This is a genomic window from Streptomyces sulphureus DSM 40104 (genome assembly GCF_000381025.1).
In the GTDB taxonomy this organism is placed as follows: Bacteria; Actinomycetota; Actinomycetes; order Streptomycetales; family Streptomycetaceae; genus Streptomyces; species Streptomyces sulphureus.
On the sequence record NZ_KB905814.1, the window covers coordinates 400,867 to 458,537 of the forward strand.

At 72.3% G+C, this 57,671-nt stretch carries 45 protein-coding genes and 2 tRNA genes (2 of these 47 only partly in view); 17 read left to right on the forward strand and 30 right to left on the reverse strand.

The window, feature by feature from the left end; all coding sequences use genetic code 11:
- Both F603_RS0106030 and F603_RS0106035 read left to right on the forward strand, forming a co-directional pair.
- Positions 1-627 carry the final stretch of a ribonucleoside-diphosphate reductase subunit alpha gene (locus F603_RS0106030; RefSeq protein ID WP_019545114.1) on the forward strand. The gene continues 1,779 nt to the left of window position 1, outside the view, so 627 of the gene's 2,406 nt are visible here — the last part of the coding sequence; its start codon lies beyond the left edge, outside the window; the stop codon is at positions 625-627.
- Positions 618-1,700, forward strand: a complete 1,083-nt coding sequence (locus tag F603_RS0106035; RefSeq protein ID WP_106431243.1) for a ribonucleotide-diphosphate reductase subunit beta — start codon at positions 618-620, stop codon at positions 1,698-1,700. The genes F603_RS0106030 and F603_RS0106035 overlap by 10 nt, the downstream gene beginning before the upstream one ends.
- 54 nt (positions 1,701-1,754) lie before the next feature.
- Here the strand turns inward: F603_RS0106035 and def are convergent, their stop codons facing one another.
- From def to F603_RS0106065, 6 genes are all read right to left on the reverse strand, one after another.
- A complete protein-coding gene (gene def, locus F603_RS0106040; RefSeq protein ID WP_019545116.1) occupies positions 1,755-2,402 on the reverse strand; it encodes a peptide deformylase in 648 nt (215 codons plus the stop codon).
- Between the two features lie 62 nt (positions 2,403-2,464).
- On the reverse strand, positions 2,465-3,466 hold the full coding sequence (locus tag F603_RS0106045) for a tetratricopeptide repeat protein (RefSeq protein WP_019545117.1): 1,002 nt from the start codon (positions 3,464-3,466) through the stop codon (positions 2,465-2,467).
- A gap of 675 nt (positions 3,467-4,141) precedes the next feature.
- The gene (rsrA, locus tag F603_RS0106050; protein ID WP_037955346.1) at positions 4,142-4,516 is read right to left on the reverse strand and encodes a mycothiol system anti-sigma-R factor; all 375 of its coding nucleotides are present in this window, start codon (positions 4,514-4,516) and stop codon (positions 4,142-4,144) included.
- Positions 4,513-5,169 (reverse strand): sigma-70 family RNA polymerase sigma factor, encoded by a 657-nt coding sequence (locus F603_RS0106055; protein WP_016907516.1) that lies wholly within the window; start codon positions 5,167-5,169, stop codon positions 4,513-4,515. The genes rsrA and F603_RS0106055 overlap by 4 nt, the downstream gene beginning before the upstream one ends.
- Positions 5,170-5,533: 364 nt before the next feature.
- A complete protein-coding gene (locus F603_RS0106060) occupies positions 5,534-6,172 on the reverse strand; it encodes an alpha/beta hydrolase family protein (protein ID WP_019545119.1) in 639 nt (212 codons plus the stop codon).
- A gap of 60 nt (positions 6,173-6,232) precedes the next feature.
- Positions 6,233-7,081: an SOS response-associated peptidase gene (locus tag F603_RS0106065; RefSeq protein WP_019545120.1), complete on the reverse strand. Its 849-nt coding sequence runs from the start codon at positions 7,079-7,081 to the stop codon at positions 6,233-6,235.
- A gap of 107 nt (positions 7,082-7,188) precedes the next feature.
- On the opposite strand from F603_RS0106065, the gene F603_RS0106070 reads away from it, so the two are divergent.
- The 4 genes from F603_RS0106070 (at position 7,189) to F603_RS0106085 (ending at position 10,848) form a co-directional block, all read left to right on the forward strand.
- Positions 7,189-7,926 carry a M50 family metallopeptidase gene (locus tag F603_RS0106070; protein ID WP_019545121.1) on the forward strand — a complete coding sequence of 246 codons (738 nt, stop codon included), beginning with the start codon at positions 7,189-7,191 and terminating at the stop codon, positions 7,924-7,926.
- Positions 7,927-7,999: 73 nt separating this feature from the next.
- On the forward strand, positions 8,000-9,385 hold the full coding sequence (gene aroA / locus F603_RS0106075; protein WP_037955453.1) for a 3-phosphoshikimate 1-carboxyvinyltransferase: 1,386 nt from the start codon (positions 8,000-8,002) through the stop codon (positions 9,383-9,385).
- A 9-nt stretch (positions 9,386-9,394) separates the two neighbouring features.
- Positions 9,395-10,423, forward strand: a complete 1,029-nt coding sequence (gene rsgA, locus F603_RS0106080; protein ID WP_019545123.1) for a ribosome small subunit-dependent GTPase A — start codon at positions 9,395-9,397, stop codon at positions 10,421-10,423.
- A gap of 101 nt (positions 10,424-10,524) precedes the next feature.
- Positions 10,525-10,848 (forward strand): DMT family transporter, encoded by a 324-nt coding sequence (locus tag F603_RS0106085; RefSeq protein WP_016907522.1) that lies wholly within the window; start codon positions 10,525-10,527, stop codon positions 10,846-10,848.
- A 7-nt stretch (positions 10,849-10,855) separates the two neighbouring features.
- Here the strand turns inward: F603_RS0106085 and F603_RS0106090 are convergent, their stop codons facing one another.
- Entirely contained in the window at positions 10,856-12,373 is a 1,518-nt protein-coding gene (locus tag F603_RS0106090) for an FGGY-family carbohydrate kinase (protein ID WP_019545124.1), read from the reverse strand.
- Between the two features lie 196 nt (positions 12,374-12,569).
- Between F603_RS0106090 and hisN the strand changes: the two genes are divergently transcribed.
- Together hisN and F603_RS0106100 are read left to right on the forward strand one after the other, a co-directional pair.
- Positions 12,570-13,364 (forward strand): histidinol-phosphatase, encoded by a 795-nt coding sequence (gene hisN, locus F603_RS0106095; RefSeq protein WP_026328176.1) that lies wholly within the window; start codon positions 12,570-12,572, stop codon positions 13,362-13,364.
- 212 nt (positions 13,365-13,576) lie between these two features.
- Positions 13,577-13,975 (forward strand): CBS domain-containing protein, encoded by a 399-nt coding sequence (locus tag F603_RS0106100; protein WP_019545126.1) that lies wholly within the window; start codon positions 13,577-13,579, stop codon positions 13,973-13,975.
- 109 nt (positions 13,976-14,084) lie between these two features.
- On the opposite strand, the gene F603_RS0106105 is transcribed toward F603_RS0106100, so the two are convergent.
- Complete coding sequence (locus F603_RS0106105; protein ID WP_019545127.1) at positions 14,085-15,551, reverse strand: catalase; 1,467 nt, start codon at positions 15,549-15,551, stop codon at positions 14,085-14,087.
- 135 nt (positions 15,552-15,686) lie between these two features.
- Here F603_RS0106105 and F603_RS0106110 point away from each other — a divergent pair, with 135 nt between their 5' ends.
- Positions 15,687-16,100: a Fur family transcriptional regulator gene (locus tag F603_RS0106110; RefSeq protein ID WP_019545128.1), complete on the forward strand. Its 414-nt coding sequence runs from the start codon at positions 15,687-15,689 to the stop codon at positions 16,098-16,100.
- Positions 16,101-16,245: 145 nt separating this feature from the next.
- Here the strand turns inward: F603_RS0106110 and F603_RS0106115 are convergent.
- From F603_RS0106115 to F603_RS0106130, 4 genes are all read right to left on the reverse strand, one after another.
- Positions 16,246-16,319 (reverse strand) — tRNA-Met (locus tag F603_RS0106115).
- Positions 16,320-16,420: 101 nt separating this feature from the next.
- On the reverse strand, positions 16,421-18,205 hold the full coding sequence (locus tag F603_RS0106120; protein ID WP_425426948.1) for a tetratricopeptide repeat protein: 1,785 nt from the start codon (positions 18,203-18,205) through the stop codon (positions 16,421-16,423).
- 172 nt (positions 18,206-18,377) lie between these two features.
- Positions 18,378-18,451 (reverse strand) — tRNA-Met (locus F603_RS0106125).
- 99 nt (positions 18,452-18,550) lie between these two features.
- Positions 18,551-21,415: a UPF0182 family membrane protein gene (locus tag F603_RS0106130; protein ID WP_245600723.1), complete on the reverse strand. Its 2,865-nt coding sequence runs from the start codon at positions 21,413-21,415 to the stop codon at positions 18,551-18,553.
- 163 nt (positions 21,416-21,578) lie between these two features.
- Here F603_RS0106130 and F603_RS0106135 point away from each other — a divergent pair, with 163 nt between their 5' ends.
- Positions 21,579-22,145, forward strand: a complete 567-nt coding sequence (locus F603_RS0106135) for a PPA1309 family protein (RefSeq protein ID WP_026328177.1) — start codon at positions 21,579-21,581, stop codon at positions 22,143-22,145.
- A gap of 83 nt (positions 22,146-22,228) precedes the next feature.
- Here the strand turns inward: F603_RS0106135 and F603_RS0106140 are convergent, their stop codons facing one another.
- The 4 genes from F603_RS0106140 to F603_RS0106155 all read right to left on the reverse strand — a co-directional run bounded on the left by F603_RS0106140 (position 22,229) and on the right by F603_RS0106155 (position 25,389).
- Positions 22,229-23,323: a YlbL family protein gene (locus F603_RS0106140; RefSeq protein ID WP_019545131.1), complete on the reverse strand. Its 1,095-nt coding sequence runs from the start codon at positions 23,321-23,323 to the stop codon at positions 22,229-22,231.
- A 25-nt stretch (positions 23,324-23,348) separates the two neighbouring features.
- Positions 23,349-23,603 (reverse strand): hypothetical protein, encoded by a 255-nt coding sequence (locus F603_RS0106145; RefSeq protein ID WP_245600697.1) that lies wholly within the window; start codon positions 23,601-23,603, stop codon positions 23,349-23,351.
- A gap of 183 nt (positions 23,604-23,786) precedes the next feature.
- On the reverse strand, positions 23,787-24,248 hold the full coding sequence (locus tag F603_RS0106150; protein ID WP_037955456.1) for a molybdenum cofactor biosynthesis protein MoaE: 462 nt from the start codon (positions 24,246-24,248) through the stop codon (positions 23,787-23,789).
- 40 nt (positions 24,249-24,288) lie between these two features.
- The gene (locus F603_RS0106155) at positions 24,289-25,389 is read right to left on the reverse strand and encodes an SDR family oxidoreductase (protein WP_019545134.1); all 1,101 of its coding nucleotides are present in this window, start codon (positions 25,387-25,389) and stop codon (positions 24,289-24,291) included.
- A gap of 148 nt (positions 25,390-25,537) precedes the next feature.
- On the opposite strand from F603_RS0106155, the gene F603_RS0106160 reads away from it, so the two are divergent.
- Together F603_RS0106160 and F603_RS0106165 are read left to right on the forward strand one after the other, a co-directional pair.
- Entirely contained in the window at positions 25,538-27,004 is a 1,467-nt protein-coding gene (locus tag F603_RS0106160) for a zinc-dependent metalloprotease (RefSeq protein ID WP_019545135.1), read from the forward strand.
- Complete coding sequence (locus F603_RS0106165; RefSeq protein ID WP_019545136.1) at positions 27,001-27,528, forward strand: NUDIX hydrolase; 528 nt, start codon at positions 27,001-27,003, stop codon at positions 27,526-27,528. The genes F603_RS0106160 and F603_RS0106165 overlap by 4 nt, the downstream gene beginning before the upstream one ends.
- Positions 27,529-27,550: 22 nt before the next feature.
- Here the strand turns inward: F603_RS0106165 and F603_RS0106170 are convergent, their stop codons facing one another.
- Complete coding sequence (locus F603_RS0106170; protein ID WP_019545137.1) at positions 27,551-28,144, reverse strand: M48 metallopeptidase family protein; 594 nt, start codon at positions 28,142-28,144, stop codon at positions 27,551-27,553.
- 193 nt (positions 28,145-28,337) lie between these two features.
- Here F603_RS0106170 and F603_RS31640 point away from each other — a divergent pair, with 193 nt between their 5' ends.
- Positions 28,338-29,438: a ThiF family adenylyltransferase gene (locus F603_RS31640; protein ID WP_019545138.1), complete on the forward strand. Its 1,101-nt coding sequence runs from the start codon at positions 28,338-28,340 to the stop codon at positions 29,436-29,438.
- Positions 29,439-29,727: 289 nt separating this feature from the next.
- Complete coding sequence (locus F603_RS31645) at positions 29,728-31,554, forward strand: AarF/UbiB family protein (protein WP_019545139.1); 1,827 nt, start codon at positions 29,728-29,730, stop codon at positions 31,552-31,554.
- A gap of 471 nt (positions 31,555-32,025) precedes the next feature.
- On the opposite strand, the gene F603_RS31650 is transcribed toward F603_RS31645, so the two are convergent.
- From F603_RS31650 to F603_RS0106195, 4 genes are all read right to left on the reverse strand, one after another.
- The gene (locus F603_RS31650) at positions 32,026-32,379 is read right to left on the reverse strand and encodes a hypothetical protein (protein WP_425426949.1); all 354 of its coding nucleotides are present in this window, start codon (positions 32,377-32,379) and stop codon (positions 32,026-32,028) included.
- A complete protein-coding gene (locus F603_RS0106190; RefSeq protein WP_026328179.1) occupies positions 32,376-32,717 on the reverse strand; it encodes a WhiB family transcriptional regulator in 342 nt (113 codons plus the stop codon). The genes F603_RS31650 and F603_RS0106190 overlap by 4 nt, the downstream gene beginning before the upstream one ends.
- Positions 32,718-32,929: 212 nt before the next feature.
- The gene (locus F603_RS34625; protein ID WP_245600698.1) at positions 32,930-33,208 is read right to left on the reverse strand and encodes a hypothetical protein; all 279 of its coding nucleotides are present in this window, start codon (positions 33,206-33,208) and stop codon (positions 32,930-32,932) included.
- A gap of 307 nt (positions 33,209-33,515) precedes the next feature.
- Positions 33,516-35,813: an ATP-dependent DNA helicase UvrD2 gene (locus F603_RS0106195; protein WP_019545142.1), complete on the reverse strand. Its 2,298-nt coding sequence runs from the start codon at positions 35,811-35,813 to the stop codon at positions 33,516-33,518.
- Positions 35,814-36,028: 215 nt separating this feature from the next.
- Between F603_RS0106195 and F603_RS0106200 the strand changes: the two genes are divergently transcribed.
- The gene (locus F603_RS0106200; RefSeq protein ID WP_019545143.1) at positions 36,029-36,286 is read left to right on the forward strand and encodes a glutaredoxin domain-containing protein; all 258 of its coding nucleotides are present in this window, start codon (positions 36,029-36,031) and stop codon (positions 36,284-36,286) included.
- A gap of 80 nt (positions 36,287-36,366) precedes the next feature.
- Here the strand turns inward: F603_RS0106200 and nudC are convergent, their stop codons facing one another.
- The 5 genes from nudC to F603_RS0106225 form a co-directional block, all read right to left on the reverse strand.
- Positions 36,367-37,344 (reverse strand): NAD(+) diphosphatase, encoded by a 978-nt coding sequence (gene nudC / locus F603_RS0106205; protein WP_019545144.1) that lies wholly within the window; start codon positions 37,342-37,344, stop codon positions 36,367-36,369.
- Positions 37,345-37,429: 85 nt separating this feature from the next.
- On the reverse strand, positions 37,430-38,860 hold the full coding sequence (locus tag F603_RS0106210; RefSeq protein ID WP_037955462.1) for a M20/M25/M40 family metallo-hydrolase: 1,431 nt from the start codon (positions 38,858-38,860) through the stop codon (positions 37,430-37,432).
- A 10-nt stretch (positions 38,861-38,870) separates the two neighbouring features.
- Positions 38,871-43,028: a UvrD-helicase domain-containing protein gene (locus F603_RS35515; RefSeq protein ID WP_051096138.1), complete on the reverse strand. Its 4,158-nt coding sequence runs from the start codon at positions 43,026-43,028 to the stop codon at positions 38,871-38,873.
- 40 nt (positions 43,029-43,068) lie between these two features.
- A complete protein-coding gene (locus F603_RS0106220) occupies positions 43,069-46,431 on the reverse strand; it encodes an ATP-dependent helicase (protein ID WP_425426950.1) in 3,363 nt (1,120 codons plus the stop codon).
- A 132-nt stretch (positions 46,432-46,563) separates the two neighbouring features.
- Entirely contained in the window at positions 46,564-46,932 is a 369-nt protein-coding gene (locus F603_RS0106225) for an MGMT family protein (protein WP_019545148.1), read from the reverse strand.
- A gap of 309 nt (positions 46,933-47,241) precedes the next feature.
- On the opposite strand from F603_RS0106225, the gene F603_RS0106235 reads away from it, so the two are divergent.
- Complete coding sequence (locus F603_RS0106235) at positions 47,242-49,947, forward strand: lysylphosphatidylglycerol synthase transmembrane domain-containing protein (RefSeq protein ID WP_019545150.1); 2,706 nt, start codon at positions 47,242-47,244, stop codon at positions 49,945-49,947.
- Positions 49,948-50,057: 110 nt separating this feature from the next.
- Positions 50,058-51,707, forward strand: a complete 1,650-nt coding sequence (locus F603_RS0106240; protein WP_019545151.1) for an alpha/beta hydrolase — start codon at positions 50,058-50,060, stop codon at positions 51,705-51,707.
- 64 nt (positions 51,708-51,771) lie between these two features.
- Here F603_RS0106240 and moeZ read toward each other — a convergent pair whose 3' ends face one another.
- From moeZ to F603_RS0106260, 4 genes are all read right to left on the reverse strand, one after another.
- Positions 51,772-52,950 carry an adenylyltransferase/sulfurtransferase MoeZ gene (gene moeZ, locus F603_RS0106245; protein ID WP_026328181.1) on the reverse strand — a complete coding sequence of 393 codons (1,179 nt, stop codon included), beginning with the start codon at positions 52,948-52,950 and terminating at the stop codon, positions 51,772-51,774.
- Positions 52,951-53,588: 638 nt separating this feature from the next.
- Positions 53,589-54,578 carry an NAD-dependent epimerase/dehydratase family protein gene (locus F603_RS0106250; protein WP_019545153.1) on the reverse strand — a complete coding sequence of 330 codons (990 nt, stop codon included), beginning with the start codon at positions 54,576-54,578 and terminating at the stop codon, positions 53,589-53,591.
- Between the two features lie 195 nt (positions 54,579-54,773).
- Complete coding sequence (locus F603_RS0106255) at positions 54,774-56,153, reverse strand: hypothetical protein (RefSeq protein WP_106431264.1); 1,380 nt, start codon at positions 56,151-56,153, stop codon at positions 54,774-54,776.
- Positions 56,150-57,671 carry the 3' portion of a DUF3492 domain-containing protein gene (locus tag F603_RS0106260; RefSeq protein ID WP_019545155.1) on the reverse strand. It continues 272 nt past the right edge of the window, so the window shows 1,522 of its 1,794 coding nt (coding positions 273-1,794); the start codon falls outside the window, past its right edge; the stop codon is at positions 56,150-56,152. The genes F603_RS0106255 and F603_RS0106260 overlap by 4 nt, the downstream gene beginning before the upstream one ends.

Genomic DNA, 57,671 nt, shown 5'->3' on the forward strand with positions numbered 1-57,671 from the left:
GACTCCTCGGCATGGCCCGCGCGTTGGGAGGCGCTGCGGGGCCGCGTCGCCCGCACCGGCATGCGGAACTCGCTCCTCCTCGCCGTCGCGCCGACGGCGACGATCGCCGCGATCGCCGGCGCCTACGAGTGCATCGAGCCGCAGGTGAGCAACCTCTTCAAGCGCGAGACGCTCAGCGGCGAGTTCCTCCAGGTCAACACGTACCTCGTCGAAGAGCTGAAGCAGCGCGGGCTCTGGGACGCGCACACGCGCGAGGCGCTGCGCTCCTCCGGCGGCTCCGTCCAGGAGTTGGAGGGCCTCCCCGAGGACCTCCGCACCCTCTTCCGCACGGCCTGGGAACTGCCGCAGCGCGCCCTCATCGACATGGCGGCGGCACGCACCCCATACCTCGACCAGGGCCACTCCCTCAACCTCTTCATGGCCTCGCCGACGATCGGCAAGCTCAGCTCGATGTACGCGTACGCCTGGAAGCGCGGCATCAAGACCACCTACTACCTGCGCTCGCGCCCCGCCACCCGGATCGCACGTGCCGCCGCGGGCGCGACGGCGGAGACCGCCGCCACCGGCCAACAGGCCGCCGACACCTGCTCCCTTGAGAACCCCGAGACCTGCGAGGCATGCCAGTGACCACCGCCGCCGACCACACGACCGCCGACGCACGCGAGGAATCCGGCCGACGGAACCTGCTCGACCCGGGCTTCGAACTCACCCTGCGCCCCATGCGCTACCCGCACTTCTACGAGCGCTACCGCGACGCCATCAAGAACACCTGGACCGTCGAGGAGGTCGACCTCCACTCCGACCTCGACGACCTCGCCCGACTCTCCCCCGGCGAACAGCACTTGATCAGCAGGCTCGTCGCGTTCTTCGCCACCGGCGACTCGATCGTCGCCAACAACCTCGTGCTCTCGCTCTACAAGCACATCAACTCGCCGGAGGCCCGCCTCTACCTCTCGCGGCAGCTCTTCGAGGAGGCCGTCCACGTCCAGTTCTATCTGACGCTGCTCGACACCTACCTCCCCGACCACGACGAGCGCGTCCGCGCCTTCGCCGCCGTGGAGAACATCCCGTCGATCCGCGAGAAGGCGCAGTTCTGCTTCCGGTGGATGGCCGCGCTCGAAGGCGAGGACGGCAGCGGGTCCCAACCGGTCGAGCGGCTGGAGAGCCGCGAGGACCGCCGCCGCTTCCTCCTCAACCTCATCTGCTTCGCCGCCTGCATCGAGGGGCTCTTCTTCTACGGCGCCTTCGCCTACGTCTACTGGTTCCGCTCCCGCGGGCTGCTCCACGGCCTCGCCACCGGCACCAACTGGGTCTTCAGGGACGAGTCGATGCACATGTCCTTCGCCTTCGACGTCGTCGACACCGTCCGCGAGGAGGAGCCCGAACTCTTCGACGAGGAGCTGGAGAAGGAGGTGGTGCAGATGCTTGACGACGCGGTCGCCGCCGAGCTCCAGTTCGCCGAGGACCTCTGCGGGGACGGGCTGCCCGGCATGAACACCGAATCGATGCGCGCGTACCTCCAGGCCGTCGCCGACCAGCGGCTCGCACGGCTCGGCTTCGCCACGCGGTACGGGGCGCAGAACCCGTTCTCCTTCATGGAGTTGCAGAACGTCGACGAGCTCACCAACTTCTTCGAGCGCCGGGTCTCCGCCTACCAGGTCGCCGTCGAGGGCTCCGTCAGCCTGGACGACGACTTCTGAGCGCACGCGGTGCCGGCGCCCGGGCGGGGGCGCCGGCACCGTCGTCGGGGTGTGTCAGGCGTTGGGAACCGTCTCGTAGCGCGGCGTCGACTCGCTCATCTGCCGCAGGACGTCCTTGCGTTCACGCTTGGAGAGGCGGTCGATGTAGAGGTAGCCGTAGAGGTGGTCGGTCTCGTGCTGGAGGCAGCGGGCGAAGTAGCCGGTGCCGCGGACGGCGATCGGCTTCCCCTCCGCGTCCTGGCCGCGGACGACCGCGTAGTCGGGGCGGGCCAGCTCCATCGAGGCGCCGGGGACGGAGAGGCAGCCCTCGCCCGAGTCGTCGAGGTTCCGCTGGGCGGCGGGGAGTTCGTCGAGCACGGGGTTGCAGACGACGCCGACATGGCGCACGCCCTCGTCGTCCTGGCAGTCGTAGACGAAGACCTTCAGATCGACGCCGACCTGGTTCGCCGCGAGCCCGACGCCCTCCGCGGCACGCTGGCTGGCGAACATGTCGTCGACGAGCGACGCGAGTTCACCGCCGAACTCCGTGACGTCCTTGCACTCGTGGTGGAGGACCGGGTTACCGACGACGGTGATCGGCCGAGCGGTCCCCCGCTCCCGATGAGCGGACTCGCGCTTCCCCGCGTCCTTGGTGTCGTCGACGAACTCCGTTCCGCCTTCCGCGGAGACGGAACCGGACTTCGTACCCTGCTGCTGCGCCATGCCGCCGTAAGCCTTCCTCACACAGATCTGTCGCCGTACAGGGTACGGGGCGGCGCGAGGGCTCAGCAGACCTCTTCCAGATCGCGCCACTCGCGGGTGTCCGGGCTGTCCGCGACCCAGCCGTCGAGGAGTCCGCGCACGAGCCCGGGCGGCGCCGCGAGGCCGCACTCGCGCTCGGGCACCCACATCTCTCCGGGGCCGCCCTGCGTCATGTGACCGAGGGGGCCCGGGTGGCCGGGCGAGCTGTGGTCGTGCGGGTCGGCTTGGGGGGCGCCGTCGCCCTCGTCGGCTGGCATGGCGCTCTCCGAGCACGAGCGGCAGAGGAGGCGGACCGACGAGGACCAGTCCTCGGCCGCGAACCCGGCCTCGGCGGCGAGCCGTTCCAGCGCGTCCCTGTCGGCCTCGGAGGCGGCCTCCAGCATCACGACCCAGGTGGGCACGGGCGAGGGCGCCCACAATTCGATCTCGTCGAAGACCGGATAGCGCGGGCCTGCCGACGTGGTGCGCTCGCCGTGCGGCACCCCGTCGTGGAGGACGACCTCGCCCCAGCGCCGGCCCGACGAGGGCAGCGGGATGCTCTGCACCTCGACGCGCGCCGGGTCGATCCGCCGACCCCAGACGACCTCCGCCTCGCCCTCGGGCGAGAGACGCACGGCGGCGCTGCCCAACTGCATGTCCCGCGGCTCGATTGCCGCACCGCTGCCGTGCGTCTCGCCGGGGACGCGCAGCCCGTACGCCTGCCAGGCGCGCCTGGCGAGGGGCCAGTCCTGGAGCGCGGTCGCCGCGATGCCGACGTTCCACCAGTCGGGGGCGCCCTCCTCGCGCTCCAGGAGCGCGACGGCGCGGAGCCCGGCGGAGCGCGCCTGCTCCCAGTCGTGCCGGAACTTGTGCAGCAGGGCGAGGTTGAACCAGGACTCGGAGAGCCACGGTTCGAGATCGGCCGCACGGGAGAGCAGGGCGCCGGCGTCCTCGTAGCGCCCGTCCCCGATGAGCGTGAACGCGCGGTCGGTGGCCTGCCGCCACGAGGCGGAGGGCCGATGCCGCACCTTGCCGAAGATCCTCACAGTGTCCCGCCTGATTCCCGCCTGTCGCTTGGCTGCTGGGCTTTCTGCGCCGCACTCGCGGTCTGCGTCCCCGCCGTCACCGCCCGCGTGGGCGGCCGTGCGCGGTACGCGGGTTTCCCGTTTCGCATCCAACCATGCCCGCCCGGGTGCGCGCGCACTACCCGAGCGTCGGGCGGCCTGCTCGGCAGTGCGTCCGGCGCCTCGCCCGAAGCGCCGCCAGTGAGTGCCTACCCGCCATCCGGCAGGGAATCTCAAGGGAGTTGGGGTTCTTCTCGTGAACCTTCGGTGAGTGCCGTCACCCCCGGTAGCCGCGGACGGGCGGTACGCGTCCACTCCGTCGTACGTATCCGTACGGCGGCGCAGGCAGCGGGAGTGCGCGCCGCGCAGGGGCAGGCACGCAGCGTGTGCGTGCGGTTGTGCGAAGACGGGTCGCGGTCGCGAGTTCCGGGCCCCAAGCGCGGCGCGGGAACGGCCTGTTCGGGCCGTGGGGAACGGGTGGACGGGCAACGCGCGCGGCGCACGGCAGCGTCAACGCGCTGCCCCGTAAGGGGGCTTGACGGTTCACAGCGGCGGGCCGCATCGAAGCACGCCCCAACGGGACCGCAGCGCAGGGGAGTTCGACGAGGCGACCGGCCGAGCCGTCGCCGCGTGCAGGGGCGTTCACCGCCCCGGGGCTCACTCGGCGAGCCGGCCGGCCTTCGGGCTCTCGGACGTGCCCTCCTCGGCGGCGCCCTCCCCGGACGCCGGAGCGGCCCCCTCCTCGTCCGGGCAACGCTCCGCCGAGCCGGACTGCTGCCCGGCGCGGATCACCTCGATCCGGCCCATCACCTTGGCCCGGAGGTCGGCGGGAACCTCGTCGTGGCCGCAGCAGCGGCGGACGAGCTTCTTGACCTCCTGCTCCAAGCCGTACTTCTCGAAGCAGGGCGAGCACTCGTCGAAGTGCTCCCGGAACTTGGCACGGTCCCGGTCGGGCATCTCCTGATCCAGGTACTCGTAGAGGTGGTCGAGCACCTCCGAGCACTCCGTCTCATGCGGCTCTCCGCAACTCATGAGCCTGAGCCTTTCCCCTCGCGCGACCCGTCGGACACGGCACCCGCCGGTACGAGCCCGCGCTCGCGCGCGTAGTCCTCCAGCATGCCGCGTAGCTGACGACGGCCGCGGTGGAGCCGGGACATCACCGTCCCGATGGGTGTCCCCATGATGTCCGCGATCTCCTTGTACGCAAAGCCCTCGACGTCGGCGAGGTAGACCGCGATCCGGAACTCCTCGGGGATCTCCTGGAGCGCGCGCTTCACGTCCGAGTCGGGGAGGTGGTCGAGCGCCTGCGCCTCGGCGGAGCGCAGCCCCGTCGACATGTGCGACTCGGCGCGCGCGAGCTGCCAGTCCTCGATCTCCTCGGCGGCACTCCGCTGGGGTTCCCGCTGCTTCTTGCGGTAGTTGTTGATGAAGGTGTTGGTGAGGATCCGGTACAGCCAGGCCTTGAGGTTGGTGCCCCGCCGGAACTGGTGGAACGACGCGTACGCCTTCGCGTACGTCTCCTGCACCAGGTCCTCCGCGTCGGCCGGGTTCCGCGTCATCCGCAGGGCCGCCGAATACATCTGGTCCAGGAAGGCGAGCGCATCACGCTCGAAGCGAGCGCTCCGCTCCTCCTCCGTCTCCTGCTCTGCGTCTGAGCCGTCCTCGGTGCGCGCGACCGGACCCACCTCCTTCTCCGGAACTGCGGCGAACCCGATCGCAGGTTCGCCCGAATCGGAGAATAGACGACGATCCGCGGTGCCCGCCGCTCGAACCTTCGAGTCACCGGACAGCGCCAGCGTTGCCCAGTCCAGGTCAGCGGCCTGAGGACGCTCCGGGCAAGCGACAGAACCCATACGGGCGGCTCCTTCTCGTGATACTGCTGCTCGACAGGGTGTACGCGGACGGTCACGCATAGGCCCTCTCACGGCACCTACACCTCGCACAACAGCAGGACCGCACGGTGCATTCCCGCGGCCGCAGGGCGCGTTGGGGCCTCGGCACCTCCGCACCCCGCGCCTCCCCGAGCTGTGCGGGCGCACACGTGAAAGGTCAACTCCCCAGGCGCTCGGTCCATCCCGCCACCGCGTCGGTGAGCACCGTCAGCGCCTCCTCCTGCGTCGTCCCCCCGCGCTTCGGCACGGCGAACCCGTGGTCGCCACCGGGCACCCCGGCCAGTTCCCACCCGGCGGGGAGCGCCGGAAACTCCTCGGGCCTCCCGAAGGGATCGCGCTCCCCCTGCACCACGAGCACCGGCACCCCCGCGCCCAGCAACTCGTCCGCACGGGACTTCTCCGGCTTCCCCGGCGGGTGGAGCGGGAACGAGAGCGCCACCACCGCCTCGGCGCCGAGCTCCCCCGCCGTGCGGCAGGCGACCCGCGCCCCCGCGCTGCGCCCGCCGGCGACCACCGGGACCCCGGCCGCGAGGAGCGCCGGCCACACCTCGCGCCAGCCGGCGTCGAGCGTCTTCGGAGCGGGAGCGACTTTCTTGCCCGCCACCCGCCACGGCTGCTCGACGAGCGCCACCGTCACACCAGCGCGCGGAAGCGCACCGGCGAGCGCCGCGAGGTCGCGCGCCTCGACACCGCCGCCGGCTCCGTGACCGAGGGCGAGGACGGTCCGCGGGTCCTCGGCGGGGTGCCAGGTGACGCGGGCCGTACCCGCCGAGGTCTCGATCGTCTCTTTGTCCATGCTCTGCATCCTGCCGTGCCGGGGACGGGCAAGTGGCGGCGGCCGGCCGGGGGTTCGGACTCAGAACAGGGTGCCCTCGGGCTGCGGCTCCTCGACGCCGCCCGCCTCCCCGGCCTCCGTCACGAGATCGGGCCCGTTGTTGCGCGCGTTGCTGACCCGCATCGAGACGGGGTAGGCGCGCATCCCACCTTCCGGCGGCGGCGCGAGCAGGCCGCGGAGCGACTCCTCCTCGGTGTGCGCGGGGTCGAGCCAGGCGTCCCAGCGGTCGGCGGGGAGCGCGAGCGGCATCCGTGGATGGATGTCGGCGAGCGACTGCGGCCCCGCACCGCCGTCGGCGCCAGCGAACGGCGCGGTCTCGGCCGCCGTGGTGAGCACGGCGCACGTCACGCGCCAGGACTGCGCATGGTCGGGAGGGAGCGTCGGGTCGCGCCAGAACTCGTAGAGGCCGGCCATGGCCATCACGGAACCGTCGGCCGGCGTGACGAAGTACGGCTGCTTCTTCGCCCGCTTTCCGCCCTTCGGCGCCTCCTCGCCCTCGGACGCCGGGCGCTGCTCCCACTCGTAGTAGCCGTCGGCCGGCAGGAGGCACCGCCGCGCGGTGAAGGGGCGGCGGTAGGCGGGCTTCTCGTGGACCGTCTCGGCGCGGGCGTTGATCATTTTCACACCGAGGTCGGGGGACTTCGCCCAGCTCGGCACGAGCCCCCACGTCAAGGTCCGCAACTGCCGTACGGGCCGCCCGGAACCGTCCGCCTCCTGCCCCTTGAGCGCACGCTCGAGCACCGCGTGGACGGGCTTCGTCGGCGCGACGTTCCAATCCGGTGCCAGTGTCTCGCTCGGCTCCCACCGCTCCACGTCGAAGAGTCCGACGAGATCCTCCGGCGCCCTACTGGCTGCGTACCTTCCGCACATGGGTGCCAGACTGCCACGGTGCCCCCGCACGTCGAAGCGGTTCCCCACCCCCGGCGGCGCAGGGCTCGGCAACGCAAGCGGGACCTGAGGGTCCGGGGAGGGACAGCATGGACAATTCGAGCGTCACCGATGTGTGGGACCGGGTCGTCGGCGGACAGCCCGACCCGGACCAGTGGCTCGTCCTCGCGATGGCCGCCGTCGCACTGCTCGCCGTGGTGCCGCCGCGGATCTGGCCCATAGCCCGGAACGCGGTGACCATCGCGCACGAGGGCGGCCACGGACTCGTGGCGCTCCTCTCCGGCCGACGGCTCGACGGCATCCGCCTCCACTCCGACACCTCGGGGCTCACCGTCTCCCGCGGCCGACCGACAGGCGCCGGGATGGTCCTCACCGCGGCGGCCGGCTACACGGCGCCCTCCCTCCTCGGGCTCGGCGGCGCCGCGCTCCTCGGCAGCGGTCACATCACAGCGCTGCTGTGGGGCGCCACCGCGCTGCTCGTCGCGATGCTCGTCATGATCAGGAACGCCTACGGGGTGCTCACCGTCCTCGTCGCGGGCGCGGCCTTCCTCCTCGTCTCCTGGCTCGCCGACTCCGACGTACAGGCCGGATTCGCGTACGCCGTCGTCTGGTTCCTCCTTTTCGGCGGTCTCCGCCCGGTCTTCGAGCTCCAGTCCAAGCGTCGCCACGGCCAGGCCCCCGACTCCGACGCCGACCAACTGGCCCGCCTCACACGGGTTCCGGCCGCGGTGTGGGTCTTCCTCTTCTTCGCCGTCGCCGTCTGCTGCCTGCTCGGCGGCGCCCAGTGGCTCGTCGACTGGCGCGGCTGGGAGCTCTTCCAGAGCTGAGCGCCCCCGCCGACCTGCACAGGGGACGGCGCAGCCGGGCGAGCGCACGGCCCGAGCCACTACAGTGACGTACATGGCCGACCACACCCGCTCTCCGGAGAACGCCGCCGACGCCCTGTGGCCCGCGCCCCTCGCGCGCGGCCCCGTCGAGGCAACCGTCACCGTGCCCGGATCGAAGTCGGTCACCAACCGCGGGCTCGTCCTCGCCGCGCTCGCCTCCGAACCGGGCTGGCTGCGCCGACCGCTGCGCTCCCGGGACACCCTGCTGATGGTCGCGGCGCTCCGGTCGCTCGGCGTCGAGATCGAGGAGACGGTCTCCTCCAACTCGGCGGCCACGCCCGGCTCCCCGGGCCCGCGCCCCGCGGGCGAGGCGTGGCGGATCATCCCCACCGCGCTCCAGGGCCCCGCCACCGTCGACGTCGGCAACGCCGGCACGGTGATGCGCTTCCTCCCCCCGCTCGCCGCACTCGCCGAGGGCGACGTCCGCTTCGACGGCGACCCGCGCTCCTACGAACGCCCGCTCCACGGCGTCCTCGCCGGCCTCCGCGCGCTCGGCGCCCGCATCGAGGACGGCGGCCGGAACGCGCTGCCCCTGACCGTCCACGGCAACGGCTCGCTCGACGGCGGCCGCGTCTCCATCGACGCCTCCTCCTCCAGCCAGTTCGTCAGCGCCCTGCTGCTCTCCGCACCGCGGTTCAACCAGGGCGTCGAAGTGCGGCACACCGGCGAGGGCGGCGTGCCCTCGATGCCGCACATCCGGATGACGGTCGAGATGCTCCGCGCCGCCGGCGCCCAGGTCGACGCACCGGAGGACGGCGGCGAGGCCGATGTCTGGCGCGTCACCTCGGGCGCCCTGCTCGGCCGCGACCTCACCGTCGAGCCCGACCTCTCCAACGCGCAGCCGTTCCTCGCCGCGGCCCTCGTCACCGGCGGCTCCGTCACCGTCCCCGACTGGCCCCGACACACCTCCCAGCCCGGCGACGTCCTGCGCGAGCTGCTCACCGAGATGGGCGCCGCCTGCCGGCTCGACGAGCGCGGCCTCACCGTCACGGGCGGCGGCCGCATCCACGGGATCGACGCCGACCTCAGCGAGGTCGGCGAACTCACGCCGGGCATCGCCGCGTTGGCGGCGCTCGCCGACGGCGAGTCGGTGCTGCGCGGCGTCGGCCACCTCCGGCTCCACGAGACCGACCGCCTCGCCGCCCTCACCAAGGAGCTCGGCGCCCTCGGCTGCGACGTCTCGGAGACGGCCGACGGCCTCCGTATCCGCCCCCGCCCGCTCCACGCAGGCGTCTTCCACACCTACGACGACCACCGCCTCGCGACGGCCGGCGCGATCCTCGGCCTCGCCGTCGAGGGCGTCGAGGTGGAGAACATCGCCACCACGGGCAAGACCCTCCCCGACTTCCCCGCCCTGTGGGCCGGGATGCTCGACAGCGAGACCCCCGAGGGCGCATAGGGGCCCGCGATGCGCCGCTACAGCAAGCACACCGACGAGGACGACATCCGCGTCCGCCCCAACCGCAAAGGCACCCGCCCCCGCACTCACACCAGACCCAAGCACGAGGACGCGGCCGAGGGCTTCGTCCTCACCGTCGACCGCGGCCGGATCACGTGCCTCGTGCAGGACCGCACCGTCACCGCGATGAAGGCCCGCGAGCTGGGGCGCAAGAGCGTCGCCGTCGGCGACCGGGTCGCGGTGGTGGGGGACCTCAGCGGCGCCAAGGACACGCTCGCGCGGGTCGTCCGCGTCGAGGAGCGCACCTCGGTGCTGCGCCGCACCGCCGACGACAACGACCCCTACGAACGCGTCATCGTCGCCAACGCCGACCAGTTGGCGATCGTCACCGCGCTCGCCGACCCCGAGCCGCGCCCCCGGCTCGTCGACCGCTGCCTCGTCGCCGCGTTCGACGGAGGGCTCCAGGCGATGCTCGTACTCACCAAGTCGGACCTCGCCCCCGCCGAGCCGCTCCTCACGACGTACGCGCCGCTCGGCCTGGAACATGTCGTCACCGGTCGCGAGGGGTACGAGGACGGCTCGGCGGCAACCGAGCTGCGCGCGCTCTTCGAGGGGCGGACGACGGTCCTCGTCGGGCACAGCGGAGTCGGCAAGACGACGCTCGTCAACGCGCTCGTACCGGAGCGGCAGCGGACGACGGGGCACGTCAACGCCGTCACGGGACGCGGCAGGCACACCACCACCTCCGCGTTGGCGCTCCCGCTCCCGGGCCCCGAGGGTGCGGGACCCGGCGCCGCAGGCTGGGTGATCGACACCCCTGGCGTGCGCTCCTTCGGTCTCCACCACGTCGATCCGGACCGCGTCATCCACGCCTTCCCCGACCTGGAACCCGGCACGGCCGAGTGCCCCCGCGCGTGCAGCCACGACGAGTCCGGCTGCGCCCTCGACCGCTGGGTCGCCGAAGGCCACGCCGATCCGGCCCGCCTGACGTCGCTCCGCAGGCTCCTCGCCACACGCGTACGGCGCGAAGGGGATTGACGGCACAGGCACGGCGGGGCTGTGCATAATCACACGGACGCAGTCGAAGCGTGCCCGACCGCGCGGCGGACCCAGGCAGGGGAGCAACGGGAGGAAACCACATGGCATGGCTGCTGGTGATCGTCGCCGGACTGCTGGAGACGGGCTTCGCGGTCTGCCTCAAGCTTTCGCACGGCTTCACCCGGCTGTGGCCGACCATCGCCTTCTGCGCCTTCGCCCTCGGCAGCTTCGGCCTCCTCACCCTCGCCCTCAAGCGCCTCGACGTCGGTCCCGCCTACGCGGTCTGGACGGGCATCGGCGCCGCCGGCACCGCGATCTACGGCATGTTCTTCCTCGGCGACGTCGTCTCCGCACTCAAGCTCGTCTCGATCACGCTGGTGATCCTCGGCGTCATGGGGCTCCAACTCTCGGGCAGCGCCCACTGACGGGGACTCACCCGGCGTCCCCGCGCTGGCGGGCCGCGAGCGCGTGGACCGTTTCGCGCGTCGCCGGGTAGAGGGCGCGGTAGTGCGCGTAGAGCTCCTCGTAGCCGCGGGCGCGCTCCGGCTCCGGCTCCACCGTCTCCTCGACGGGGTTCCACCGTGCGATCTCTCCGGGCGCGGCGAGGCCGGTGGCGAGGGCTGCGAGGAAGGCGTCGCCGTAGGCGGCTCCGATGGTGTGCCGCGGCAACTGCTGCGGACGCCGTGTCACGTCGGAAACGATCCGCGTCCACAGCTCGCGCGCTCCCCCGCCGACGGCGACGAGCCGGCGCAGGTCACCGCCGGCCTCCGCCATCGCCTCCAGGTTGTGCCGGACGCCGAAGGCCGTCCCCTCCAGCGCCGCCCGGTAGAGGTGGGCCCGGCCGTGGCGGAGCGACAGCCCTGCGACGACGCCGCGCGCGTCCGGGTCGAAGAGCGGGGTCCGCTCGCCCGCGAAGTACGGGAGCATCAGCAGACCGTCCGCACCGGGCGGCAACTCGGCCGCCTCGGCCGTGAGTTCCGCGTACCCCGCGCCCGTCAGGTCCCGCAGCCAGCCGGTGACGGCGCCCGAGGTGGCCATGCCGCCGGCGAGGCAGTAGGTGCCGGGGTGCACACCGGCCGTCGACCACAGCCGGCGGTCGGGTACCGGCTCGGCGACGGTGTTCACCAGGAACATCGTCGTGCCGTACATCAGCATCAGATCGCCCGTGCCCGTGGCGCCGACGGCGGCGGACTCCGCCCAGGCGTCGACGGTGCCCGCGGCCACGGGGGTACCGGCTGGCAGGCCCGTCGCCGCTGCCGCGTCCTCGCTCACCCTGCCCACGATGTCCGCAGGGTGGACGAGTTCGGGCCACTGGAGCCCCGGCGCGACCTCCTCGCACCAGTCGCCGATCCACGCGGAGGCCCGGAGGTCGTAGAGCGGCGTCGACTGGCTCGCCGAGTGGTGGTCGAGGACGTAGGCGCCCGGCCGGCCGCCGGACGCCGTCAGCCGGTGGACCAGCCAGGAACTCGCCATGTACCAGCGGCGGGTGGCGACGTACGTCTGCGGCTCCCGCTCCCGCAGCCACTCCAGCTTCGGCCCGGCCGACTGGCTCGTCAGCACCGAGCCGCACCGGCGCAGCACACGCTCACCGCCGAACCGCTCGGTCTGCGCGGCGATCTGCTCCTGCGCCCTCGTGTCGACCCCGTAGAGGACGGCCGGCCGCAGCGGGGCACCGCTCCCGTCCGTCGGCAGCACGCACGGTCCGATCCCGCTGACGCAGACCCCGGCGAGCCGCCCGTCCGCCTGCGGGCCCAACTCGGCGGCTATCGCCCGCAGATCGGCCCACCAGACCTCCTCTGCATCGTGCTCGAACCAGCCCGGGTACGGCGTCGAGGTCGTGTGCTCCCGGACGGCGCTCGCGAGGAGCGCGCCGTCCGCCGCGTCGACGAGGACGCCCTTGGAGGACGACGTACCGATGTCGACGCCGAGGAGGAACTGCCTGCCTGTCACGTGAACTCCCACTCCTGCCGCGTGGCCGCCTTTGCGCCGTACTGTACGAAGGCCGCTGCGGACACCCCGCATGGCGGTCGCGCCCGTGCCGCGGGGGCCGTCCGCCGCGCTCCGCACGGGTGACCGGCCGGCGGCGCGCGGGCGTAAGGCCGGTGCCCTGTGGTCCGGGGTCGCACCGCTGGGTACTGTGCGGGACATGCCGGACTACCACGATGATCTGCGTCTCGCCCACGTGCTCGCCGACGCCGCCGACGCCGCGACCATGGAGCGGTTCAAGGCTCTCGACCTCAAGGTCGAGACCAAACCGGACATGACGCCGGTGAGCGAGGCCGACAAGGCGGCCGAGGAGCTGATCCGTACCTCGCTCCAGCGCACCCGTCCCCGGGACGCGGTGCTCGGCGAGGAGTTCGGCACCGAGGGCCACGGCTCCCGGCAGTGGGTCATCGACCCGATCGACGGGACCAAGAACTACGTGCGCGGCGTGCCCGTCTGGGCCACGCTCATCGCGCTCACCGAGCGCGGCGAGGGCGGTGACCACCCGGTCGTGGGTGTCGTCTCGGCTCCTGCGCTCAACAGACGGTGGTGGGCTGCGAAGGGCAGCGGGGCGTACGCGGGCCGCAGCCTCTCCAAGGCGAGCCGCCTCCAGGTCTCGCAGGTCTCCCGCATCCGCGACGCCTCGTTCGCGTACTCCTCGCTCACCGGCTGGGAGGAGCGGGGCATGCTCGACGGCTTCCTCGACCTCAACCGGGCCTGCTGGCGCACCCGCGCGTACGGCGACTTCTGGCCGTACATGCTCGTCGCCGAGGGCGCCGTCGACATGTGCGCCGAACCCGAGCTCTCCCTCTGGGACATGGCGGCGAACGCCGTCATCGTCGAGGAGGCGGGGGGCGCCTTCACCGGCCTCGACGGGCGCCCGGGGCCGCTCGGCAGCAACGCGGCGGCCTCCAACGGCCTGCTCCACAGCGAACTGCTCGGCTACCTGACGTCCTGAACCGGCCGCCCGCACCCGCGGGTTGAGCAGGCGCCCCGCGGCCCGTACCGCGGGGCGCTCGTCGTGCGCACGGTACGGAACCGCGCGACGGCGTGAGCCCCGCGCGCAGCCCCTTGTCGGGTCAACCCCCTCATGTGAACATGAGAATCCCAAGATTGTGACCTTGTGAAAGGTTTCTCGTGGGCTCTTCACACCCTCCCAGGGAGGCACCCATGCCCGACCTCGTCCGCGACGCCATGAGCTCGGTGGTCCTGACCATCGGCCCCGCGCACACCCTCCGCCAGTCCGCCCAACTGATGTCCGCACGCAACATCGGAGCCGCCGTCGTCCTCGATCCGGAGACCAGCGGCCTCGGCATCCTCACCGAACGGGACGTCCTCAACTCGCTGGGCGCCGGCGAGAATCCGAACGAGGAGCGGGCCGGGTCCCACACCACGAGGGACGTCGTCTTCGCCACGCCCGACTGGTCGCTCCGGCAGGCCGCAGAGGCGATGACGAGGGGCGGATTCCGCCACCTCATCGTCCTGGAGGGCCGCGAGGCGATCGGTATCGTCTCGGTCCGCGACATCCTCCGCCGGTGGGCGTACAGCGAGAACGCGGCAGCAGCCTGACGCGCGGCGCACCGGCGGACACAGCACCGGTGGGGCCGGACGTCATCGGACGTCCGGCCCCACCGGATCGAAGTGTTCCGGGGCCGGGCCCCGGAACCCTCGGCGAGCGTCAGCCGCGCAGGGCCTGGACCGCGGCCTCCAGACGCTTGCCGAAGTCCGCGTCGGCCTTGCGGAAGTTCTCGATGGCGCGCTGCGCGATGTCGTCGCGCGAGACGCCCGAGATACCCCCGGCGAGGTTGTCGACGAGGCGCTGCTTCTCGTCCTCCGACATCAGCCGGTAGAGGTTCCCCGCCTGGACGAAGTCGTCGTCCTCGGCGTGCACCGCGGCGGGGTGGTCGCCCGTGGTGCCGCTGACCTCGGCGTGGGCCCACAGCGGCTGGTCGGTCTGGGCAGGACCGCCGAAGCTGTTCGGCTCGTAGTTCTTGGTGCCCTCGTGGCGGCCGTCGTACATGACGCCGTCGCGGCCGTAGGTGCGCGCGGTGGTCGCCTTGGTCTCGTTGACGGGCAGCAGGTCGGCGTTGATGCCGACGCGGTAGCGGTGCGCGTCGCCGTAGGCGAAGAGGCGCCCCTGGAGCATCTTGTCCGGGGACGGACCGATGCCGGGCACGAAGTGGTGCGGCGAGAAGATCGACTGCTCGACCTCGGCGAAGATGTTCTTCGGGTTGCGGTTGAGCTCGAGCTTGCCGATCTCGATCGGCGGGTAGTCCTCGTGCGGCCACACCTTCGTGAGGTCGAACGGGTTGAAGCGGTAGGTGGCCGCCTCGGCCGCCGGCATGATCTGCACCTGCACGGTCCAGGTCGGGTAGTCGCCGCGCTCGATCGACTCGCGCAGGTCGCGCTGGTGGCTGTCCGGGTCCTCGCCGGCGAGCTTGTCCGCCTCGGCCTGGGTCAGCGACTTGATGCCCTGGTCGGTCTTGAAGTGGTACTTCACCCAGAAGACCTCGCCCGCGGCGTTGACCCACTGGAAGGTGTGCGAGCCGTAGCCGTTCATGTGGCGGTAGCTCGCGGGGATGCCGCGGTCGCCGTGGAGCCAGGTCACCTGGTGCGTCGACTCCGGCGAAAGCCCCCAGAAGTCCCAGACGTTGTCCGGCTCCTGCGAGCCGGTGTACGGGTCGCGCTTCTGGGTGTGGATGAAGTCGGGGAACTTGATGGCGTCCTTGATGAAGAACACCGGGGTGTTGTTGCCGACGAGGTCGTAGTTGCCCTCTTCGGTGTAGAACTTCAGCGCGAACCCGCGGGGGTCACGCACCGCGTCCGCCGCACCGAGGTTGCCGGCCACGGTGGAGAACCGGAGGAAGGTCTCGGTCTCCTTGCCGACCTCGGAGAGGAACTTGGCCTTCGTGTACTTGGTGACGTCGGCGGTCACCGTGAACTTGCCGTACGCACCTGCGCCGCGAGCGTGGACGATGCGCTCCGGGATGCGCTCGCGGTTGAAGTGCGCGAGCTTCTCCATCAGATGCTGGTCCTGGACCAGGACCGGACCGCCGACACCCGCGGTCTGGCTGTTCTGGTTGTCCGCGACCGGAGCACCGGCTTCCGTGGTCATCGGTCCGGCGTTCTTGTCCTGCACGGTCACGTATGCCTCCTGTGCTTCGATCGTGTCTTTTGCAAACACCGACTGCGATCCTACATTGGACTTTGTCTAAGTCAAGATGAATGCGAAACCCGTACCGCTTCTGAACAGGCACCGTGCGCTGCTATCCTGGGCGGCATGAGTGACCTGCTGGACCGACTCCGTGAACGCGGCTGGCGGCTCACCGCGCAGCGGCGGGTCGTCGCCGAGGTGCTCAACGGCGACCACGTGCACTACACCGCCGACGAGGTACATGCGCACGCCTCCGCACGACTGCCGGAGATCGCCCGCGCCACCGTCTACAACACCCTCAGCGAACTCGTCGCCATCGGCGAGGTCATCGAGGTCAGCACGGACGGCAGGGCGAAGCGGTACGACCCCAACGTCCGCCACAGCCACCAGCACTTGGTCTGCTCGCGTTGCGGCACCATCCGCGATGTCCACCCGCAGGGCGACCCCCTCTCAGCGCTCCCCGAAGACGAACGCTACGGCTTCACCATCTCGGACGCCACGGTGACGTATCGCGGCATCTGCCCCAACTGCGCTTCCTGAGAACCGAGTTCGTGCGGGGCACGCCCGTCCGACGGTTCGGCCCGCATCTTTGAGGGCGGCACCGCCTTCCGCGGTGCCGCCCTTGTGCGTTCCGGTGGCAACGACAATGAGGCCCGGATCAGAAGATCCGGGCCTCATTTCCAAGTAGCGGGGACAGGATTTGAACCTGCGACCTCTGGGTTATGAGCCCAGCGAGCTACCGAGCTGCTCCACCCCGCGCCGTTGTGTGCACAACTCTAACCCCCCTGATCGACACGGGCAAATCCGGGTCGGCGCCGGTCCGTGCCACCGCAATGGCGCGGACCGGCGGAACGGCCCGACTAGGCCGTCAGCTCGGCACGCAGTGCATCGAGCAGCGTCGCCGCACGCTGGCGGACCTCTTCCGGGCCCAGCTCCACGGCGCGGCTGCACCACAGTTGCCCCGCGTCGAGCTCCCCGCGCCGCGAGTGGATCAGCGCGAGCCGCAACGCCGCGCGCCCGTGGCCCGCGTCCGCCGCCCGCTCCCACCACATAGCCGCCTCCGGCTCGCTCCCCTCACGTGCGAGCAGCAGTCCGAGGTTGAACGCCCCGTGCGGGCTGCCTGCCTCTGCGGCGGCGCGGTACCAGCCGGCGGCGTCGACGACCTCGCCACGCGCCGCGGCGCACATCCCCAGACGCACCTGTGCCCGCCTGTGCCCCCGCTCCGCCGCGTACTCGTACCACTCCTCGAACTCCTGCCGCTCCCCCGCCACCGACGACCGACGAGAACCGGAGCGCCCCGCGGACGTCCCCTCGCCCTGCGGTGCGCCGAGCTCCGCAAGCACGCGCTCCAGGAGCGAGCCGAGACGGAAGGCGCCCTCGACGCTGCCCCCGCCGGCCGCGCACCGCAGGTGGCGCTCGGCCTCCTGCGGTGCGCCCTCGCGGACGAGCGCGATGCCGACCTGGAGCGCCGCCTCCGGGTGCCCGGCGGCGGCCGCACGCTCGTACCACATCCGCGCCGTGCGCTCCTGCCGCCGGCCGGCGAAGAGGATGCCGAGGTTGAAGGCCGCGTCGACGCTGCCCGCCTCGGCCGCCTTCGAGAACCACGGCTCCGCGCCCTCGGCGTCGCCGCGCTGGAGCAGCAGGACGGCGAGCGCGTTGGCCGCCTCGCGGTGCCCGGCATAGGCGGCGCGGCGGTACCACTGCTCGGCCTGTGCCGTGCGGCCCTGCGCTGCGCAGAGCAGCCCGAGGTTGAACGCCCCGTTGTCGCAACCGGCTTCGAGCGCCGCGCGGTACCAGCGCTCCGCCGCCTGTCGCTCGCCGCGGTCGGCATGGAGCGCGCCCAGGGCATTGGCGGCGTTGCCGTCGCCCGCCTCGGCGGCGCGGCGCCACCAGGTGACGGCGCCCTCCTCGTCGCCCGCGTCGCGCAGCAGGAAGGCCAGGGCACAGGCCGCCCGCGGCTCCCCGTCGCGCGCCGAGGTGAGGTACCAGCGGCCCGCCTCCTTCAACTCGCCGCGGCGCTCCAGGATGACTCCGAGCCGCAGCGCAGCACGACGGTGCCCGCGGGCGGCCGCCTGCCGGTACCAGCGCTCGGCCTCCTCGGCGGCCGCTCTGCGCTCCTGCTCGCCCCCCTGTTCCGCACGCCCGCTCACCGCACGCCCGACGCGGTACGCCGCCTCGCGGTGGCCGTGCTCGGCCGCCGCGCGGAACCACGCCTCGGCGCCTGCCTCACCGCGGTGGTCGAGGAGGTCGGCGAGAGCGTAGGCGCCCAACGCGTGGCCGGATTCGGCAGCTTGGGTGAGCCAGTAGAGCGCTTCGGGCTCGTCGCCGCGCTCACGCTGGTAGCGGCCCAGCGCGTGGGCTGCGGCTCCGGAGCCGGCCACGGCGGCCTTCCGCCACCAGTCGGACGCCTCCTCCGGGTAGCCCCGCTGGTGCAGCAGGACGCCCAAGTTGTTGGCGGCCGCTCGGTCGCCGGCCGCCGCTGCGCTGCGCAGGTGCGGTTCGGCGCCGTCGAGGTCGCCGCGGCGCAGCAGATGGACACCGAGCCCGCTGTCAGTAGCGGGAGCTTCGGTGCTTCCCTTCTCGGTCAGGCTTCCGCCGAGCCCCCCAGGACCCGCAAGCCGTGCCATGTCCCCCATAACCTCCATCGTCGCACCACCCGCACCCGGCGTACACCTGGTATACCGCGGCCCACGAGGTCACTTCGGCGTTTTGTCGACTTCCCGACACTGAGGTGGCTCAAACCAGATCGACCCATACCGGTCTCCACAATTGAGAAGGACCCGAAGCCAGTTGGCTTCGGGTCCTTCTCAATTTCAGTAGCGGGGACAGGATTTGAACCTGCGACCTCTGGGTTATGAGCCCAGCGAGCTACCGAGCTGCTCCACCCCGCGTCGTTGTGTTCACAACCCTACACCACTCAGAGAGGTGGTCCCGACCAGGTCCCCGCCGGACGGGACCGGGCGGTGTGCACCGCCCGGTCCCGCGGGAGATCAGTCGTTCTTCTGCGCCTCCTCGAGGGCGTCCTCCAGCTCCTTCTGGGCCTTGCCGTACTCCTCCCAGTCGCCCTTCTCAAGGGCTTCCTGACCGGATTCGTACGCGTCCTGGGCGTCCTTCAACGCCTTGTCGACGTTGCCCTTGGAGGGTTGGCCCTCGCCTTGGTCCTGGCCCTGGTCCTGGTCCTGGTCCTGGTCCTGGTCGTTGTCGCCCGACTCGCTCTCGGTGTCGAAGACCTTGTCCAGTGCATCGCTGAGCGTGTTCTCGAACGCGATCTGCTCGCCGTACGTCACCAACACCTTCCGCATGCGTGGATAGTTGGTGCCGGCGCCGCGGACGTACACCGGCTCGACGTAGAGCAGGCCGCCCTCCAACGGGACCGTCATCAGGTTCCCGTACTCGACCTCGGAGTCCCCTCGCTTGAGGAGGTTGATCGACTCCGCGATCTCGGGATCGGAGTTGAACTTGCTCTGCACCTGGGACGGTCCGGAGACCGTGGTGTTCGCCGGCAGTCTCAGGATTCTGATCTTGCCGTACTCCTTGCTTCTCGCGTCGGCTTCCGTCGCCATGAACGCGCCCAGGGTCTCGCGTTTGTTCGGGTTGAACGTCGTCGTCAGCGAGAAGCGCTGCTCGTCCTGGTCCGGCATCTTCATACTGAGGTAGTACGGAGGCACCGAATTGCCCTTGTGCGTCGGGTCGTCCGGGACCTGCCAGCGCTCACTTCCGCTGTAGAACTGCGACGGCGAGGTCACGTGGTAGGTCTGGAGCAGCTCGCGCTGGACCTTGAAGAGGTCCTGCGGGTACCGCAGGTGGTCCATGAGGGAGTCGCTGATCTCGCTCTTCGGCTTGACCGTGTCGGGGAACGCCTTCATCCACGTCTTCAGGACGGGGTCCTTGGTGTCCCACGCGTACATCTCGACGTCGCCGGTGTACGCGTCGACCGTGGCCTTGACCGAGTTGCGGATGTAGTTGACCTGGTTCTGCTGCGCGACGACCGAACGCTGGCCGTCCGTGAGCGAGTCCGCGGTGGTGTCACCGAGCGTCGTACGCGACGAGTACGGGTAGCCGTTGGACGTGGTGTACGCGTCCACGATCCACTTGATCCGGCCGTCGACCACGGCCGGGTACGGGTCGCCGTCGATCGTCGCCCAGGGCGCGACGGACTCCACGCGCTCCTGCGGAGTGCGGTTGTAGAGGATGCGCGAGCCCTCGCCGATCGCCCCCGAGTAGAGGATCTGCGGCTCGCTGAACTTCACCGCGTAGGCAGCCCTGTTGAAGCTGTTCGACAGGTTGACACCGCTCTTCCCGGTGTACGTGTACGACTTCTCGCCCTCGTCGTCCGCGTAGTCGAGCTCCTTCTGCGGGCCGCCGACGATCGAGTACTGGTTCGTCTTCTCGCCGTAGTAGATGCGGCCCTCGTACTTGCCCATCTCGCCCTTGGGCGGGAGGTCCTTCTCGGTGAAGTCGGGAGCGCCGTCCTTGTCCACCTGGGTGCCCTTGGCCGCGACCATGCCGTAGCCGTGGGTGTACTTGAAGTGCTCGTTGATCCAGTTCTTCTCCGGGATGCCGTCCGTGTTGATCTCACGGAGGCCGACCACGGTGTCCCGCTCGTTGCCGTCGTCGTCCTTGTAGCGGTCGACGTCGAGCGTGGCGGGGAACTGGTAGTAACCGCGCACCTGCTGCTTCTGCTGGTACGTGGGCGAGACGACGTTCGGGTCGAGGAGACGGATGCTCGCCGTGGTGTCGGCGGCCTGGCGCAGCTTCTCGTTCGACGCCTTGCTCGTGCCCTGGTAGTCCGTCACCTGCGAGTCCGCGATGTCGTAGGCGTCGCGGGTCGCCTCGATGTTCTTCTTGATGTACGGAGTTTCCTTGGCCTGCTCGTTCGGCTGAACCTGGAACTTCTGCACGATCGCCGGGTAGAGGCCGCCGATCAGGATCGCCGAGAGGACCATCAGGCCGAAGCCGATCACCGGAAGCTGCCAGGTGCGGCGCCACAGGGTGGCGAAGAAGAGCACGGCGCAGATGATCGCGATGATGAAGAGGATCGTCTTCGCCGGTAGATAGGCGTTGGCGTCGACGTACTTCAGGCCCGTCCAGTTGTCCGTCGCCTTGAACTCACCCGACTTGACGGCCAGGCCGTATCTGTCGAGCCAGTACGCGACCGCCTTGAGCGCGACGAACAGGCCGAGCAGCACCGAGAGATGGCCTGTGGCCTGTGCGGTGGCGCGGGCACCGGGGGTCGTGATGCGGAGTCCGCCGTAGAGGTAGTGCACCAGCGCCGCGGCGATGAGCGAGAGGACCGCGGCGGCGAAGCCGAAGCTCAGCAGCGTGCGGTAGAAGGGCAGGTCGAAAGCGTAGAACGAGATGTCCTTGCCGAACTGCGGGTCCTTCTCGCCGAACGAGACCCCGTTGATCCACATGAGGAAGGTGCGCCACTGGCCGGCCGCCGAGGCTCCCGCGATCAGGCCGATGAGCGCCGTGATCCCGAGCAGCACCCACTTCTTGTACGGCGCGAGCCCCATCCGGTACCGGTCGAGGTTCTGCTGCTCCAGCGACATCGCGCTGAGCGGCGGACGGAGCCGGTGCGCCAACCAAATGTTGAAGCCTACGGCGACCGCCATCAGCACGCCGAAGACGGCGAACATACCGATCTTTGTCAGCAGACTCTTTGAGAAGACCGAGCTGTAGTCGACCGATCGGTACCAGAGCCAGTCGGTCCAGAACCCGGCAAACATGACGAAGAGCATGACCAGCACGGCGAGCACGCCCGCTGTCAGCAACAGCGTCCGCGCGCGCCGGGAGGGCCGGCCCACTCTGATCCGTGGTCCGGAAGGAGGGCCTCCTGAGCCCCGATCCGGCATCTGGAAAGCCAAGGTGCGCACCTCGAAGATTCGCAGTGGATGAACGTCGACTGGCGTCGACAACCGTCGACGAACTGGGCCCGCATCGTAAGGCCCACCTAGGCAACTTACTCAAGCTTTACTCAGTTCCCGTTTCCGGGGTCCGACGCGGCACCATATGCACATGAACAACGCCCCCCTTGACGGCACACCGCTCGCCGCCACGCCCCTGACCCGCGCCGTACTGGAGATCGACGAGTACGCCGCGGGCCTCGGCTGGGACCAGCCGGCCCGCCTCTTCGCCCTCGTCGACACCGCCAGGCTCAGAGAGGACGAGCCGGAACTCGCCCAGCAGTTGGGCTTCGACGAGGCGGCCGAGGAGCCGAACGCCTCCCCGCTCACCCCCGTCGAGCAGGACGAACTCCCGCCCGACAACCCGCTCGACGAGTTCCTCGCCACCATCGCGTGGCCCGACTCGGTGGCGGGGTGCGCCCTCACCGTCGAGCGGCTGATGCTTCCGCCCTCGGCTGAATCCTCCGTGCCCGTCGACCTCGACGAGGAGCAGCTCGCCGGCTGGGTCGCCGAGCATCCGGAGCGTCAGGAGGTACGCCTCACCGTCGCGGTGCTCCGCAACGGCGAGCGCGACTCGGCGGTGCGGCTCCGCGAGAAGGACGCGTCCGCCGAAGTGCTCACCGGAGCCGACCTGGTGCCGGGACTCGCCGAAGCGCTCACGGCGACGTTCGAGGAGTGAGCCGGGCGGCCGGGGCGCCCGGGGGCGCTCCGGCTCGTCCCCGCCTCACACGGACGGTTGACGGAGGGACGGCCTGCTGACGGTCAGTGCTCGCTGCACACCGGCAGGTCTGCCGTCTCTCCCGCGCGGATCTTCTTGAGCGACTCCATCGCCTGGTCCATGGTGCCCGTCTCGACGAGCGTGAGGCCGTCCGGCTTGGTCTTCGCCGCGGTGTGGCAGTTGCCCTTCGGCGTCAGGAAGAACTCGGCGCCCTCGTCTCGGGCCGCGATCGTCTTCATCTGGATGCCGCCGATCTCACCGACCTTGCCGTCGTCGTCGATGGTTCCGGTTCCGGCGATGAAGTGGCCGCCCGTGAGGTCGTGTTCCGAGAGCTTGTCGACGAGGCCGAGGGCGAACATCAGACCCGCGCTGGGGCCCCCGACGTCGTGGAGCGTGATGTTGATCTTGAACGGGAAGGTGTGCGCGGTCCCCGGCTGGATGCCGACGATCGCCCGTCCGTCCTCCGGCTCCTCCTTCGTCCGCACCGTCACCTCGCGCTCGTCCGCGGGGTCCGGCTCCTCGCCCGCCTTCTCGGCCCGCTTCGCCTCCTTCGCGGGGATCAGCGAGAAGGTGACGGACTCCCCCGGTTTCCTGTCGCTCACCAGCTTCGCCACCTGCTGCGGTTTGCGGACGGCCGTGCCGTCGACGGCCCTGATGACGTCGCCCGCGTGGAGCGTGCCGTGCGCGGGGCTGTCCTTCACGACGGAGCTGACGATCGTCCGCGCCGGGACGTCGTGGCCGAGTTCGCGGAGTGCGACCACCTTCGCGCTCTCCTGGGAGGTGTTGAACTCTTCCGCGTTCTCCTCGTTCACTTGCTGCGCCGACTTGTTGTCGGGGTAGACGGTCGAGTACGGGACGACGATCGTGTCCGAATTGAGCCACCCGCCGACGGCGCCGATGATGCTCATCCGGTACTCCGAGTTGGTCACCCGGACCGTCGTCATGTTGAGGTGACCGGTCGTCTTGTGTGCCATGCCCTTCGGCACCTGGAGGACCGTCTCGCCGTGGCCCTTGGTGAGGGTGTTGTACGTCGGTCCCGGCGACATCTTGGCGTAGGGCTCCCTGATGAGCATCGCCGCGCACAGCAGCGCTATCAGCAGGAGAGTCGACGTCAGCAGGGTCGCGGTGCGGCGAGGCATGGCACGACAGTACGGTAAGCGACCGTCAGTCGGCGGTCCGGGCCCTGTTCTCGGCGGCCGAACAGGCGGTCACAGGCGAGCGTTCCGCCTCCCGGACGGCGTCCTCCGACGAGGTGGCAGGGTCGGCGCTCGACCGCTCCATCGCCGCACGGAACCGCTCGTACCCCGCGACCCCCGCGGCGTCCGGAGCCTTGCCCCGGCGGCGGCCCATCCAACTGCTCCACGCCCCGGTGATGACAGCGGCTGCGACCGGGATCAACAACCACGCGAGAGCTGCCATCGAGACCTCCCGACTCTCGTAGGTGGCCACACCCGATGAACTGGTGTGATCGATCACAAGATTACCGCCGGGAGCCTGAAGTCGCCGCCTCGGGGAAGGTTGCGCGCCCCCGCGCACACCGGGGGTGAGCTGCGTGTTCGTCGCTCGCGGCCGTGCCGTCGTCCTCCGGCCGGACGAGGGCGATTACTGCGCCCCGACCCACTCCTGCGAGCCGTCGCCGAACTCCTGGTGTTTCCAGAGGGGCACCTGTGCCTTGAGTTCGTCGATGAGGCGGCGGCATGCCTCGAACGCCTCCGCGCGGTGCGGGCAGGAGACGGCGACGACGACGGCGAGGTCGCCGACCGAGAGGTCCCCCACCCGGTGCACCGCGGCGAGCGCGCGCACCGGGTAGTCGGCGGCTACCTTCTCGGCGACCCTGCGCAGCTCTTCCTCCGCCGTCGGGTGCGCGGAGTAGGCGAGCGCGGCGACGTCGGAGCCGCCGTCGTGGTTGCGGACCGTGCCGGCGAAGAGCGCTGTGCCGCCTGCCGCCCCGTCCTGTACCGCGGCGAAGACCTCGTCGACGGAGAGCGGCGCGGAGCGGACCTCCAGCAGTCGGATCGGCTCCGGGGCAGCCGCTTCACCAGGGTGTTCGTACATCTGCGCCATGGCGCTCATGCTGCCGTACGCACGCGTGATTCGGAACTCCTCACAGACCGCGGCGTCTGCGGGCGCGACGGACCAGCGCGGCCGTGCCGAGGAGAGCGACCGTCGCGCCGGCAGCACCGGCCGCCGTCGCCGCCTCCGTGCGTCCGAGTCGCCTGCCGGCGACCGTGTGCCTGCCGGCGACCTCGTCGAGGAGCGCGGCGAGAACCTCCTCGTTGGTCCACTCCGGACGCCAACCGGCGTCGTGCAGCCGGCTGGCGCTGACGACCCAGGGATACATCGTGTACGCGAGGTCGCCTGCCGGGGACGGCGTGATGCCGAGACGGTGCAGCCGCGAGGCGGCGCCGAGCGCGACGGAGGACGGCAGCTCCATGCGCCGGGTGTCGGTGAGCCCCTCCACCTCCTCCTGGTCCAGCCATCCTTCGCAGCCGACGACGGCCTCGCCCTCGATCTTCTCCAGCACCGCGTACTCCAGGGCCCCGACGAGGTCCTCGACGTGGCAGAACTGCCAACGCGGCTCGGAGCCGGCGACGACGAGGAGCCGCGGCGACTCGAAGTACCGGGTGAGCGCGGTGTCGGTACCGGCACCCACGAGTACCGCAGGCCGCAGCACCGTGACGTTGAGCCCGGGGTGCGCACGGGGCGCGCGCTGCGCGAGGCGCTCGATCTCCAGGAGGTCGCCGACGCCCGTGGCGTCGGCGGTGGCGCGCAGCTCGGAGTCCTCGGCGAGCGGGACGTCGTTGTCGGGGAGCGCCCCGTAGACCATCGACGAGGTGCAGAGCACTACGCGACGCACCCCGGCGGCCGCCGCAGCAGTGAGTACGGTCTGCGTTCCGCGCACGTTGTAGGCGGTGCGGGCCGCGGCGTCGCCCTCGATGTCGAGGTCGATCGCGAGGTGGACGACGACGTCGACGGGTTTGCCGTCCCTGCGCAGGCGATCGGCGATGGCGGGGTCGCGCACGTCGAGGGTGTGCCACTCGACGCCCTCCACCTCGCCCCGGCACTCGTCGAGGGCGAGGACCTCCTTCACCTCGGGAGAGGCAGCCAGCCGTTCCGCGAGCAGCGCGCCGACGCCGGCGCCGGCTCCCGTGACGGCGACGGCCGGGGTTCGCGCTGCGCGAACGTAGGACTCGGAGGAACTCACCGGGCTTCTCCAGTGGTTGTTCTGGTACGAGGTGCGCAGGCTCCATCCTGCCTGACGGGTGTCTAGGCTGGAGGCAGAGGCCACCAGATCGCATGGATGATCCAGGAACCGTTGAAGACCGTCCGACGACACAGAGCCGAGGAAACCCGTGAGTGACCAGCCATTCGGATTCGGCGTACCTCCCGAGGAGCCCGAGGACGGAAACGAACGCGACAAGCAGCAGGGCGGCAAGGGCGACTCCGGCAACTCCCCCGACCCCTTCGGCTTCGGCGGCCAGGGGCTCGGCGGTTCGGGAGCCGCGGGGAATCCGCTCGCCGCGATGTTCGGCTCGGGCGCCCAGGGCGGATTCGACCCGAACGACCTCGGCGCCGCCTTCCAGAAGCTCGGCCAGATGCTCTCCTACGAGGGCGGGCCCGTGAACTGGGACATGGCGAAGGACATCGCCCGCCAGACCGTGGCCGCCGGCGCCCAGAACGGCAGCAAGGACGCCAGCGTGAGCCCGCAGGAGCAGAGCGCCGTCGAGGAGGCGGTGCGTCTCGCGGACCTCTGGCTCGACGGCGTCACCTCCCTCCCGTCCGGCTCGGGAGCGGCCGTCGCCTGGAGCAGGGCCGAGTGGATCGAGTCGACGCTGCCGGCGTGGAAGGAGCTCGTGGACCCGGTCGCCGAGCGGGTCGGCGCCGCCATGGGCGACGTCCTTCCCGAGGAGATGCAGGCGATGGCAGGGCCGCTCCTCGGGATGATGCGGCAGATGGGCGGCGCCATGTTCGGCACCCAGATCGGGCAGGCGCTCGGGGTGCTCGCCGGCGAGGTCGTCGGCTCCAGCGACGTCGGGCTGCCGCTCGGTCCTTCAGGCAAGGCAGCGCTCCTTCCCCGGAACGTCGAGGCGCTCGGCGAGGGGCTCGACGTTCCGCTCGAGGAGGTCCGCCTGTACCTGGCGCTCCGCGAGGCCGCGCACCAGAGGCTCTTCGCCCACGTCCCGTGGCTGCGCTCGCACCTCTTCGGAGCGGTCGATGGGTACGCACGAGGGATCAAGGTCGACACCGCCAAGCTCGAGGACGTCGTCGGGCAGCTCGATCCGCAGCGGCCCGAGGAGATCCAGGAGGCGCTCCAGCAGGGCATGTTCCAGCCGGAGGACACCCCCGAGCAGAAGGCAGCTCTCGCCCGGCTGGAGACGGCGCTCGCCCTCGTCGAGGGCTGGGTCGACGCAGTGGTGCACTCCGCTGCGCAGCCGCACCTGCCCTCGGCCGACGCCCTCCGCGAGACGCTCCGTCGCAGGCGGGCGACGGGCGGCCCGGCGGAGCAGACCTTCGCCACCCTCATCGGCCTCGAACTCCGGCCGCGCAGACTCCGCGACGCCTCCCGGCTGTGGGCCTCGCTCGCCGACGCGCGCGGTGCCGAAGGCCGCGACGGCCTCTGGGCCCACCCGGACATGCTCCCGACCGCTGCCGACCTCGACGACCCCGACGGCTTCGTCCACCGCGAGCAGCCCGACTTCTCCGAGCTCGACAAGATGCTCGGCGACGCGGCAGCGGGGCGCTCCCCTTCCGGCGAGGAGCAGGGCCCCGAGGAGGACCAGTCGAAGAACAAGGACGACGAGGGCGAAGGCGACCGGTGACGCTCCACGCCGACGCCCGTACGACGCTGGGCAGTTGGCCCGCGCCCGACGCGGGGCAGGAGGAGTTGCGGCTCGCCTACCTCGACCACCTGTCGACGTATCCGGACGGCATGTGGAGGGCGTGCGCCCCTGGGCATCTCACCGCGAGCGCGCTCGTCGTCGACCCGGAGCGGGAGCGGGTGCTCCTCACCCTGCACCGCAAGCTGCGGATGTGGCTCCAGATGGGCGGCCACTGCGAGCCGGCCGACGCCTCGCTCGCCGCGGTGGCGGAACGGGAGGCCGCCGAGGAGTCGGGGATCGAAGGGCTGCGGCTGCTTCCGGGCGGTCCCGTCCGCCTCGATCGTCACGCGACGCCGTGCGCCTGGCACCTCGATGTCCAGTACGCGGCCGTGGCACCGCGCGGCGCAGGGGAGCGGATCAGTGAGGAGTCGCTGGCGCTGCGGTGGTATGCGTACGACGAGGTCGGCGAGGTCGCGGACGCGTCCGTGACGCGTCTGCTGGAGCGGACGCTCGCCGTGCTCTGAAGTGCTCGGCGCCCAGGCCGCGTCACGGCTCGGCGTCGGCCGCCGGCTCCTCGGGGTCGCCGCGGTTGCTCGCCCCGTCGCCCGCTCGGTACGGGAGCCGGTCCGCCGCTGCGACGCCCTCCAGGAAACCGCGGGCCCTCTCGGTGCGGGGATAGACGTCGAGGAGCTCCCAGAACTGCGGCCCGTGCCCGGGGACGAGCAGGTGGGCGAGTTCGTGGAGCAGGACGTAGTCCACGACGTACTCGGGCATGCCCTGGAGCCGGTGGGAGAGGCGGATGCTGCCCTCGGCCGGGGTGCAGGAGCCCCAGCGCGTGTTCTGGTTGGTGACCCAGCGGACGGAGGCGGGACGCGCGCGGCCGGAGAGGTACTGCTCGCTGAGCCGGGCGGCGCGCTGCGCCAACTCCCCGTCGCCCAGCATGCGCCGGCTCTCCTGAGCAGCGAGCTTGCGCAGCATCGTGTCGACCCAGCGGGCCTCCTCGTCCGCCGACATCCTGGCCGGGATCAGCACGACCGTACGGTCTCCCTCGCGGTACGCGGAGACCGTACGACGACGGCGGGCGCTTCGACGCACCTCCACCGCACGTTTGCTGGCGCTCTTCGGCGGGTCGGCGGACACGTGAAGACGTTACCTGTTGGCGGCGGCCCAAGTCCCGGGCACCGGCACTTCTCGGGGCAAAAGCCACCCAACACGGAGTGCCGGTACGACTATTGAGCGGGCTTGTGGACTACTCTCTGCAAGATCCCGTCACAGCGTGCATCCTGTCTGTCGTGGGCGTCACACCGCGCCCACCGAACGACGGGGGTTCACCATGCATCCGATGATCAAGCCTGCCCTGCGCCGCGGTTGGCGGGACCGCCAGACCGTCCAGTACGGCGTCACCGCGGCCCATGCGCTGCTCCTCGGCCCGGTCGACAACGCCACGGCCGCCTTGCTCGACCTCTTCGACGGCACCCGCAGCATGGACCAGCTACGCAACGAGGCCCGACGTCTCGGCGTACGCCCGGAGAAGGCCGACCACATCGCGGAACGTCTCGCGCTCCAGGGCGCGTTGGACGACGCCACGTACGACCGCGAAGCCTCCGCCAGCATCGGCGAGGGCTTGCGCGCCGACCTCGCCTCGCTCACAGCCGTCCACCGCGGGCCGGGGTCGGGGGTGCGCAGGCTCTCCGCCCGGCGGCACGTGAAGGTCCAGGTACGGGGCGCGGGGAAGGTCGGCGCCTCGGTCGCGGCGACGCTCTCCGCCGCGGGGGTCGGTCAAGTCGAAGTAGTGGACGGCGGCGTGGTCGAACCGTGGGACACCTCGCCTGCGGGGCTCTCGCCCGAGCAGGTCGGCAGCCGTAGGGACGCGGCAGCGCGCTCCGTCGTGCGCCGGACCAAGCAGGCGAAGGGCGGAACCCAGAGCCCGGTGTCGCTGGTGATCGTCACACCGCGGGACGGCCTGGACGCCTTCGCGCCCGACCCCCGCGCGAACGAGCGGTTCGTCGCCGCGGGCACACCGCACCTCTTCGGCGGGGTCGTCGAAGGAACGGGCGTCGTGGGTCCGTTGGTGCTTCCCGGACGGTCGCCCTGCGCCGAGTGCCTGCTGCGCGCCAACGCCGTCCGGGAACCGAGCTGGCCTCTCGTCGTGGGGCAGTGGCGCACCGCAGCACGGCGCCGGGCGGGCGTCCCTCCGTGCGACACCGCGCTCGCCACGCTCGTCTCCGGCGCCGTGACGTCCCACGCGCTGAGCTTCGTGGACGGCGACGGCGCCTGCTGCGCGGGTTACCGCATGCGCTTCACGCTCCCTCACCTCCTCTCCGACACCGATCTCGTCGCCCCGCACCCCGAGTGCCCATGCGGTGCAGCTTCCGTACCGGAGGAGGCCGAAGCGGACCATCCGGCCCTGAGCACCCCCACAATGGCCGGGTAGTCGGATCGCAGGGGTCCGTCCGTTCCCGACGGCGCATCAAGGGAGTTGAAGGTTCAGATGACACCCCGCCCCCGCGTGGCGGCAGTCCGCTCCGCAGACGCCCTCGCGAGGAGGTACGAGCCACCCTCCCCGCCCATGCCGCTCGAGCGGGGCACCGTTCTCACGGCGCGTCAGCAGTGCGCGTCTCCGCGGGTCTCCCTCTCCGCGCCGGCGCAGCATCCGGGCAGCCCCGTGCCGGCCCGGCGCCGCGCAGCCCTCCGCACGCCCACCACAGGGGAAGGACCTGCACATGTCTGACCTGCCGCGCAAGGCAGTCACCAGAACGGCGAAGCTCGCCGCTCTGCCCCTGGGGTTCGCCGGCCGAGCGGCGCAGGGCCTCGGCAAGCGCCTCACCGGCGGCTCGCTGGAGACCATCACCACCGAGCTCCAGAAGCGTACGGCCGACCAACTCTTCGCCACATTGGGAGAGTTGAAGGGCGGGGCGATGAAGGTCGGGCAGGCGCTCTCGGTCTTCGAGTCCGCGTTGCCGGAGGAGATGACGGCTCCCTATCGCGCGACCCTCACCAAACTCCAGGAGTCGGCGCCGCCCATGCCCTCGGACACGGTGCATTCCGTCCTGCGGGAGAACCTCGGCGAGGACTGGCGGGAACACTTCACCGAGTTCGAGGAGAAGCCCGCGGCCGCCGCTTCGATCGGCCAGGTGCACCATGCCGTCTGGCACGACGGGCGGGAGGTCGCGGTGAAGGTGCAGTACCCGGGAGCCGGATCGGCACTGATGTCCGATCTTTCCCAACTCGGCCTCTTCGCCAGAGCGTTGAGCCCCCTCGTCCCCGGTCTCGACATCAACCCGCTCCTCTCCGAGCTGCGTTCCCGGGTCACCGAGGAGCTCGACTACGCGCTGGAGGCCGAAGCCCAGTCGACGTACGCGGCCGAGTTCGCCGACGACGACGAAGTCCTGATCCCCGACGTCGTTGCACAGGCCGAGCATGTACTCGTCTCGGAGTGGCTCGACGGTGTCCCCCTGGCGGAGGTGATAAACGACGGCAGGCAGGCGGAACGCGACCGGGCCGGCCAACTCCTCGCGCATTTCCTCTTCTCGGGAACGAGCCGCACCGGCCTCCTCCATGCCGACCCGCACCCGGGTAACTTCCGCTTGCTCACCGGTGGTTCGGAGGACCCGTCCCGGTGGCGCCTCGGGGTCATGGACTTCGGCACCGTCGACCGGCTGCCGGAGGGGCTTCCACCGACGATCGGAATCGCCTTGCGGCTGGCGCTCGCAGAGGAAGCGGAGGCTGTCCATGAGCTGCTGCGTGCGGAGGGCTTCGTCAAGGAGCACATAGAACTCGATCCGCCGGAGGTGCTGCAGAGCCTGCTGCCGATCATCGCTCCGGCCGGGGCGGACTCCTTCACCTTCGACCGTGCCTGGATGCGCGGCCAGGCTGCACGACTCGCCGATCCCCGATCCCCCGCCCATCAACTCGGCAGGCGCCTGAACCTTCCGCCTTCCTACCTGCTGATACATCGGGTGACGCTCAGCACCATCGGCGTGCTGTGCCAGCTCGGCGCAACGGTCAGGCTTCGGGAGGAACTCCGAGCCTGGGTCCCGGGGTTCGCGGAGGAAGACGCCCTCTGGAAGCGGCGGCGCTCGGGGGTTGCGGGCGAGCGACCGGAGTGCGTGGAAGACCTCGTTGGCAAAACGCCGGGCGCCGGGGAGGAGCAGTCGTTGGTCGAGGAAGCGCCTGACGCAGAGCCGCATGTCGGTACGGAGTCCGCCCGCACGCCACCGTCGTCGCCTTCCGAGAAGGGCGGGGACAGCGAGCAGGGAGCGGCTTCGAAGGAGCAACCGAAGTCAGTGCCCGTGGTGCCTCCGCCGAGAGAAGGCCGCGGCTTCGAGGCGGGGCAGAATGCCGCTGTCGAGAAGGCGAGTTCACCCGCGGAAGGGAGCCACGTCGAGCTGTTGACGGACGCCAGTGACTCTCGCGGTGACCCGGGTCCGAGCCGTATCGGCAAGGACGAGCCCGGCGCGGCGATACCCGACGAACAGACGGGTCGGTCGGGTCGCTCGCCGGCGGACGCCGTACAGAGAGGGGAGACGCCCGACGGGCCCGACGTCTGACGCCGGAGCACTCTGCCGACAGTCAGACCTCTCCGCCCGCGGACGACTGCCAGGGAGCCAAGCCGGCTCTTACTGGGCGGACGGTTCTCCTGGGACTTGCAGAGTCGCAGTGGGTCGCCGGCCTTGGACACGCTCAAGCCTGATGGGTCATGCTCAAGTCGCCGCGGGCTCTCTGTCGTTCGACTGCACCAGAACTCGTCGGTAGTCCGTCTTCGGAGACGGGGCCGGGAAGGGCCGTTTTCCGATCGCCCGCAGAGGCGGGCGGCTCCTTCCCGCGGCCCCTCGGCGCCGGCCCCTCACCAAGCGGGCTTCGAGGAACGCAGTGGGGGCCGAGGATGAGTCCCCGGCCCCCTCCCCCGTGTCCGCGGCGGGCTGTCGAGCCCCCGCGGGGATCGGACGGGCGCCTCGCGGCGGCACCGCCCGTGGTCGAAGCGTCGACGGCGGGCGCCTTACGGCGCGCGGCGACGGCGGTTACTGCATGACGGCCATGGCGAGCGCCCGGCGGGCGCGCAACGCCGCGCGTTCTGCGCGCCGTTGCAGTCGCCGAGCCGTGACGAGGCGGAGAGCCCGGCGTTCGGACTCGGCCTCGTGCAGGCGCTGCTCCATATGGGAGCGCGCCATGGTCTCGGGCATGAGTTGCATATCTCGGGTCCTGTTCTGTCGCGTCTCCTGCGCCACGGCGTGCGTGGTCGTGGAGGCGTGGAGGGAAGTCATCGTGCGTTCCTGCTCAATGTGTTGACGGATGCGCGGGGCCCGCGCGTGGGGGCGGTCGAGCGTTCCCAAGGCGGGATGCCGACGGCCCGTCGTCCTGCTGCGCGTGCTCACGCCGCGACCGGGTTCTTGCGGGGACGGCCACGCGGCCGCTTCCTCGGTACGACCACGCCCTGGACGAAGAGCTCTCCGCCCCAGACGCCCCAGGGCTCCCGCCGTTCCTTGGCTCCCGCGAGGCATGCCTCACGCAGCGGACAGGTCTGGCACAGAGACTTGGCGTACTCGACGTCGGCCGGGGCCTCGGCGAAGAAGACCTCGGGGTCGTAGGAGTGGCAGGGCACATCTACACCCAGGCGCTCGATGGCATCGTCGAGCTCGGTGAGGGTGATCTGCGGGGCGGTCAAGGAGTCCTCCGTGGTGGCGTCGGGCGAAGCGGCGAGTCCGGCGCGCAGGGTCCCGGACGGGGTGTCGAGCTGGGCGGCGGCGGACCGGTCGGTCTGGGCGGACAGGGTGTGCGATTGGGGATGCACTGTCGTTCGTCCTCGTCTGTTGATGTCTGTTGTCTTGTCGCTCCGGCTGGTGGCCGGTCGGGGCAAACAGAAGGGCCGCGGAATCCCGGTGTGGGTTTCCGCGGCCCTGGAAGGTGCCGACCTGATCTCGCCGATCAGGCTGGTTCTCTCCAAGGTTTGAGGCCACGGAAGGCCCGCATGGACTGGCGCCGCTTCTGGTGCGCGTCAGCACCCTCGGCAGCAAGCGCAAACGCATAGGCCGGTGCCCATACGGGTGCTGCCACAAGTGCCGTCGTCGGTCGCTCACTGCCGCCCAGGACGCCACGGATGTGCCCGATGCCGGACAGACCGGTGGCCTTGAGGCGGGAGCCGATTCCACAGAGGTCAACGACCGAGTTGACGGTCACTTTCTGGTTCCTCATGAGCTCAATCACGTGTCGTCGCCTCCTCTCGGCAGCTCGGGACAGGGCCGCCAGGCCCGATCCGGAAGTTTTACAGGGTCCAGTACAGCACGGAATCGGCAGGAGCGGAAAGCCCCGCCTTCTCCATGTCCGAGAGGCTATGGGGCTCCGTGAGCCGGGCGCAAACTATTTTCCGCCGGTCTCCGTAACATCTTCCGTGACATCAACCGGACGCGTCTCCTCCGCACTCGAGACCGCTCCAGGGGGCGTCGCCCCGTCATGTAGCGAACGAACATTGCTACGTACACGGCTCGTTGGGTGCACGGACGCTCGGATCTCGTCAGTTCCGCTCGGTGCCTCCGTCGGCGGCTGCGTCTTCGTCGGGCGCCTTCTCAGCGGGTGCTGTTTCGGAGGCCGTCTCCTCCGCGCCTGCCGTCCCTCCGGTGGCGAGGAGCTCCTCGCCGGAGCAGAGGGCGAGGACATCGCTTCCGTAGCGGTTGAGCTTGCGTGCTCCGACGCCCGGGATGCGGCTCAAGGAAGCGGCGTCCTCGGGGACGTTCTCGGCGATGGCGAGCAGGGTTCGGTCGGTGAAGATGCAGTACGCGGGCTGGCGGAGGGCCTCGGCCTGCTCGGAACGCCAGTCGCGCAGGCGCTCGTAGAGGCGCTCGTCGAGCTCCGAGGGGCAGTCCTCGCACCGCATCAGCTTCATCTCGCCGGGGTGGGTGAGGGTCCGTCCGCACACCCGGCAGACGGCGGGCGCCCGCTGCCTGCGCGCTCGCGGCACCGGGGCCGTCCCGCGCTCGATGCCGCCGGCGCCGCCGGATGTGCGGTGGGCGCCGCGCGAGGCAGTCCCCGGGCGCAGCCCTTCGAGGAAGCGCGAGGGGCGGCGGCCCGGGCGCCCACCGGGGGTGCGCGCGAGCGCCCAGGAGAGCGCAAGGGTTCTGCGCGCGCGGGTTACGCCGACGTAGAGAAGGCGGCGCTCCTCCTCCACCTGCGCCTCCGTCTTGGCGTGTGTGAGGGGGAGCATGCCGTCGGTCAGGCCGACGAGGAAGACGGCGTCCCACTCGAGTCCCTTCGCCGAGTGGAGCGAGGCGAGGGTGACCCCTTCCACGGTCGGTGCGTGCTGGGCGTTGGCCCTGGCGTCGAGTTCGCCGACGAGGTCCCCGAGGGTGGCGTTCGGGCGGGCGGACGCGAACTCCTCGGCGAGACGCACGAGCGCGGAGAGCGACTCCCAGCGGTCCCTCACCGCGCCGGACCCGGCGGGCGGCTCGGAGCTCCAGCCCTTGGTGCCGAGGACGGCGCGGACCTGCGAGGGGAGGTCGACGGCCGTCTCCACGAGCGGGTCCCTTCCCCCGGCGCGGGCGGCGCCGCGGAGGGCGACGCCGGCCTCGCGCACCTCGGGGCGCTCGAAGAAGCGCTCGGCACCCCGGAGTTGGTAGGGGACGCCGGCGTCGGCGAGCGCCTGCTCGTAGATCTCGGACTGGGCGTTGATCCGGAAGAGGACGGCGACCTCGCTCGCCGGTACGCCCGAGGCGAGGAGCTCGCGGATGCGTTGTGCGGTGCCCTCGGCCTCGCCGGGCTCGTCGCCGTACTCGGTGAAGGTCGGGTCCGGGCCCGGGTCGCGCTGGGCGACGAGTTCGAGGCGGTGATCGGCGGCGCGCCCGTGCGCCTGGGAGAGCAGGCCGTTGGCGAGGTGGACGACCTGCGGGGTCGAGCGGTAGTCGCGCACGAGCTTGACGACGGTGGCGCTCGGGTGCCGGACGCGGAAGTCGAGGAGGTGGTCGGGGGTGGCGCCGGTGAAGGAGTAGATGGTCTGGCTGGCGTCCCCGACCACGCAGAGGCTTTCGCGCTCGCCCACCCAGAGTTGGAGGAGCCGCTGCTGGAGGGGGGAGACGTCCTGGTACTCGTCGACGACGAAGTGCTGGTACTGGGCGCGGACCGCGTCGGCGACGTCGGGGCGCTCCTGGAGGACGCCTACGGTGAGCAGCAGGACGTCCTCGAAGTCGATGACGGACCGCTCGCGCTTGATCTGCTCGTAGGCGGCGTAGATTCCGGAGGTCTCGCCCGGGTCCCTGGGTGCCTCTCGGCCCGACTTGGCCAGTGCGGCCGGATAGTCGTCGGGGACGGTCTGCGTGACCTTGGCCCACTCGATCTCGGCTGTGACGTCGCGGAGCTCGCCCCGGTCGAGGCGGATGCGGTGGCGCGCGGCCGCCTCGGCGACGAGCTGCGCCTTGCGCTCGACCAGACGCGGCAACTCCCCGCCGACCGCCCGCGGCCAGAAGAACTGGAGCTGCCGAAGCGCCGCCGAGTGGAAGGTGCGGGCCTGGACCCCGGCCGCTCCCAGCGCACGGAGCCGACCGCGCATCTCGCCCGCTGCGCGGTTGGTGAAAGTGACGGCGAGGACGCTGGCGGGCTGGAAGACGCCGGAGCGCACTCCGTACGCGATCCGGTGGGTGAGGGCTCTGGTCTTGCCCGTGCCGGCGCCGGCGAGGACGCAGACCGGGCCGCGCAGGGCAGTCGCCACCTCGCGCTGCTCCGGGTCGAGGCCCTCCAGGACAGCGTCGGCGTCCGGCGGGGGCGGGGCTGCGGGGCCGCCCGTCGCCGGAGTGAAGAGGGTGGGGTCCGTCGCTGCTGTCACCCCGCCATGCTGCCAGGTAAGGCGAGACGGACGGGCAGGCTGTCCACAGTGGGGCTGCTGCGGTACTACGAACTCCCGGGGCTCCACGGGTACTCGGACGCCCCTGCGCGGGGAATGGCGGTGGATGCCCGTACGTTTCCTCTTGTGCACCGTCCGAGGTCTCGGTGCACCCGGTGCCGGCAGGGGCCGGTCGACGACGAAGGAGCAGAGGACACATGTCGGGCAGCGTGACGATGTACAGCACCACCTGGTGCGGCTACTGCCGCAGGCTGAAGGGCCAGATGGACCGCGAGGGCATTTCGTACTCGGAGGTCAACATCGAGAACGACCCGGCCTCGGCGACCTTCGTCGAAGAGGCCAACGGCGGCAACCAGACGGTGCCGACGCTCCAGGTCGTCCCCGAGGCGGGCGGTGAGCCGGTCGTCCTCACCAACCCCAGCCTCATCCAGGTGAAGGAGGCCCTCGCGAGCTGAGCGCCGCCGGCCGCCCCTCTCACGCAGGGGCGGCCGAGCTCCAATCACCGCAAGCTACGAGGGAGTTCGCTTCCGAAGCGCTAGCTCGACCGGGTGCGGGGCAGCGGGCCGCCGTACCAGCGTTCGACGAGGCGCGACGCAATCGAGATGCCGGTCGGCGGAAGCACCCTTCCGCGCTCGATCGACTCGGCGAGCTCCTCCCGCGAGAACCAGCGGGCCTCCTCGATCTCGTCCCCGTCGACCTCGATCTCCGGCGAGACCGCACGTGCCATGAAGCCGAGCATCAGGCTCGAGGGAAACGGCCACGGCTGGCTGCCCACGTACTCGACGGGGCCGACGCCGACCCCGGCCTCCTCCTGCACCTCGCGCCGGACCGCGGCCTCTATCGACTCGCCGGGCTCGACGAACCCGGCGAGCGTGGAGAACCTGCCCTCGGGCCAGTGGACCTGGCGGCCGAGGAGCGCCCGGTCCTGGTCGTCGGTGACGAGCATGATCACGGCAGGGTCTGTGCGCGGATAGTGCTCGGCGCCGCAGGCGGTGCAGCGTCGGATGTGGCCCGCGGCCGCGATGACGGTGCGCTCGCCGCAGCGCGAGCAGAAGCGGTGGGTGCGCTGCCAGTTCTCCAGGCCGACGGCGTGTGCGAGGAGTTCCCCGTCGCGCTCCGAGAGGGCGCCGGCCTCACGCAGCCCCGCGGGCCGCGCGAGGTCGTCGAAGCGGCCGGGGAGGGTGTCTTTCTGGATCGCGAAGTAGCGGACGCCCTCGGTGTCGGTGCCGAGGAAGTAGCGGTGGGCCTCGGTGTAAGGCGCTTCGAAGGCCGGGGTCGTCACCAGTTCGGTGCGGCCGTCCTCGGTGTCCTCGACCAGGGCCGTGCCGCCCGAGACCACGAAGACCCGGGTCGTCGGGTGGCTCCAGGCCGCGGCGAGCCAGGCTTCGTCGAGTCTGTGGTGCGAGGCGCGGTCGATGCCGCCGGTGCTGCTCAGGCAGATCGATGCGGCCGGGTCCGCGGCGGGTACGGTCTCCACGCCGTCGCCTGCGGTGTGGTCGGTCGAGGTGGTCACTGCTGCTTTCCACTCCTCCTTGATCGGAGTCGGTCGGGGGCCGGTCGTCCGCCGGGCCTCGGATGACGGAGTGCGTACGGTCCGGTCAAACGCCGTCCGACGGGCGCCACTCGGCGAGCTCGCTCCACAGGTAGGCCGCCGTCTCCGCGCCCTTGAGGAGGAGGTCGAGTTCGACCTTCTCGTTGGGTGCGTGCCAGCCGTCGGACGGGACGGAGATGCCGAGGAAGAGCACGGGCGCCCCGAGCACGTCGCGCAGGTCGGCGGCCGGGCCCGAGCCGCCCTCCCTGGTGAGCCCGACGGAGGTTTCGAAGGCGCGGCCCATCGCGCGGAGGAGGGAGCGCAGCGCGGGGTGGTCGAGCGGGGTGAGGCAGGGGCGGGTGGAGCCGCCGGAGGTGATCTCGTGGCGGATGCCAGCCGGGAGGCGCTCGGCGACCCAGGTGCGGAGGGCGTCCTCGACACGGGCCGCGTCCTGCCCCTCCACGAGGCGGAACGAGAGCTTCAACTGTGCAGCGGAGGGGACGATCGTCTTTCCGCCGGGGCCCTGGTAGCCGCCGCCGATACCGTTCACCTCCGCGGTGGGGCGGGCCCAGACACGCTCCAGAGTGGAGTAGCCCTGCTCTCCGAGCGCCGCGTGCGAGTGCGCCGTACGGAGCCAGGCGTCCTCGTCGAACGGCAGCTCGGCGAAGAGTCGGCGCTCCTCGGCGGTGAGCTCCACGACGCCGTCGTAGAAGCCGGGGAGGGTGACCCGCCGCTCGTCGTCGTGGAGTGCGGCCGCCAACCGTGCCGCCTCCGTCGCCGGGTTGGGGACGGCGCCGCCGAAGGAGCCGGAGTGGATGTCCTGGTCGGGGCCTGCCAGGTCGATCTGGAGGTCGAGGAGTCCGCGCATGCCGGTGCAGACGGTGGGCGTCTCCCGGCCCCACATCCCGGTGTCGGAGACGATCACCGCGTCGCACGCGAGGCGCGCGGCCCGGGCCCGGAGGAGGTCGGCGAAGTGCGGCGACCCCGACTCCTCCTCGCCCTCGACGAGGAGCTTTAGGTGTACGGCGGGGGCTGTGCGGCCCGTCGCAGCGAGGTGCGCGCGGAGGCCGAGTGTGTGGAAGAACACCTGGCCCTTGTCGTCGGCTGCGCCGCGTGCGTAGAGGCGGCCCTCGCGCTCCGTCGGCTCGAACGGGTCGGTGAGCCAGCCGTCCTCGACCGCGGCGGGCTGCACGTCGTGATGGCCGTAGACGAGGACCGTCGGCGCCTCGGGATCGGACGCCGGCCACTCGGCGAAGACGGCCGGAGCGCCCGGCTCCGCCGCGGTGCCCGTCTCCCAGACCTCCGCGGTGGGGAAGCCGATCGAGGCGAGTCGGGAGGCGAGCCACTCGGCGCTCTTCCGCACCTCGCCCGCCCGCCCCGGTTCGGCGGAGACGGAGGCGATGCGGAGCCACTCGCCGAGTTCGGTGAGGAAACCGCTGCGCTGCTCGTCGAGGAAGGCGCGGACGGCGCTCTCCTCGTCCTGGGAGAGGGTGGTCATGACACCGACCCTATCCGGCATCCGGGCGACCCCGGGCATCCGAGCCCGTCGCCGGGGAGAGCAGGCGCTCCAGCTCCGCGCGCTCCGGCAGCCGGTCGGGGCGCTCCACCTCGCCGCTGCGGACGTGGACGAAGACGGCGTCGACGGCGGAGAGCGGAACGCCCTGCTGTTCGGCCCAGGCGAGGCGGTAGACGGCGAGCTGGAGCGGGTCGGCGGCGCGGCCCGTCTTCCAGTCGACGATCTCCCAGCGGACCCCCTCGGGACCCCGAGTGCGGTAGACGGCGTCGATCCGGCCGCGGACGAGCCGGCCGGCGAGGACTAGCTGGAAGGGGGCCTCGACGCGGTACGGGGCACGCCTGGCGTACTCGGTGTGCTCGAACGCCTCCTTGAGTGCGGAGAGGTCGCGCTCGTCGGTGATCTCCGGCTGGTCCTCCTCGGCCTCGGCGCCCGGGAGTTCGTCCGGGCCGAGCATCGGAAGCGTCAATTCCTCGAAGCGCGACTCCACCCAGGCGTGGAAGCGCGTACCCCGGCGCGCAGCGGCCGGCTGGGGAGGCCGGGGCATCGGGCGGGCGAGCTCGCGGGCGAAACGCTCCTCGTCCGCGGCGAGGCGGAGGAACTGGGAAGCGGTGAGGGTGGCGGGGAGGGGGACGTCGCGGACGGCTGCGCGCGAGCGTTGCAACTCCCGCGCGAGCGCGTCGAGATCGCCGTCCCAGGAGCCGACGAGTTTCGCCTCCTCGGGGCTGAGGAGGGCGGTCTCCTCCGCGCCGTCGTCCGGCGGTACCGGCTCGGGCGGTTCTGCCTGGCCGTGTTCGTGCTGCCGGGGCCGGGCTTCCGGGACGTGGGGCGGCCCCTGCTCGTACGGCTCCGGTTCCGGTGCGGAGTGCCGGTCCGAGGCGTGCGGTATCGGGTGCGCGGTCGGACCCGGCTGCGGAACGCTCAGCTCCGGTCCCGGGCCGGACCGTCCGTCCCAGGCGTGCGACGCCGGGTGCCGCTCGTCGGGCTGGGCCGGCTGCCCAGTCGGGTCCGGCTGCTGAACGTTCAGCTCCGGTTCCGGGTCGGGCTGTCGCTCGTAGGCGTGCGACGCCGGATGCCGTGAACCTGACGGGGTCGACTGCCCGGACGGGTCCGGTTGCCCGACGCCCGGCTCCGGCCCCGGGCCGGACTTCCTATCCCGGGCGGAGGACACCGGACGACCCTCGCCGGACCGGCCCGACCGCCCACTCCCGTCCGGCCGCCCGACGCGCGACTGCGATCCCGAGTCGGGCCGTCCGTCCCAGGTGTGCGACGACGGATGCCGTTCATCAGGCCGATCCGACCGCCCAGTCGGGCCCGGCCGCCCGACGCGCGACGCCGGTGCACGGCCGTCCTCGGTTCGCGGTGCGGAGCCCGGAGCCGGCCCGTGGACGTCTCCGCAACCGCGCTGGGGGACGGCCCCGGAAACCGGATCGGAGCCGCGCTCCGGCACCAGTCCTCGTGAGTCCGCTAGGGAGGGATCTCCGGGCGAGGAGGCCGATCGGTGGTCCGAATCCGGCGCAAGCTCCGGGGCAGCCGCCTCCTCCAGCGCGAACTCCCCCTCGGCTGCGGTGCGATCAGGCGCCCACAGGCCCACCTCTTCGGGACCGGGCGCCTCGCCCGCCCCGGGTGACGGCCGCTGCCCGGGGGCATCGGACGGGTCACCCCGCTCCAGCCGGTCGAGGACGGAGCGTGCCGCCTGTCGGCGCAAGCGGAGCGCATCGGCGTCGAGCGGGAGGGGCCAGACGGGGTCCTCCTCGGGCTCCTCGAGAGCCGGGTTCTGCGCGGTGTCGGGGGGAGGCTCCGCCCAGTGGTCCACCTCGCCGGCCGCCGGACCGGACTCGCAGTGCGTTCGGAGTGCCTGGAGGAACGCGGAGGGGCCGCGGCGCCGCTTCTGCTCCGGGCCCCACCAGTGTCCCGACCCGAGCAGGAGCGAGCGGGGGCGGGTGAAGGTGACGTAGCCGAGGCGGAGTTCCTCGGTGGCCTGGTGTGCGCGGAGGTCGGCGTCGTACGTGCGCAGGGACTGTGAGGTCCACTCCTCGACGGCGGGCAGAGTCGCGGCGTCACCGCGCAGCGGATGCGGGAGGACGTGGGCCCTGGCGAGCCAGGACTCGCGTGGCTGCTCAGTCGGGAAGCGCTTGGCGACGAGGCCCGGTACGGCGACGACGTCCCACTCCAGGCCCTTCGCCTTGTGCGCGGTGAGCACCTTGACGGTGTCCTCGCCGCCGGGGAGCGAGCTGTCGAGGCCCTTCTCGTACTGCTCGGCGGCGCGGAGGAAGCCGAGGAAGGCGAGGAGGGTCGCCTCGCCGTCGAGCGAGGCGAAGCCGGCCGCCACGTCGAGGAACTGTGCGAGGGTCTCCCGGCGGCGGGCGGCGAGCGCCTGCGGGGAGGCGGCGAGCTCCACCTCGAGGCCCGTCTGCGAGAGGACCCGATGGAGGACGTCCATGAGCGGGTCGCCGAGCGAGCGGCGCAGTTCCCGCAGTTCGGCGGCGAGCCGGGCGAAGCGGACGCGGGCCGCGGGGGAGAACGGGAGGCCGTCGTCGTCGAACTCCGGGTCGAGGAAGGTCTCCAGGGCGTCGGCGAGAGAGCTGAGCTCGGCCGGGTCGGTGCCCTCGACCGCGGCGGCGAGGCGGGCGTCGGTGTCCTCGGGCCGGGCGGGGGCGCCTCCGACGAGGAGCCGCGCGCGGCGGCCGAGGAGCGCCAGGTCGCGCGGGCCGATGCGCCAGCGCGGGCCCGTGAGGATGCGGACGAGGGCAGCGTTGGCCGTCGGGTCCTGGAGGACCTCGCAGACGGCGACGAGGTCGGCGACCTCGGGGAGGTGCAGCAGCCCGGAGAGCCCGACCACTTCGACGGGCAACTCCCGCTCCACGAGCACCCGCTGGAGCTGCGCGAAGTCGCCGGCGCCGCGGCAGAGCACGGCTATCTCACCGGGCGGCGTGCCGGTGCGTACGAGGTGCGCGAGCGAGTCGGCGAGCCACTCCAGCTCTTCACCGTGTGTCTCCAGCAGCGCGCACCGCACGCGGCCGTGCTGCTCCGCGCCCTCGGCCGGGCGGAGCGCCTCGACGCCGCGGTGGCGCTCGCGGAGCGGGGAGGCGAGGCCGTTGGCGAGGGTGAGGAGCCGGCCGCCGCTGCGGCGGTTCTCGCTGAGCGCGAGGCGGGCCGCGGGGGCGCCGTCGACCGCGGTGAAGTGCTGCGGGAAGTCGTCGAGGTTGGCGACGGAGGCGCCGCGCCAGCCGTAGATCGCCTGGCAGGGGTCGCCCACGGCGGTGACGGCGTGCCCTGTGGGGCCGCCGAAGAGGCCGGAGAGGAGGACGCGTTGGGCGACGGAGGTGTCCTGGTACTCGTCGAGGAGGACGGCGGGGAACTCCTCGCGCAGCGCCCGGCCGACCTCCGGAACGTCCCTCGCGAGGCGGGCGGCGAGGGCGACCTGGTCGCCGAAGTCGAGCCGGTTGTGGCGCTCCTTGCGCGCGCGGTACTCCGTGACGAGTCCGAGCAGCTCCCGCCTGCCCCGGGCCGCCCGCGGAACCTTGCGGAGCTGCTCGTTGCCAAGGCGCACGCCCTCCAACTCGGCGAGGAGCCCGGCGTCGAAGGCACGCAGCTCCTCCGGGGCCACGAGGTGCTCGGCGAGCTCGGAGTCGAGCGCGAGGAGCTGCTCGACGAGGGTGGGGACGGAGGCGGTGAGCTCCTCGAAGGGGCCGTGCGCCTCGCGTACGACTGAGGCGGCGAGCTGGAAGCGGGTGGCGTCGGCGAGGAGGCGGACGTCGGGCTCGATGCCGAGGCGCAGGCCGTGGTCGGTGAGGAGCCGGCCGGCGAAGGCGTGATAGGTGGAGATCCGCGGCTCGCCGGGGGCGGCCTCCGGGTCTGCCGGGTCGGTCTCGGCGATGCCGGCGCGGAGCAACGCCTTGCGTACGCGTTCGGAGAGTTCGCCGGCCGCCTTGTTGGTGAAGGTGAGGCCGAGCACCTGCTCGGGGGCGACCTGCCCGGAGCCGACGAGCCAGACGACGCGGGCCGCCATCACCGTCGTCTTCCCCGAGCCCGCACCCGCGACGATCACCTGCGGGGCCGGCGGCGCGACGACGCACGCCAACTGCTCCGTGGTGAAGGGGATGCCGAGGAGCTCCTTGAGCTGCTCGGGATCGCTGAGGTGAACGGGCACGTCCACGACGGTAGTACGCACCACCGACAGCCGGCGTCGGCTACTCCACCACCTGCCGCCCCTCGGGCCGTGCCGAGCACGCGCGGCGGAAGGCGCAGTGCTCGCAGTGGCGTCCGGGGCTCGGCGTGAACCGCTCGTCGAGCACGCGGCCCGCGGCCTCGGCGAGGAGGTCGCCGACCCAGGCATCGGTGCCCTCGCCCTCCGTCCCCTCGCCGAGCGGAGGTTGGTGCTGTACGGCGGGGAGCGCGTCGCCGCCCTCCTTGGCAGGGGCGCCGAGGCGGAGGTGCACGAGCGAGGCGCCTCCGGGGCGCGGCTGCTCCGGTGACGCGGTGTCGAGGAGGCCGTCGGCGGCGCCCTCGCGCACCGCCAACTGGTAGACGGCGAGCTGCGGATGGGAGGCGACCTCGGCGGAGGTGGGCTTGGCGCGGCCGGTCTTGAAGTCGACGACGTAGGCGCGGCCCGAGGCGTCGCGCTCGACCCGGTCCATCGTGCCGCGGATGCGCACCTCGTACTCGCCCGCCTTGAGCGTGACGTCGAACCCGTGCTCGCTGCCCGCAGTTTCGCGACCGGCGGCGCGCTCGGCGACGTGCCAGCGCAGGAACCGCTCCAGCGCGGCGCGCGCGTTCTCGCGCTCCTGCACCGACCGGAACGGCGCCTCGAAGCTGAGCCCCTCCCATACCGAGTCGAGCCGCTCCAGGAGGACGTCGAGGTCGGCCGGGGTGCTGCCGGAGGCGACCTCGTCGGCGAGCACGTGGACGACGTTGCCGAAGCCCTGTGCCGCGGTGGACGGGGTGTCGGCCTTCACCTCGCGGCCGAGGAACCACTGGAGGGAGCAGACGTTGGCGAGTTGGTCGAGGGCGCTGCCCGAGAGCGCGACGGGGCGCTCGGGGTCGCGGACCGGCGCCTCGGAGCGGGTCGGTTCGTACAGCCCCCACCAGCGCGTCGGGTGCGCCTGGGGGACGAGTGCGTTGCCGTCGTCGTCGCGGAGGGCCGCGAGCCGGGCGAGGCGTGCGGCCGCCGCCTCGCGGAGCGCCGAGGAGGCCGCGGGATCGACCGTGGTGGCCCGGAGTTCGGCGACGAGCCCGGCGACCGAGAGCGGGCGGCGCGGCCTGCCGTGCACGGCGGCGGGTTCCTCGCCGAGTTCGGCGAGGAACCGCGAGGGCTGGTCCCCGTCGTCCGCCGCGGAGCGCACCGCAGTGACGACGAGCCGCTCGCGTGCGCGCGTCACGGCGGTGTAGAAGAGGCGTCGCTCCTCGGCGAGGAGGGCGCCCGGCGGGAGCGGTTCGGCGATCCCGTCGCGGCCTATCCGGTCGGCCTCCAACAGCGAGCCGCGCCTGCGCAGGTCGGGCCAGAGTCCCTCCTGCAGCCCTGCGACGACGACGAGGCGCCACTCGAGCCCTTTGGCCCGGTGCGCGGTGAGCAGGCGCACCGACTCGGGGCGCAGGGCGCGTTCGGCGAGCGTGTCCGCCGCTATGTCCTGCGCCTCCAGCTCTTCGAGGAAGTTGCGCGCGCCCCGGCCGCCGGTGCGCTCCTCGGCCCTCGCGGCCACTTCGAAGAGGGTGCAGACGGCGTCGAGGTCACGGTCGGCGTTGCGTCCCGCCGGCCCGCCGCGGCGGGCCGTGCGCTCCAGACGTTGCGGCCAGCCCGTGCCGTCCCACAGCGTCCACAGCGCCTCCTGCGGGCCTGCGCCCGCGGCGAGTTGGCCACTCGCACGCGCGAGGAGCGTGCCGAGCCGGTACGCCGCTCGCGCCGGCGCGCTCGCTTTTCCCTGGCGCTCGTGCGCACCGTGCGCGCCGAGGCGCTCCGGTTCCGCGAGCGCCTCCGCGAGGAGCACGTCCGACGGACGGGGTACGCGCGCGCCCGCCGCGCGCTCTTCCTCACGCAGCGCGCGCCCGAGCCGGCGCAGGTCCGAGGCGTCGAGGCCGCCGAGCGGGGAGGAGAGCAAAGAGAGCGCGGGCTCGGTCCCCGCGCCTGCGGACGTCCCCTCCGCTGCCCAGCGCAGCGCCGCCAACAGCGGTGCCACGGCGGGCTCGTGGCGCAGCGGCACGTCGTCCCCCTCGACGTCGACGGGAACGCCGGCCGAGACGAGCGCGCGCCGCATCGACGGCAGGGAGCGGCCGCCCGCGCGGACGAGGACCGCCATCTCCCGCCAGGGGATGCCGTCTTCGAGGTGCGCGCGGCGCAACAGGTCGGCGATGTTGTCGAGTTCGGCTCCCGGCGTGGGAAAGGTGAGGACGCGGAGGTGGTCGCCCTTCTCCTGGCGCTCCTCGGCCGTGAGCGCGCGGTGCGCCCGTACGGATTCGGCGGGCAGCCGTCCCAGCGGCATGCGGCGGGCGACCTCGCGGGTCGCCGCCAGCAGCCGCGGCCCGAAGCGGCGGCCCGTACGCAGCACGGAGACGGGCGCGGGCCGCCCGTCGGTCCGCAGGAACGCCGAGGGGAAGTCGAGGATGCCGTTGACGTCGGCACCGCGGAACGCGTAGATCGACTGGTCCGGGTCGCCGAAGGCGACGAGCGAGGACCCCGGCGCAGCACGTCCCGACCCCGTACAGGTGAGCGCGCGCAGCAGCCGCACCTGTGACGGGTCGGTGTCCTGGTACTCGTCGACGAAGACGGCGTCGTACGCACCGCGCAGTTCCGCGGCGACCTCGGGACGCTCGGAGAGCAGGACGGCGCGGTGGACGAGCTCGGCGTAGTCGAGGACGCCCTGCGCGTCGAGGACGTCGAGGTACTCGGCGAGGAAGGCGGCGGCCGCCTGCCAGTCGGGGCGGCCGGCGCGCTTAGCGAAGGCGGCCAGCTCCCGCGGGCCCAGGCCGAGCTCGCGGCTGCGGGCGAGGACGGCGCGCACCTCGTCCGCGAAGCCGCGGGTCGTCAGGCAGGCGCGCAGCTCGTCGGGCCAGCGGATGGCGCCGAGCTCCTGCTGGCCCGCGAGGAGTTCGCGAATGTGGAGGTCCTGCTCGGGTCCTGAGAGCAGCCGCAGCGGCTCGGCGAAGAGCGCGGCGTCCTGGTGCGCCCTGACCAGCGCGTAGCAGTACGAGTGGAAGGTGGTGGTGAGCGGAGGGCGGAGGGCGGGGCCCGGCTGCTGCTCGGCGGCGAGCCGCGCGGCCGTCGCGTCCCTCAGCTCGGCGGCCGCACGGCGGCTGAAGGTGAGCACCAGCAGGCGCTCCGGGTCGGCACCCGCCCGTATCCGCTCGACGACCGACTCCACGAGCGTGGTCGTCTTGCCCGTCCCCGGTCCGGCGAGGACGAGACGCGGGCCCTCGCGGTGGTCAACCACCGCCCGCTGCTGTGCGTCCAAGGCAGGAGCGCGCGCCGGCTCAGCGACGGTGCGCACCAGCCGGTATGCGCCCGGCGCGGAGCCGGGGCGAGGCGCGGAGGCCGGATCGGCCGGAGTGGAGGGGCTCACATGGATCGCCTAGGGGTGCTGTGCCGGACGGTGCAGACGCTACGCCGCTCGGCACTCGTGGCGCACTCCGGTGCGCCTGCGGGTCCGCGCGGGGGCGCGGGCACCCGGGGGCGGGCGCCGGTGGGCTCCGCCTCAGCTCTGCACGTCGCCCTCCCAGCGCGCGCTGCGCATGTCGATCCGGGGTGTGTGCTCCTCGGCCGCGCCGGTGCGCAGCCGCAGGGGTGTGCCCTCGGCGCGGTAGGCGGCGAGCGCCTCGCGTTCGCTTCCGGCGAGCAGGACGCCGTCCGCGCGCACGACGCGCCACCAGGCGACGGCGCCGCCGTAGAGCGCCATCACCCGTCCCACCTGACGCGGTCCGCCCTCGCCGAGCCACTCGGCGATGTCCCCGTAGGTGAGAACCCGTCCGGCCGGGATCGCCTCCGCGACCTCAAGGACCTGCTCCGCGTACGCGGGCAGTTCGCCCGCGCTGCCCCGCCCCTCACTTCCGTGCATGGAGGCCATGCTGCCGCACGCCACCGACAACCGTGCGCGGACCGCGGTCCGGCTCCGCGCGAAGCCGGCGGCACAGGGGCGGCATTCCTCCGAATACCCCCTCCTGCCCCCTTCGCTCGCCCACCCGTGCCACCATCTTCCGGGCGGTGACGAGTGAGAAGCGACCACGACGGGACGGGATCAGGGCAGCGGCAGGGGCCGCCTGAGGAGGAGAGCCCCGCCGCCCACCGCGCTGCCCGCGATCGAGAGGCACAGGGAACGGGGGCGTCCCCCGGCGGACCGCCGCAGGAGGACGGCGGTCCGGCACACGGAGGTTCGGTGAAGCACGGTTCGGGGGAGCAGGGCGCCGCGGGGAAGCCGCCGACCCCTGCTTCGACGGGCGCGCAGGGCCGTGCGGAACCGCGCGGTCCCCGACCGGGCACCGGGGCGCACGGACCGCGCAAGGGTCCCGTCAAGGAGACGCTGGAGGCGGTGGCCGACCGCGTGGAGAGCGACGAGCCGCTCCTCTCCGCCCGCGTCCACCGCCCGTCCGACCTGCTCCGGCTCGTCCTCGGCGTGCTCGGCATAGCGGTCGTCCTCACGATCGCGAACTTCGCGCACGGTACGACGGCCGGGCTCGAGCAGGACATCGACAAGGGCACCCGCGAGGCGCCCGACCTCCTCATCCGGCTGATCGGGCTGACGTCCAGCATCGCGGTGCTGCTCGTCCCCGTGGTCTTCGCCGTCGAGCGCCTCATCAAGCGCGACGGGCTGCGGATCGCGGACGGCGTCCTCGCCGCCGTTCTCGCGCACGGCGCTTCGCTCGCCGTCGACCTGTGGGTGACGCAGGCGGCGCCCGACTCCATCCAGGAGGCGCTCACCAAGCCGATCACCAGCGGCGACGCGACCACGCCCGTGCACAGCTACCTCGCACCGGTGATCGCGTACATGACCGCGGTCGGCATGGCGCGCAGGCCACGGTGGCGGGTGCTGCTCTGGGCGGTGCTCCTGCTCAACGCGGCGGCCGTGCTCATCCCCGGGTACACCACCGCCTTCTCGATCGTCATCACGGTCCTCATCGGCTGGTCCGTCGCATACGGCACGCTCTACGCCGTCGGAACGCCCAACGTGCGGCCCACGGGGCAGACGCTCCTCGCCGGGCTGCGCCGGGTCGGCTTCAACCCGGTGAGCGCCCTGCGCGTGGAGGAGCCCGGCGAGGCCGAGAACCCGGACGCGAGCGACCGCGGCCGGCGCTACCGGGTGACGCTGGAGGACGGCCCTCCACTCGACGTCACGGTGGTCGACAGGGAGCAACAGGCACACGGCTTCTTCTACCGCGTCTGGCGCCGGCTGGCGCTCCGCGGCATCACCCAGAACCGCAGCCTCCAGTCGCTGCGCCAGGCACTCGAGCAGGAAGCGCTCCTCGCGTACGCCGCCACGGCGGCCGGCGCCAACGCACCGCGGCTCATCGCCACTTCGGAGCTGGGGCCCGACGCGGTGATGCTCGTCTACGAGCACATCGAGGGCCGCACCCTGGAGCGGCTCGGCGACGACGAGATCTCCGACGGACTCATGCGCACCGCATGGCGGCAGGTGAAGGCGCTCCAGTCGCGCCGGATCGCGCACCGGCGCCTCGTGGGGGACGCGCTCCTCGTCGACACCTCGGGCGCCGTCCACCTCACCGACCTGCGCGGCGGCGAGATCGCGGCGGGCGACCTGGTGCTGCGGATGGACGTGGCACAGCTCCTCACCAGCTTCGGTTTCCGCGTCGGCGCCGAACGGTCGGTCGCGGCGGCGGTCGAGGTCCTCGGACCCGACGCGGTCGCCGACAGCCTCCCGCTCCTCCAGCCGATCGCGCTCAGCCGCAGCACCAGGCACACGCTCCGCCGTCTCGGCAAGGAGCGGGCGCAGCGCGAACGGGAGGCGGTGATCGAGGCTTCCCGCTCCAACCGGGCCAGCAAGGAGCGGGACGGCGACCGGCGCTCGGTGCGCGCGGAGAAGCACGCCGAGAAGAAGGCGCTCGACGAGGCGCTGGAGGAGGCGCGCGAGGAGGACCTGCTGGCGCAGATCCGTCAGCAGGTGCTGCTGATCCGCCCGCAGGCGCCAATAGAGCCCGCACGCCTGGAGCGCGTGCGCCCGCGCACGCTGGTCACCTTCATCGCCGGCGCCCTCGCCGCGTACTTCCTCCTCACCCAGCTCTCCCAGGTACCGATCGCCGTCGTGACGGAGGCGAACTGGGCGTGGGTCGGCGGCGCGGTCGCCTTCTCCTCGGTGACGTACCTCTTCGCGGCCATGTCCCTGCTCGGCTTCGTACCGGAGAAGGTGCCGTTCCTCAGGACCGTCTCGGCCCAGGTCGCGGGGTCGTTTGTGAAACTCGTGGCGCCCGCCGCGGTCGGCGGCGTCGCGCTCAACGCGCGGTTCCTCCAGCGCCAGGGCGTGCGCCCGGGGCACGCGGTGGCGAGCGTCGGCGCGTCCCAACTCTTCGGGCTAGGCAGCCACATCACGCTGCTGCTCGTCTTCGGCTACCTCACGGGCACCGAGCACACCCCGACGCTCTCCCCGTCCCGCACCGTGATCGGCGGGCTGCTCACCGCCTCGGTGCTGGCGCTCGTCGTGGCGGCGGTGCCGGCGCTCCGCAGATTCGTCGCGGGGCGGGTGCGCTCGCTCTTCGCCGGCGTCGTTCCGCGCATGCTCGACGTGGTGCAGCGTCCGCAGAAACTCCTCTCCGGTGTGCTCGGGATGCTGCTGCTCACCCTCGCCTTCGTGATGTGCCTCGACGCCTGCATCCGCGCCTTCGGCCACGAGACGAGCTACGCCAACCTCGCCGTCGTCTTCCTCACGGCCAACGCGCTCGGCTCCGCGGCGCCGACACCGGGCGGACTCGGCGCCGTCGAGGCCGCGCTCATCGCGGCGCTGATCGCCTTCGGCGTACCGAAGGAGGTGGCGACGCCCGCGGTGCTGCTCTTCCGGCTGATGACGCTGTGGCTGCCGGTCCTCCCCGGGTGGCTGAGCTTCACTCAGCTCACACGGAAGGGTGCACTCTAGACCTCCCGCCGCCACCCGTACGCACCGTGCAGCGCGCTGCCCGCGCCGGTGTGCCCGGACGATGAAGCGAGCTTGCAGAGCTGCATCGCCCACCGGTGGGAGGACGTCCGATGCCTATCCACGTCTCCGCAGCACGACGCGGTGGCCTCGCCACCGCCGCGCTCGCGGTGGCCGCACTCGCCGGGGGTTGCGCGGCGCCTCCCGACGGTATGCAGGCGAGCGGGCGGATCGCCGTCGCCGGGACGTCGAGCCCGTCCGCCGACCTGCCGTCCTCGCTCACCGGGCAGCGTCTCGACTGGTCGCCGTGTCCCGCGCCGAGCGACAAGCAGGGGACGACGGGCGAGGCGCCGTCCCGGCTGCCGGACGGCACCCGCTGGGAGTGCGCGACCCTCAAGGCCCCGGTCGACTACTCGAAGCCGGAGGGCAAGACACTCGGCATCGAGATGATCAAGGCCAGGAAGGCACGCGGGAAACGCAGCGACGGCGACCGGATCGGCTCGCTCCTCTTCAACTTCGGCGGCCCGGGCGACTCCGGCGTCGCCACGCTCCCCAACGCGGCGCAGGACTACGAGAAGCTGCGCGGCCGGTACGACCTCGTCAGCTTCGACCCGCGCGGCGTCGGCCGGAGCAAGGGCGTCAACTGCCTCGGCGCCGAGGAGCTCGACCGCTACTTCGCAGCCGACTGGACCCCCGACACCAGGCGCGAGGAGAGCGGACTCCTCGCCCGCCAACGGCAGTTCGCCGAGGGATGCGAAAAGCGCGCAGGCGACCTGCTCCCCCACCTGACCACCGAGAACACCGCCCGCGACATGGACCTGATGCGGCAGGTGCTCGGGGACGACAGGCTGCACTATTTCGGCGTCTCCTACGGCACCGAACTCGGCGGCGTCTACGCGCACCTGTTCCCCAAGAAGGTGGGACGCGCCTTCTTCGACGGCATCGTCGACCCGACGACGACGCCGGAGCGCGGCGCCCTCAGTCAGGCGAAGGGGTTCGAACTCGCCCTCGGCAACTATCTGGAGAGCTGCGCCTCGCAACAGGACTGCCCCGTCGGCGACACCCCGCAGAAGGGCCGCAAGCGGATCGAGGAGCTGCTCACCCGCCTCGACTCCGGCCCGCTGCCGACGCAGGACGGGCGGAAGCTCACCGAGGCGCAGGCCGCCAACGGGATCGCGCAGGCCCTCTACTCCAAGGAGCTGTGGGGTTCCCTCACCGAGGGCCTCACCCAGGCGATCGACGACAAGGACGGCAGCATCCTGCTCTTCCTCGCCGACCTCCTCAACGGCCGCAACCAGAACGGCAGTTACAGCACCCTGCAATCCTCCCTCACCGCCGTGAGCTGCGCCGACGAGAAGCAGCGCTACAGCCGGGCGACGATCGCGAAACTGCTCCCCGACTTCACCGAGGCGTCCCCGATCTTCGGCGCCTCCTCGGCCTGGGCGCTCTCGCACTGCCACGACTGGCCGGCGCGCGGGAAGTCGAAGACGACCGACGTCGACGCGAAGGGCTCGGCACCGATCCTCCTCGCCAGCACCACGGGCGACCCCGCGACGCCCGACGCAGGGGCCCGCAACATGAAGCGCGAACTCGGCGAGGGCGTCGGCGTCCTGCTCACCTACGAGGGCGAGGGCCACGGCGCCTACGGTTCCACCGCCGGCCAGGGCGACGGGGAGGACGGCGGCCCCGGCTGCGTCGAGAAGGCGGTCAACGGCTACCTGCTCGACGGGAGGACGCCGAAGGACGGGACGAGCTGCGAGTGAGCCCGCCACACGACGAACACGACGAAGGGGCCCGCACCGAGGTGCGGGCCCCTTCGCGGACCGTTCAGTAGACCGGCTTCTCCGGTTCGATCTGGTTGACCCAGCCGATGACGCCGCCGCCGACGTGGACCGCGTCCGAGAAGCCCGCGTCCTTGAGGACGGCGAGGACCTCGGCGGAGCGGACGCCCGTCTTGCAGTGCAGCACGATGCGCTTGTCCTGCGGGAGCTCCTGGAGCGCGCTGCCCATGAGGAAGTCGTTCTTCGGGATCAGGCGGGCACCGGGGATCGAGACGATCTCGTACTCGTTGGGCTCGCGGACGTCGATGACGTCGATCTGCTCGCCCTCGTCCATCCACTCCTTGAGCTGCTTCGGAGTGATGGTGGCGCCCGCGGCCGCCTCCTGCGCCTCGTCGGAGACGACGCCGCAGAACGCCTCGTAGTCGATGAGCTCGGTGACCGTCGGGTTCTCGCCGCAGACCGCGCAGTCGGGGTCCTTGCGGACCTTGACCTGGCGGTACTCCATCTCCAGCGCGTCGTAGATCATCAGGCGGCCGACGAGCGGGTCGCCCGCACCGGCGAGGAGCTTGATCGCCTCGGTGGCCTGGATCGAGCCGACGGAGGCGCACAGCACACCGAGGACGCCGCCCTCCGCGCAACTGGGAACCATGCCGGGCGGCGGGGGCTCCGGGTAGAGGCAGCGGTAGCACGGGCCGTGCTCGCTCCAGAAGACCGACGCCTGGCCGTCGAAGCGGTAGATCGAGCCCCAGACGTACGGCATGTTCAGCAGCACGCAGGCGTCGTTGACGAGGTAGCGCGTGGCGAAGTTGTCCGTGCCGTCGACGACGAGGTCGTACGGTTCGAAGATCTCCATCACGTTGGAGGAGTCCAGGCGCTCCTCATGCAGGTTGACCGTGGTGTACGGGTTGATCCCGAGCACCGTGTCCTTGGCGGACTCGGCCTTGGAGCGCCCGATGTCCGCCTGGCTGTGGATGATCTGGCGCTGGAGGTTGGACTCGTCGACCTCGTCGAACTCGATGATGCCGAGGGTGCCCACCCCCGCCGCGGCGAGGTACATCAGCGTCGGGGACCCGAGGCCCCCTGCGCCGACGCAGAGCACCTTCGCGTTCTTCAGCCGCTTCTGCCCCGCCATCCCGACATCCGGGATGATCAGGTGGCGCGAGTATCTGCGGACCTCGTCGACGGTGAGCTCGTCAGCTGGCTCAACCAGGGGTGGCAGTGACACGGATACCTCAACAAGGGTGTTGGTCTGGGACGTACGTACGGGTTCCTCCCCCACCGGGGCGGGGTCGGTCCTCTCGTAACACTGCCACGGGCCTTCTCATTCCGAGACGGTAGGTCCGAGCCGCGAGACGAGCTCGTCCCACCAACCGGTCAGGCCCGCACCGGGGTTCCGGCCGCGGTCCGCGGTGCGGTCGGTGCGGCGGACCGTGCCGCAGGGGCGCCGGGCGCCGGGCCTCCGGTGGCAGCAGCGGTCCGGCGGATGCCGTGCCGTCGGGGGCCTCCATCAGGGGCCGACGTAGACGACGTGCGCAGCCCCCCGGGTGCAGCCCGTGGCCGCGGAGGCGGCTAGCCCCCGAGACAGCGGACCGTTCGACGAACCGGCGCGCCTAGGAGGCGAGTTCGCCGCACGTCCGCGCGATGTTCCGCATGCCGAGACGGCCGAGCGGCTCGACGCCACCGGAGCCGGAGCGCGGCAGCGGCGCGCTCCGGCTCCGGGCCGCCGCCCGGGGCCGGCCAACTCGCCCCGGGCCGCGGGCGCGAACAGCGGACGCGCCCGGGCCGGCACACCGCCCCGGGCGCCCCGCGCGACTGCCCCGGGACCCGACCGCGCCGTGCGACGAGGACGCACGTCGCCGCCCGTCAGATGCGGCACGCAGCCTCCATCCAGATGTCGGCGAGCGACTCCTCCAGGCCGATACGCGGCCGCCAGCCGAGCCGGTCGCGTGCCGTCCGGATGTCGGCCTGCTGCCAACTGCCGCAGCCGTCCGGGTACGGGAACGAGGCGGGCGAGACCTGCCCGTCCCTCGGCCCGCCCTGCTGCCCCGGCAACTGCGCCACGCCCAGCTCCCGCGCAGGCCCGGCGGGACCCGGGTGGGGCGCGCCCGATTCGTGGACCTGCCCCGTGAACCCCGCGACCCGTGCCAGCAGCGAGGTGGCGTCGCGCAAGCGGACCGCACGCCCCGTACCGATGTTGATCACGCCCTGGGCCGCCGAGAGCGAGGCGGCGTGCACGGCACGGGCCACGTCCCGCACGTCGACGAAGTCCCGCTGCGCACCGAGCCCGTGCATCCGCAGCTCGGCGTCCCCGTGCTGCATCGTGCGGCGCATCGCCTCCGCGAGACGGCCCAGCGGGGCGCCCGCGGGCGTTCCCGGACCGACGGGCGAGAAGACGCGGAGCACCACCGCGTCGAGCCCGGAGGCGAGGACGAGCTCGGTCGCCGCGAGCTTGCTGACGCCGTACGGGCCGCCGGGTCGCGGCACCGAGTCCTCGCCCGTCGACGAGCCCGGTTGGGAAGGGCCGTACTCGGAAGCGCAGCCGACGTGGACGAGCCGGGCACCGCAGCCGCTGCGGCGCAGCGACTCGCAGACCGTCGCCGTCGAGACGACGTTGTGCCGGATCAGCTCGCGCCCGCCGCCGCGTGTCGCGCCGGCGCAGTTGATCACGACGCCCGGGTGCACCGCGTCGAGGAAGCGGGTGAGCGCCCCCGGGCTCCCCGTGGACAAATCGAAGCGGACGTCCGCGTCGTCGCTCCGGCCCAGCGCGGTGAGTTGCACGGCCGGGTCGGCGAGGAGGCGGTCTCCGACGAAACGTCCGAGGTAACCGCTGGCTCCCAGCAGCAGCACTCTCATCGTGTGGACTCCTTCGGGCTCGGTGCGCGGTGGCTTGCCTGCGCTTGGGTCACTTGCTGCTCCTTGTCGTTCGTCGCGCCCGCGCGGCGCGAGCGCAGGGCGTGGAAGGGACACTGCCGCGCCCCCTCGTGGACACCGCGGGGCACGGCGGACGTCCGGTGCGGCTGCGCGGCCCGCCCCCTGCCCGCGCCCGGCTCACGGGGCCGCCCCGCACCGGTGCGCCGAGGCGCGGGCGAGCGCCCTGACCGCGTGGACGAGCAGCACCAGCGCGGCCCCGCCGCACGCCAGCAGGGGCACGACGGGCGGTCCCACGGCTGCCACGGCGACCTCCACCGGGCGGCCGACCGGCGCGAGCGACGGCACCCTCGCCGCCAACACCGCGCCGAGACAGAGGAGTTCGAGCCCGGCCGCAGCACCCAGGCCCGCTGCGGCGGCGGAGTGCAGACCCCGTGCGGCGAGGAGCAGCCCGAGGAAGAACAGCACGGCGAGCGCGGTCGCCGCCGCCTGCGCCCACTCGCCGGGAGGGTGCGCGTACCCCGGAAGCGGAAGCAGCGACAGCACGGTGACGGCCTCCACCACGAAGAGCGAGCCGACGAAGACCGCCACCACCAGCAGCACCAACGGCCGCACCCGGGAGGTGAGTTCGCCGAGGTTCCGGCTGTCGGCGAGCCGCCTCCGGGCGGCGCGCGCGAACCAGCGGGCGCACCACACCGCGGGCGCCACGGCGAGCGCCAGCCCCAGCGGAACGCTCGGGTCGGGCGCGGGGAGCGGCCCCGGGGGCAGGTCGGGCCCTCCGCCGAGGACCTCCTCCAGGGCCTGGTCCCCGTAGAGCGCGTACGCCAGCAGCCAGCCGCAGGCGAGCAGCGCACCCTTGCTCGGCGCCACCCGGCGCAGCACGATCCGCAGCGCCACGAGGACGGCGACGGCGCCGGCGACCGCGATCACCGCGCCGGCCGGATGCGGCCCCGGCAGGCGGCGGGCGTCCGCCGTGAGCAGGAGCGCCGCGACCGTCAGCAGGCAGAGCAGCGCGGGCAGCAGCGGCACGGCGGCCTCGGCGACCGCACGCGCGCGCGGTACGCGCGCTCCCGGCGCGGCTGCCGAGGGCTCGGCGTCCGGGTGCGCTGCGCGCGCGAAGAGCTCCTCGGCGAGCGAGAAGACGTCGCGGTGGCGGAAGCGCGCGGCCGTACGGTCGGTGAGGCCGAGCGCCTCCAGGCCGGCCGCGATCTCCAACGGGTCCACCGCCCGCTCGCACAGGGCACGGTGGCGTTCCAGCAGGCGGCGGACGGGATCGGCGGAGCGGGTCCCGCTCGACTGCCGTGCGGCGGGTGCCGCCGTGACCGGCGTCCTCCGCGACGGCTCGCCGCCGTCCCGCGGTCCGGACGCGCTGACGCCGACGTCGGCGAGCAACTCCACGCCCTCGACCGGGGGTTCGCCTCCCTCTTCCCGCCCGGAAGCCCGGCGGAGACGGCCTTCCTCCGACCGGCGCCGCTCGTACGCGGCCGGCTGCCGCCACGCGTCCGCCGACGAGGCGGCCAGGCCGGCGGCCCCTCTCTCGGGGTCTCCGTGCGGCCTCACCCGTGCCCCCCTCCACGACGTGCGGTACGTGCCGTGCCGACGGGCACGGGCGAGGCGGCTCGACTGCTGCGCGCCCAAGTCGGCACCTGCGGCGGAGGGGTGGCCGGGCCCTCCTCGCCGTGCGCACACAGGTGCGTCTCGGGGGTGACGGCGAACGGCCTCGTGGCGCGGGTCCGCGGCGGCCCGTCCGAGCGCCGGGAGATCAGCTCCAGGTAGATGCCGCGGAACGCCTCGACGTTCTGCTCGACGGTGAACAGCTCCAGCGCTCTCGCCCGCGCGGCGGCGCCGAGCCGCGCGCGCCGCTGCGGATCGAGGAGCAGCGAGGCGCAGGCGTCCGCGAGCGCGGCCGGGTTGCGCGGCGGGACCACGAGTCCCGTACCGCCGACGACTTCGCAGACGGCGCCCACGTCCGTCGCGACCGTCGCACGGGCGCAGAACATCGCCTCGACCAGCGGCACGGGGAACCCCTCGACGACGCTGGAGAGCACCACGGGCCCTTCGCCCGCAAACGCGTCGGCGCGCGAGGCGGGTTGCCTCGCCCGGCACCCGGGCCCCGGCAGCGCCCCCTCGAAGGAGACCGGGTTGCGGCCCTCGCCTGAGGCGCCGGTCGCCTCGTCGGGGAAGAGCCCTGCCGCCACGGCGCGGCAGTGGGCCGCGTAACCGGCGTCGGAGCCGTGGTCGGCGACGATCCGCAGTCGGGTGCCGGGCACGCGCTCCCGGACGCGGACGAGTGCATGGAGGAGGGTGACGACGTCCTTCGCGGGAGCGAGCCGTCCGACCCAGGTGAGCACGGCCGTCCCGGGCCTCTCGTCCGCGGCTTCGCCGAGCTCCGCGTACGGCGAGGCGTCCATGCCCGGGTGGACGGTGCGCAGCCGCTCGGCCGGGGCGCCGCACCGCTCCTGCCAGCGGCGGGTGTGCGCGTTGCCCGGCGTGATCAGGTCGGCGGTGCGGTACGCCTCGCGGACGAGCAACTGCTGGAAGGCCGCGAGCACCGCACGGACGGGCGCACGCGCACCGGCGACCGCGAGGACGCCGGCATCCCCGGCGCCGTGCAGGAAGTGCTCACGGAGGCGGACGCTGTACTCGGTGAGGAGGAGGGGCGTGCCGAGGTTCCGCTTGGCGAGCAGCCCGGGGAGGACGGCCGGCCCTGCTCCGACGGCGTGGACGAGGTCGGCGGCGGCGAGCCCGGCGGTCCCGGAGGCGCCGTACCAGTCGAGGGAGAGCGGACGCAGGGCGCGCTCCAACCGCGCGGCCACGGCGAGGAGATCGGGGACCTGCGCCGACTGCACCACCCGGGGCGCGCCCGCGCGGCGGCACGCCGACTCCAGTACGTGCAGGGCGTCCTCGGAGCGGAGGGCGGCCGAGAGCCCTCCGTGCTCGGCCGCGAGCGCGGCGAGACCGTGGAGGGCTCGGCTGAAACGGTCCTCCACCGGGGCCACGCGCCCCGACTGCCCCGCACCGTCCCGCAGTTCGACGACCGGACGGCAGACGGCGTCGGCCAGAGCCCCGAACTCCGCA

Bases quoted from the DNA above. Each gene is read 5' to 3' on its own strand.
- F603_RS0106035 (WP_106431243.1), top strand. From the start codon at position 618: ATGCCAGTGACCACCGCCGCCGACCACACGACCGCCGACGCACGCGAG.
- def (WP_019545116.1), bottom strand. From the start codon at position 2,402: ATGGCGCAGCAGCAGGGTACGAAGTCCGGTTCCGTCTCCGCGGAAGGC.
- rsrA (WP_037955346.1), bottom strand. From the start codon at position 4,516: ATGAGTTGCGGAGAGCCGCATGAGACGGAGTGCTCGGAGGTGCTCGAC.
- F603_RS0106060 (WP_019545119.1), bottom strand. From the start codon at position 6,172: ATGGACAAAGAGACGATCGAGACCTCGGCGGGTACGGCCCGCGTCACC.
- F603_RS0106065 (WP_019545120.1), bottom strand. From the start codon at position 7,081: ATGTGCGGAAGGTACGCAGCCAGTAGGGCGCCGGAGGATCTCGTCGGA.
- F603_RS0106070 (WP_019545121.1), top strand. From the start codon at position 7,189: ATGGACAATTCGAGCGTCACCGATGTGTGGGACCGGGTCGTCGGCGGA.
- aroA (WP_037955453.1), top strand. From the start codon at position 8,000: ATGGCCGACCACACCCGCTCTCCGGAGAACGCCGCCGACGCCCTGTGG.
- rsgA (WP_019545123.1), top strand. From the start codon at position 9,395: ATGCGCCGCTACAGCAAGCACACCGACGAGGACGACATCCGCGTCCGC.
- F603_RS0106085 (WP_016907522.1), top strand. From the start codon at position 10,525: ATGGCATGGCTGCTGGTGATCGTCGCCGGACTGCTGGAGACGGGCTTC.
- hisN (WP_026328176.1), top strand. From the start codon at position 12,570: ATGCCGGACTACCACGATGATCTGCGTCTCGCCCACGTGCTCGCCGAC.
- F603_RS0106100 (WP_019545126.1), top strand. From the start codon at position 13,577: ATGCCCGACCTCGTCCGCGACGCCATGAGCTCGGTGGTCCTGACCATC.
- F603_RS0106110 (WP_019545128.1), top strand. From the start codon at position 15,687: ATGAGTGACCTGCTGGACCGACTCCGTGAACGCGGCTGGCGGCTCACC.
- F603_RS0106120 (WP_425426948.1), bottom strand. From the start codon at position 18,205: ATGGAGGTTATGGGGGACATGGCACGGCTTGCGGGTCCTGGGGGGCTC.
- F603_RS0106130 (WP_245600723.1), bottom strand. From the start codon at position 21,415: ATGCCGGATCGGGGCTCAGGAGGCCCTCCTTCCGGACCACGGATCAGA.
- F603_RS0106135 (WP_026328177.1), top strand. From the start codon at position 21,579: ATGAACAACGCCCCCCTTGACGGCACACCGCTCGCCGCCACGCCCCTG.
- F603_RS0106140 (WP_019545131.1), bottom strand. From the start codon at position 23,323: ATGCCTCGCCGCACCGCGACCCTGCTGACGTCGACTCTCCTGCTGATA.
- F603_RS0106145 (WP_245600697.1), bottom strand. From the start codon at position 23,603: ATGGCAGCTCTCGCGTGGTTGTTGATCCCGGTCGCAGCCGCTGTCATC.
- F603_RS0106150 (WP_037955456.1), bottom strand. From the start codon at position 24,248: ATGGCGCAGATGTACGAACACCCTGGTGAAGCGGCTGCCCCGGAGCCG.
- F603_RS31640 (WP_019545138.1), top strand. From the start codon at position 28,338: ATGCATCCGATGATCAAGCCTGCCCTGCGCCGCGGTTGGCGGGACCGC.
- F603_RS31645 (WP_019545139.1), top strand. From the start codon at position 29,728: ATGTCTGACCTGCCGCGCAAGGCAGTCACCAGAACGGCGAAGCTCGCC.
- F603_RS0106200 (WP_019545143.1), top strand. From the start codon at position 36,029: ATGTCGGGCAGCGTGACGATGTACAGCACCACCTGGTGCGGCTACTGC.
- F603_RS0106210 (WP_037955462.1), bottom strand. From the start codon at position 38,860: ATGACCACCCTCTCCCAGGACGAGGAGAGCGCCGTCCGCGCCTTCCTC.
- F603_RS0106225 (WP_019545148.1), bottom strand. From the start codon at position 46,932: ATGGCCTCCATGCACGGAAGTGAGGGGCGGGGCAGCGCGGGCGAACTG.
- F603_RS0106240 (WP_019545151.1), top strand. From the start codon at position 50,058: ATGCCTATCCACGTCTCCGCAGCACGACGCGGTGGCCTCGCCACCGCC.
- F603_RS0106250 (WP_019545153.1), bottom strand. From the start codon at position 54,578: ATGAGAGTGCTGCTGCTGGGAGCCAGCGGTTACCTCGGACGTTTCGTC.